The sequence below is a fragment of the Micromonospora sediminimaris genome, assembly GCF_016863575.1.
GTDB lineage: Bacteria > Actinomycetota > Actinomycetes > Mycobacteriales > Micromonosporaceae > Micromonospora > Micromonospora sediminimaris.
This window is the reverse complement of sequence record NZ_BOPD01000016.1, coordinates 55902-113572: the sequence shown is the minus strand read 5'-3', so window position 1 is coordinate 113572 and position 57671 is coordinate 55902. Positions and strand designations below refer to the sequence as shown.

Below are 57671 nucleotides of genomic sequence, written 5' to 3'. Positions count from 1 at the left end.
GCGTCGGTCTCCTCCGGCTCGCCCTCGACCGGAGCCGCCGCGGTCGGCTCCTCGTCGTCCAGGGGCTGTTCGGCGCGGGGGATGCTGGTGTCGGTCACGGTGTCATCTCCGTACTCGCTCGGCCGGACCTCGGGTCCGCTGGTTCCCCGCGGCCGGCGGGACGTCGCCGGTGCCCACGGGCACGTCTGTAGGGCAGTCTCGCCCGTCCGCCACGGCGCGCGTGGCGCTTCGCGTTCCGGCGCCGGCCTGACGGCGGCGGCACGGCGCGCAACGGGCCGCCGCCGGTCTCCCGGCAGCGGCCCGGACGATTCAGCCCTGCCGCTTGGCGGGGCGGCCCTTCTTCGGGTTGGCCGGCTTGGCGCCCGGCTTCGGCCCGGCGATCTTCGGCGCGGCGGGGGGCGGCGGCACGGCAGCCGGCTTGCTCCGGCCGAACAGCCCACCGGTCTTCGCGGGCTGCGCCCCGTTACGCGCCGAGGTGCCCGGCTTGCCGCTGGTCGCGGTCACCGGCGGCGGGAACTTGCGCAGCACCCACTGCTGCTGCCCGAGGGTGAACAGGTTGTTGGTGACCCAGTAGATGATCACACCGATCGGGAAGATGGCGCCGGAGACCAGCAGGGACAGCGGGATGCCGTAGAGCATCAGGCGCTGGATCATGCGCTGCTGCGGGTCCTCCGCCCAGCCCGTCTTGAGGATCATCTGGCGGCTGGTGAGGTAGGTGGTACCCATCATCACCAGCACCAGAACGCCGGCCATGATCTTCACGACGGTGCCGTTGGCGCCGAGCTGCGCCAGTTCCGCCGCGGTCGAGCCGAACTTGCTGGCGATCGGGGCGGTGAACAGGGTCGCGTCAGAGGCGCTGTTGAACTGGTCGACGGTCCAGCCGTAGATGTCCTTGTTGTTCTTCGCCGGGTCCGGGTTGAGGCGGCGCAGGACGTGGAAGAGGCCGAGGAAGACCGGGATCTGGAGGAACATCGGAAGGCAGCCCATGAGCGGGTTGGCCTTTTCCTTCCGGTAGAGCTCCATCATCTCCTTCTGGAGCGTCTCCCGGTCACCCTTGTGCTTCTCCTGGAGGGCCTTCACCTGCGGCTGAAGCGCCTGCATCGCCCGCTGCGACTTGATCTGTTTGACGAAGACCGGGAACAGGATCACCCGGACGGTGACCACCAGGAAGACGATGGCGAGGATCCACGCCCAGTTCGTGCCGAGGACCGCAGTGTCCGGAATGCCGATGGCGTCCCAGGCCGAGTGCCAGGCCAGCAGGATCCACGAGATCGCGTAGTAGATCCAGTCGAGACTCAATTCTCAGGCTCCAGTCACGTCGGCAGGTCGGCGGCCGCCCGGCTCCGGAACCGGGTCGTATCCACCAGGATGGAATGGGTGGCAGCGCGACAGTCGCCGGACCGTCAGGCCGGCTCCCCGGAGCGCGCCGTGCCGGGCCACCGCCTCCAGGGCGTAGGCGCTGCACGACGGGTAGAACCGACAGCGGGCCGGCAACGCCGGACTTATCCACCGACGGTACGCGATGATGGGCAGGGTCAGCACCCGGGCACCCGGGGTAGCCGGGCGCGACGATGTCTGCTCGGCGCTCATCGAGGCCGCCGCCCCCGGCCGGATCGAGCGGCGACGAGCGCCGCATCCAGGTCGGTGCCGAGCCGTTGATACGTGGCGTCCGCCGCGGTCGGCAGGGCGCGTACCACGAGGGTGCTTCCGGCCGGCAGGTCGATAAGGCGCTCCCGGGTCAGCTGCCGCAACCGGCGGCGGACCCGGTTCCGTACCACTGCCGGCCCGACCGCCTTGGAAACCACGAATCCGGCGCGGGACACCGGCGGGGAGTCTGCCTCCGCGTTGTCCCGCGCCGGATTCGGCGCTGCATTGTCGGATCCGGCTGCGTTCGGCACGGTCAGATGAACGACCAGAGCGCCGCGGCCGGCTCGCCGGCCACCGCGAACCGCTGCGGCGAAGTCGCTGCTGCGCCGCAGTCGTTGGGCGGCCGCCAGCACGACTGCCACGTCCTCCGGAGCGGACCTGACCGGCCTCAGGCCGACAGGCGGGCGCGACCCTTGGCGCGACGGGTCGAGATGATGGCGCGGCCGGCCCGGGTGCGCATGCGCAGCCGGAAGCCGTGGGTCTTCGCGCGCCGGCGGTTGTTCGGCTGGTAGGTGCGCTTGCTCACGTCAGGCTCTCCGTTGTCGGACGCCCCGGACGAGTGGATCGCCGGGTCGTGGTGGTCCGGGCCGCCGCTGTGGTGGCCCCGATCGGTGCTGCCCGTCGGTGCGTGACCCCGGTTGCGCGGTGAGCGACCGCAGGCAGCGAGCACCCATCACCCTAGCAGAGGGCGTGAGAGCAGCCCCTCCAGCCTAGGTCGGGGGATAATCAGCGTCAAACCTGGCCACTTCGACGGTGAGCTGCGACGGAAGACGACCGAAGCGGTGGTTTTCACGAATGCCGACAGGGGGTGAGCCGCGTCGGCGGTTGAAGACGCAGCGACAACGCTGTTACCGTGCCCGATTGCGGTCAGCGTCGGAGTTGCGCCGATGTCGCCGGCAGGCAAGACCGGACACGGTAGTGAATCGTTCGGCACGGTGAACCCCGCTTCAGTGCCCGGCCACGGCAGGGGGCAGGTCCGACCCGAGCCCGGCGGGCGGCCACAATCGGTCGGTACACAGGCTGTGGATAACTTGTGGAGAACGACCGGGTGCGGCGACCGGGTGGGTGGCGTGATCTCGCCCGCCGGTACGGGCCACCGGGAGACGGCGGCGTCCGGGAGCAGAGGCGAGGGGGTGGCACGACGGTGGCCGGTACGACCGACCTTGCCGCGGTGTGGACGGCGACGACCGACGAACTCGCTGACGAGATCATTTCCGCGCAGCAGCGGGCCTACCTGCGGCTGACCCGGCTGCGGGCGATCGTCGAGGACACCGTCCTGCTCTCCGTCCCGGATGCCTTCACCCGGGACGTGATCGAGTCCCGGTTGCGCCCGGCCATCACCGAGGCGCTCACCCGCCGGCTGGGCCGGCCGATCCAGGTCGCCGTCACCGTCCGGGTACCGGAGGACGGGCGGGCCATCGGCACCGTCTACCGCAGCACCCCCGAATCGGAGCCGGTGGACCACGGTCCCGGCGAGGTCGACGACCGGCCGACAGGTCTCGACGGCGGGCGGCAACTGCCGCTGATTCCCGAGCAGCCGCACCCCGGCCGTTTCGACCGGCCGCCGCTGCCGGACGCCACGCGCGTCGAGGACGATTCCCACACCTCAGCCCCCGACGGTCAGGAAACTCTCTTCGGTGCCGGGTTCGGCGAGCCCGTCCGGCCGGCGGAGAACACCGGACGGCGGGCGCCGGAGCGGTTGAGCTTCACCGAGCAGGGCGGGCATCTGGACCGAGCGCCCACCGGCGCGGGCGGCTTCGCGCCCCGGTACGGCGACGGGTCCGGCGTCTCGCCTCGCGACCAGCACGGGATCCGGGCGATACCGGCCGACGGAGGCACCGACAGCGGGCCGGGCCGCAGTGGCCCGGATCAGCGGCCGGTCGGCCGGGACGACCGACGGCTGCCCACCGGCGCGGACAGCGGCGGTAACCGGCTCAACCCGAAGTACATGTTCGAGACGTTCGTCATCGGCTCGTCCAACCGGTTCGCGCACGCCGCGTCGGTAGCGGTGGCCGAGTCACCGGCGAAGGCGTACAACCCGCTGTTCATCTACGGCAGCTCCGGGTTGGGCAAGACCCACCTGCTGCATGCCATCGGCCACTACGCCACGACGTTGGGCAACGCCCGCTCGGTCCGGTACGTCTCGACCGAGGAGTTCACCAACGACTTCATCAACTCGCTGCGGGACGACAAGACCAGCGCCTTCCAACGCCGCTACCGCGACGTCGACATCCTGCTGATCGACGACATCCAGTTCCTGGAGAACCGCGAGCGGACCCAGGAGGAGTTCTTCCACACCTTCAACACGCTGCACAACGCGAACAAGCAGATCGTGATCACCTCCGACCGCTCGCCCAAGCAGCTGGCGACGCTGGAGGACCGGCTGCGTACCCGCTTCGAATGGGGCCTGCTCGCCGACATCCAGCCGCCGGACCTGGAAACCCGGATCGCGATCCTGCAGAAGAAGGCAGCCCAGGAGCGGCTCTACGCCCCGCCGGACGTGCTGGAGTTCATCGCCTCCCGGGTGTCCAACTCGATCCGGGAACTGGAGGGGGCACTGATCCGGGTCACCGCGTTCGCCAGCCTCACCCGGTCGAACGTGGAGCTGTCGCTGGCCGAGGAGGTACTGCGGGACTTCATCCCGGACGGTGCCGGGCCGGAGATCACCGCTGACCAGATCATGGTCTCCACCGCTGACTACTTCGGGGTCAGCCTGGAGGACCTGCGTGGGCACTCCCGCTCGCGGGTACTGGTGAACGCCCGTCAGGTCGCCATGTACCTGTGTCGCGAGCTCACCGACCTGTCACTGCCCCGGATCGGCCAGGCATTCGGCGGGCGGGACCACACCACCGTCATGCACGCCGACCGCAAGATCCGTCAGCAGATGGCCGAGCGGCGCTCGCTCTACAACCAGATCGCCGAGCTGACCAACCGGATCAAGCAGAACACCTGAGGGGTACGCCCGTCGTACGTTCACGGCGAAGGGTCTGGCCGGTTCCGGTCGGACCCTTCTTCGCGCTCATCGGTTGACCCTCAACGAGGTTCAGGCCACACCATCGAAGGCGTGTCCACACCGCCTGCCACTCGTTGTCCACAGCTCGTTATCCACGGGCAGTGGATGAACACGCGCCGTCAGCGCCCAGTTACCCACAGCCTGTGGAGAAACCCTGGGGACAACGCTGTGGACCGCTGTGGACGCCTGGGGACAACCACCGGCGCTGTCCACCGACGGACGGCTGCCTGTGGGAAAGCTGTTGAAGGTTCTGGGGATGACGGTGGACGAGACGCTCGCGACGATCCACAGGTCTGGGGAGAAAGTCGGTGGATTACCGGTGGACAACCGGTGGACGACGGTGGACAACCGTGTGCACGGAGAGCGCCTGTGGATCGCCGACCGGGTTTTTCCCCCGCCCATCCACAGCGAAACCACCTGTGTATAACCTGTCTGACCTGCCCATACTCGGGTTCTCCACAGTTTGCACAGGTGCGATGAAGACGATGAGTTATCTCTTCTAAAAGAACAAAAACCAATCATCACCGTTGGACTTCCTGTGGATCGGTCGACAGCCGCCGGGCCAGACCCGTCAGCAGCGACACGATCCACGGGGTCGGGCACACAGCCGATACCCTCGCGCCCTAAGGTGCGAGGGGTACCCGCACGCCAGGCGGGTCGGTGGGCAGCGTCCGGCATGAGAGAGTTGACGACGTCGACGTCGACGCGGAGGCATTAATGAAGTTCCGAGTGGAGCGCGACGCGCTCGCCGAGGCCGTGGCCTGGACCGCGAAGAGCCTGCCCAACCGGCCATCCGTACCGGTACTGGCCGGGGTGCTGCTGCGCGTCACCGATGGCAGCTTGCAGGTCTCCGGCTTCGACTACGAGGTCAGCAGCCAGGTCACCGTGGAGGTCCAGGGCGACGCAGACGGCGCTGCGCTGGTCTCCGGGCGGCTGCTCGCCGAGATCACCAAGGCGTTGCCGGCCAAGCCCGTAGACATCGCCGCCGTCGGGGCGCACCTCGAACTGGTCTGCGGCAGCGCCCGGTTCACCCTGCCCACCATGCCGGTGGAGGACTACCCCACCCTGCCCGAGATGCCGGCCAGCGCCGGCACAGTCGATGCCGCCGCGTTCGCCGCAGCGGTGGCACAGGTGGCGATCGCCGCCAGCCGGGACGAGACGCTGCCGATGATGACCGGGGTACGCATCGAGCTCTCCGGCGGCAATCTGGCCATGCTCGCCACCGACCGTTACCGGCTGGCCCTGCGCGAGATGGAGTGGAACCCGGACGACCCGGAGATCAGCCTCAACGCGCTGGTCCCCGCCCGGACGCTCAACGACACCGCCAAGACCCTCGGCCCCCTCGGTGGCCAGGTGGTGCTCGCCCTGTCCCAGGGCGCCGCCGGCGAAGGCATGATCGGCTTCTCCGGTGGCACCCGACGCACCACCAGCCGACTGCTCGACGGCGCCAACTACCCGCCGGTCCGCTCGCTCTTCCCCGCCAGTCACAACGCCGAGGCCCAGGTGCCGGTCAGCACCCTCATCGAGGTGGTCAAGCGGGTCGCCCTGGTGGCCGAGCGTGCCACCCCCGTGCTGCTCAGCTTCAGCGCCGATGGGCTGGTGGTGGAGGCCGGCGGCACCGAGGAGGCCCGCGCCAGCGAGGCCATGGAGGCCAACTTCACCGGCGAACCGCTGACCATCGGTTTCAACCCGCAGTACCTCATCGACGGGTTGTCCAACCTCGGCACCCAGTTCGCCGTGCTGCACTTCGTCGACGCCTTCAAGCCCGCGGTCATTTCCCCCGCCGGCGAGGATGGCGAGCTCATCGGTGGGTACCGGTACCTCATCATGCCGATCCGCGTGTCCCGCTGACCGGCAGAGCCAACCGCACCCACGAAAGGTCACCAGAGATGCAGCTCGGCCTGGTAGGACTCGGCCGGATGGGCGGCAACATGCGCGAACGGCTGCGCACCGCCGGTCACGAGGTGGTCGGTCTCGACCACAACCTGGAGCGCAGCGATGTAGCCAGCATGGCTGAACTGGCCGAGAAGCTGGACACGCCGCGCGCGGTATGGGTGATGGTGCCCGCCGCCGTCACCGACGCCACCATCGACGAGGTGGCCGCCGTGCTCGACGAGGGCGACCTCATCATCGACGGCGGCAACTCGCGGTTCAGCGACGACGCCCCCCGCGCGGAGCGGCTGCACGAACGTGGGATCGGCTACGTCGACGTGGGCGTCTCCGGCGGGGTGTGGGGCCGGCAGAACGGCTACGGCCTGATGGTCGGCGGCGCGCAGGAACACGTCGACCGACTCATGCCGATCTTCGACGCGCTCAAGCCCGACGGCGAGTACGGCTTCGTGCACGCCGGGCCGGTCGGTGCCGGCCACTACGCCAAGATGGTGCACAACGGCATCGAGTACGGCCTGATGCACGCCTACGCCGAGGGCTACGAGCTGATGGCCGCCTCCGAACTGGTGACGAACGTGCCCGGCGTGATCAAGTCCTGGCGCGAGGGCACCGTGGTCCGTTCCTGGCTGCTGGACCTGCTCGACCGGGCCCTCGACGAAGACCCCGAGCTGACCCAGCTCAGCGACTACACCGAGGACACCGGCGAGGGTCGCTGGACGGTGGACGAGGCGGTCCGGCTCGCGGTACCGCTCAACGTCATCACCGCCTCGTTGTTCGCCCGGTTCTCCTCCCGTCAGGACGACTCACCGGCGCTGAAGGCCGTCTCCGCACTGCGGCAGCAGTTCGGCGGGCACGCCGTACGCAAGCCCTGACCGGCACCGCGACCCCGTGTACGTCCGCCGGCTCGAACTTGTCGACTTCCGCTCGTACGAGCGGATCGGCGTCGACCTCGAACCGGGCCCAAACGTCCTGATCGGCGCCAACGGCGTCGGCAAGACGAACCTGGTCGAGGCGTTGGGCTACGTCGCGACCCTCGACTCACACCGGGTCGCCACCGATGCCCCGCTGGTGCGGATGGGTGCCACCGCCGCGGTGATCCGCTGCGCGGTGGTGCACGACGGCCGTGAACTCCTGGTGGAGTTGGAGATCGTCCCGGGCAAGGCCAACCGGGCCCGCCTCGGCCGCTCCCCGGCCCGCCGGGCCCGCGACGTGCTGGGCGCACTGCGGCTGGTGCTCTTCGCCCCGGAAGACCTCGAACTGGTCCGGGGCGACCCGGCCGAACGCCGCCGCTACCTCGACGACCTGCTGGTGCTGCGCCAACCTCGCTACGCCGGCGTACGCGCCGACTACGAGCGGGTGGTCAAACAACGCAACGCGCTGCTGCGCACCGCGTACCTCGCCCGCAAGACCGGCGGGTCGCGCGGCGGTGACCTGTCCACCCTCGCCGTCTGGGACACGCACCTGGCCCGGCACGGCGCCGAACTGCTCGCCGGGCGGCTGGAACTGGTCGCCGCCCTGGCCCCGCACGTCACCAAGGCGTACGACGCGGTGGCCGCCGGCCGCGGCGCGGCGGGAATCAGCTACCGACCCTCGGTCGACCTCGCCGAACCCACCACCGACCGGGAGGCCCTCGCGGCGGTGCTCACCACCGCACTTGAGGAGTCCCGCTCCGCCGAGATCGAACGCGGCACCACCCTGGTCGGCCCGCACCGCGACGAACTCAGCCTCACCCTCGGCCCCCTGCCGGCCAAGGGCTACGCCAGCCACGGCGAATCGTGGTCGTACGCGCTCGCGTTGCGGCTGGCCGGCTACGACCTGCTGCGCAACGACGGCATCGAACCGGTGCTGGTGCTCGACGACGTCTTCGCCGAACTGGACGCGGGCCGGCGGGACCGACTCGCCGAACTGGTCGGCGGGGCCAGTCAACTGCTGGTGACCTGCGCGGTCGCCGACGACGTGCCAGCCGCCCTGCGTGGCGCCCGGTACGAGGTGACGGAGGGGGCGGTGCGTCGTGCCGACTGAGCCACAGCCGCCGGACAGCGCGCCCGAGGGGCAGCCGCGTGGCTCGGCTGCGGGACGCGGTGCGCGTACCGCCAGGAAGGGCGGCACCGGCGACGGCGGCCGAACCGACAAGCCCGCCAGCCGCCCGGCGGAGCCGCCAGCCGCAGCGCCCACGGCGGAGGCCGGCGGCACCCTGCCGGTGACCGGCGACGGCGAGGGCGTCTCCGGCCCGCAGCTGGCACGTGCGGTCCTGGACGCGGCGAAGGCGCGGCGGGAAGCCGCCGGCCGTCCCCGCCGTCGCACAACGACCGGGAGCGGCGACGGCGAGCGCCGGCTGCGCGGCTACTCCGGGCCCGGACCGGACCCGCGTGACCCGCAGCCACTCGGCGCGGTGCTCAACCGGCTGGTGAAGGCCCGGGGTTGGCAACAGCCGGCGGCCGAGGCCACCGTCTTCGGCGCCTGGGAACGGGTGGTCGGCGCGGAGGTCGCCCAGCACAGCCGCCCGGTGAAGCTGGAGAACGGGGAACTGACCGTGGAGGCCCGCTCCACGGCCTGGGCGACGCAGCTGCGGCTGCTTGCCGGCTCGCTGTTGCAGCAGATAGCTCGCGAGGTCGGCCACAACGTGGTCCGCAAACTGCACATCCACGGCCCGGCCGCCCCATCCTGGTCACGCGGCCCACGACGGGTGCGCGGCCGGGGACCCCGCGACACCTACGGCTGACCGTCGGGGCGGAGTCCGGGGACCGTGGCTACGTCTGGGCCGCCCTGCGAGGTGCCGCCGACTCGGCGTAGACGGCGAAGCCGTTGTCGGCGCAGCGCCGGTAGAAGGCGGCGAGCACGCTCAGCTCAGCGCAGGTGAAGGTCCACTGCGGCGCGGCACCGCTGTCGTCGCGCAGCGCGTCCAACCGGCTGTCCAGCCACCGTAGCTGCTGCTCGGCCAGGCGGCCGTCGGCCAGCAGCGAACGCAGCACCTTACCCACCGAGTCGAAGGTGACCGCCTCACCGTACGGACGGTGCGTGGCGACGAAGCGTTCGATGCCGCCCGCGATCCAGCCGCACCCGTCCGGGTCGATGACCGGATCCTCGTCCTCGGCGGCGGCGTCTGTGGCGTAGAGCACACCATCGAGTCCGAGGATCAGATCCACCACTTCGGTGTACGCGGTGGCCCGGACCGTGCCTGTCTTCGCGATCAGCTCAGCGAGCGCGGCGGTCGGCGCCGAAATCCCCGGCACGTCCACGATGTCGCCGAAATCGACGAACTCGGCCGGTGCGACCGGGTCGTAGAAGCGGCCGGTCCGCGGCCACTGAACCGCGACATTGTCCAGCCCCATCTGGTGTCACCTCTCAAGGCACGGGCGAGTGGATCGGGTCGATCGTCCGGTTCCAACGTTGAAAGATCAAGGCCGCTGCGGCAACCCGAGGGTCACGGATCGCCCGTCCCGGGTCGTACCAACCGGTACCGCCCACCTCTCACCGCCGGACCCGGCAGCGCCGTCACGCGACAGATCCGTTGATCATGCCGTGGCGTGTAGGGGGAGTCGCGGACAGCGCGATTCGGCCCGCTACGGAGATCTGAGCCGCTGCGAAGGGGTGCCGAGTGGTGGTTCTGTCGCCCGCGCACAGTAAGATTGGCGTGAGACGAAGACCCGGTGCGGAGTGACGGGTCACGGGTCCGGTGCGGGCCCGCGATCATCCGTCCGACTCGGGTCGAGCCGATCGCGATCCGCGGGCAACCGCGGCGACCGGCGCGTTCGACCCGTACCCCGGAATTGTCCCCGGTGCCGGTCCGCGTGCCGACGTCGCGCCTGTCCGCCGAACCCGCGTTCGACGTGCCCTGTGGCGCGCCGGGCGCGAGAAAGTGGCCGAGGGTGGCAGCGCAGGAAAATCAGCAGTACGGCGCCGAGTCGATCACCGTTCTCGAAGGGCTGGAGGCGGTCCGCAAGCGGCCCGGCATGTACATCGGGTCCACCGGCGAACGCGGTCTGCACCACCTCGTGTGGGAGGTCGTCGACAACGCGGTGGACGAGGCGCTGGCCGGCTACTGCGACACCATCGACGTGGTGCTGCTCGCCGACGGCGGCGTCCGGGTCACCGACAACGGCCGGGGCTTCCCGGTCGACCTGCATCCCAAGCTCAAGAAGCCGGGCGTCGAGGTGGCACTGACCGTGCTGCACGCGGGCGGCAAGTTCGACGGCAAGGCGTACGCGGTCTCCGGCGGCCTGCACGGCGTCGGCGTCAGCGTGGTCAACGCCCTCTCCACCAAGATGGCCGTGGAGATCCACAAGGACGGCTTCGTCTGGCGGCAGCAGTACCACCACTCCAAGCCGACCGCCCTGGAGAAGGGCGAGCCGACCGACCGCACCGGCTCGGCGGTCTCCTTCTGGCCGGACCCGGACGTCTTCGAGACCGTCGACTTCGACCTCCAGACGATCTACCGCCGGCTCCAGGAGATGGCGTTCCTGACCCGTGGCCTCACCATCCACCTGCTCGACGAGCGGGTCGCGGAGGGTGAGGAGGGCAAGCTCCGCGAGGTCACCTTCAAGTACGACGGCGGTATCGCCGACTTCGTCCGCCACCTCAACGCCTCGAAGACCCCGATTCACAAGACGGTGATCGAGTACGGCGCCGAAGAAGAGGGCATGTCGCTCGAGATCGCCATGCAGTGGAACGAGTCGTACGGCGAGTCGGTCTACACCTTCGCCAACAACATCAACACGCACGAGGGCGGCACCCACGAGGAGGGCTTCCGGGCCGCGTTGACGAGCGTCGTCAACCGGTACGGCACGGACAAGAAACTGCTCAAGGGTGACGAGAAGCTCTCCGGTGAGGACATCCGCGAGGGCCTGGCCGCGATCATCTCGGTCAAGCTGACAAACCCGCAGTTCGAGGGTCAGACCAAGACCAAGCTCGGCAACACGCCGGTCAAGAGCTTCGTGCAGCGGGTCTGCAACGACCGGCTGGTCGACTGGCTGGACCGCAACCCCGCCGAGGCAAAGATCATCATTACCAAGGCTTCCCAGGCGGCCCGCGCCCGGATCGCCGCCCAGCAGGCCCGCAAGCTGGCCCGGCGCAAGTCGCTGCTGGAGTCCGGCTCGATGCCGGGCAAGCTGGCCGACTGCCAGTCCACCGACCCGCGCGAGTCCGAGGTGTTCATCGTCGAGGGCGACTCGGCCGGCGGCTCGGCCAAGCAGGGACGGGACCCGCGTACCCAGGCGATCCTGCCGATTCGCGGCAAGATCCTGAACGTGGAGAAGGCCCGGATCGACCGGGTGCTGAAGAACAACGAGGTGCAGGCGCTGATCACCGCGCTCGGCACCGGCATCCACGACGACTTCGACATCGAGAAGCTGCGGTACCACAAGATCGTGCTGATGGCCGACGCCGACGTCGACGGCCAGCACATCCAGACGCTGCTGCTCACCCTGCTGTTCCGCTTCATGCGGCCGCTTGTCGAACTGGGCCACGTCTACCTGGCCGCCCCACCGCTTTACAAGATCAAGTGGAACCGGAAGGGCGACGACGCGCAGTACGCGTACTCCGACCGCGAGCGCGACGGGCTGATCGCCCTGCGTCAGCAGAAGAAGCCGAACGCCAAGCCGGACGACATCCAGCGGTTCAAGGGTCTCGGCGAGATGAACTACCCGGAGCTGTGGGAGACCACGATGAACCCGGCCACCCGTACGTTGCGCCAGGTGACCCTGGACGACGCGGCAACCGCCGACGAGCTGTTCAGCGTGTTGATGGGCGAGGACGTGGAGGCGCGCCGCTCGTTCATCCAGCGCAACGCCAAGGACGTTCGCTTCCTGGACATCTGACGGATCGCCGTACCGGGTCGGAGCGCACCGGCCCGGTACGGGTCCACAGAGTTATCCACAGCTTGGCCGGTATCCACAGCCGTTATCCACAGCGCAAAAGCGACACCAAGTCTGATAAGGGTTAACAGTGACCGATTCCCCCGAGTCCACACCTAACGAGCCCGAGGTCCCCGAGGCGCTGGCCGCCGTCGTCTCGCACGACCGGATCGAGCCGGTCGGGCTCGAGGTGGAGATGCAGCGCTCCTACCTCGACTACGCGATGAGCGTCATCGTCGGGCGGGCGCTGCCGGACGTCCGGGACGGGCTCAAGCCGGTCCACCGCAAGATCCTTTACGCCATGTTCGACTCCGGCTACCGGCCGGACCGCGGCTACGTGAAGTGCTCCCGGGTCGTCGGCGACGTGATGGGCCAGTTCCACCCGCACGGCGACTCGGCCATCTACGACGCCCTGGTCCGGATGGCCCAGCCCTGGTCGCTGCGCTACCCCCTGGTCGACGGCAACGGCAACTTCGGTTCGCCCGGAAATGATCCGGCTGCGGCCATGAGATACTGCGTTACGGCAAATGCCCGTATTCGTACCGCTGTCGGAAGCGTGCGGATCGGCGACGTGGTGCCGGGCGCAGCGGCGAGCAGCGAGACCGACATCGACCTCAAGGTCCGCGACCGCAACGGCGACCTGGTCCACGCCTCGAAGTTCTTCCACTCCGGCGAGCACCCGACGCTGCGGCTGCGCACCCGCGAGGGGTACGAGCTGACCGGCACCCACAACCACCCGGTGCTCTGCCTGGTGGACGTGGCAGGCGTGCCGGCCCTGCTCTGGAAGCTGCTCGCCGAGATCTCCCCCGGTGACCGGGTGGTGCTCCAGCGCAGCGTGCCGGACGAGATCGGCTACCCGATGCTCGAACACGTCGAAGCCGCAGTCCTCGCCGGTGCCTTCGTCAGCGAGGGGTGGGTCTCCGAGAGCCGCGCTGGCTTCAACAACATCGATCGCGAGTTCTTCGTCCGGGTGCTCGCTGCCTACGACCTGGCGGTCGGTGGGCCCCGCTACGTCAGCGAGCGGACGATTGCCTCCGGTAGCAGGCTGCACGAGTTGGACGTCCAAGACCTCACCGCACTGCGGGCCAGCGTTCTCGGCGAGATGATCGGCGCGCGGAGCGCGGACAAGTTCGTGCCGGAGTTCGTCTGGCAGGGGCCGGCCGCCATCAAGCGGGCCTTCCTCCAGGCGATCTTCGAGGGCGACGGATCCTCCTCGCTGCTGGCGCGCAACACCATCCAGATCAGCTACTCCACCCGCAGCGAGCGCCTGGCCCGCGAGGTCCAGCAACTGCTGCTGGAGTTCGGTGTCGTCAGCCGCCAGTGCCGGTACGACGACGGCGAGATCAAGGTCGTCATCACCAACCGCCGGGACGCGCGGATCTTCGCCGCCCAGGTCGGCTTCCTCGGTCGCAAGCAGGCCAAGCTGGCGTCGGTGCCGGCCAGCAGCACGGCGCTCTCCAGCGACCACGTACCGCTGGTCGGCGACTTCATCCGGAAGCACGGCGCGAGCCGGTGGACCGAGCGGGACTGGCTGCGCCGGCACAACGTGGACCGGGTCGAGCGGTGGGAGCGGGACCGCGACGAGATCGCCGCCCGGATCACCAACACCGAGGTGCTCGACGTGGTCGAGCCGCTTGTCGACGGGCGTTTCTACTACGCCGAGGTGGCCGAGGTCGCGGACGCGGGTGTGCAGCCGGTCTACAGCATTCGGGTCGACACCGACGATCACTCGTTCGTCTCCGACGGGTTCGTCAGTCACAACACCGAGTGCAAGCTCGACCCGCTGGCGATGGAGATGCTGCGGGACATCGACGAGGACACCGTCGACCTGCAGGACAACTACGACGGTCGGGCCAAGGAGCCCACCATCCTGCCGTCGCGGATTCCGAACCTGCTGATCAACGGCTCCGAGGGCATCGCGGTCGGCATGGCCACCAAGATCCCGCCGCACAACCTGCGCGAGATCGGCGCGGCGGTGCAGTGGTGCCTGGAGCACCCCGAGGCCGACGAGGCCGACACCCTCGAAGCGCTGTTGGAGATCGTCAAGGGCCCGGACTTCCCCACCCACGGTCTGATCGTCGGTCAGTCCGGCATCCAGGACGCGTACCGCACGGGTCGGGGCTCGATCCGGATGCGGGCCGTGGTGGAGGTGGAGGAGGACAAGCGGGGCCGGCCGGCGCTGGTGGTCAGTGAGCTGCCGTACCAGGTGAACCCGGACAACCTGGCCGAGCGGATCGCCGAGCTGATCAAGGAGGGCAAGCTCGGCGGGATCGCCGACATCCGCGACGAGTCCTCCGGGCGTACCGGTATGCGGATCGTGCTGGTGCTCAAGCGCGACGCGGTCGCGAAGGTGGTGCTGAACAACCTCTACAAGCACACGCAGCTTCAGGAGACCTTCGGCGCGAACATGCTGGCGCTTGTCGACGGGGTGCCGCGCACGCTGAACCTGGCGCAGTTCATCCGCTACTACGTCGAGCACCAGATCGAGGTGATCCGGCGGCGGACGGCGTTCCGGCTGCGTAAGGCGGAGGAGCGGGCGCACATCCTGCGCGGTCTGGCCAAGGCGCTGGACGCGCTCGACGAGGTGATCGCGCTGATCCGGCGCTCGCCGACGGTGGAGGACGCCCGGCAGGGTCTGATCCGGCTGCTGGAGATCGACGAGATCCAGGCCACCGCGATCCTGGACATGCAGCTGCGCCGGCTCGCCGCGCTGGAGCGGCAGCGGATCCTCGACGATCTGGCCAAGCTGGAGGTGGAGATCGCCGACCTCAAGGACATCCTGGCCAAGCCGGAGCGGCAGCGTCGGATCGTCTCGGAGGAGTTGGGGGAGATCGTCGCCAAGTGGGGCGACGACCGACGCACCAAGATCATTCCATTCGACGGTGAGGTCTCGATGGAGGACCTCATCGCGCGCGAGGACGTGGTCGTCACGATCACCCGGACCGGGTACGCCAAGCGGACCAAGGTTGATCTCTACCGATCGCAGCGGCGGGGCGGCAAGGGCGTCAGTGGCGCCACGCTGCGGCAGGACGACATCGTCAGCCACTTCTTCGTCTGCTCGACGCACGACTGGATGCTGTTCTTCACGAACAAGGGGCGGGTGTACCGGGCCAAGGCGTACGAGCTTCCGGAGGCCAGTAGGGTGGCCAAGGGCCAGCACGTGGCCAACCTGCTCGCCTTCCAACCGGACGAGCAGATCGCACAGATCATCGAGATCCCGAATTACCAGGTGGCGCCCTACCTGGTCCTGGCGACGAAGAACGGCCTGGTGAAGAAGACGCGGCTTGAGGAGTTCGACTCCAACCGGTCCGGCGGCATCATCGCGATCAACCTGCGCGATGAGGACGAGCTGGTCGGTGCTGCGCTCGTCGCTCCCAGCGACGACCTGCTGCTGGTCTCGAAGAACGCCCAGGCGATCCGGTTCAACGCCACGGACGAGGCACTGCGCCCGATGGGTCGGGCGACCTCCGGTGTGATCGGCATGCGCTTCAGCGAGGAAGATGAGCTGTTGGCCATGGAGGTCGTCCGGGAGGGTCTGGACGTTCTGGTGGCCACGAACGGCGGATACGCGAAACGTACCCCGATCGAGGAATACCCGGTGCAGGGCCGGGGAGGTAAGGGTGTGCTGACTGCGAAGATCACCGAGCGACGCGGTGGTCTGGTCGGCGCTGTCGTGATCGACCCGGACGATGAGCTGTTCGCTATCACCAGCAACGGTGGCGTCATCCGGACTCCGGTGAAGCCTGTACGCCGTACGCGTGACCGGAACACAATGGGGGTCAAGCTGATGGACCTTCCGGACGGCGTGACTATCGTGGCGATTGCTCGCAATGCCGACGAGCCTGACGAACAGGACTAGTTGAATGACGGAGACACAGGCGAAGTCGGGGAACGCGGGGACCTCGGCCAACCCGGTCGACGAGGAGGCCGCGAAGAGCGGCACGCCAGCGACCGGCCGCGCGGCCGTGGGCCGGGCCACCGTCCCTGCCGACGCGCCTGCCCCGAAATTCACCCGGGCTCCCGGTATGGCCCCACCCCCGGACAAGCCGACAGACGCACCGGAGGGCGACGCCGCCGAGGAGAAGTCGGCCGAGAGCGGCGGCACCACGGAGGCCACCGCGACCTCGGTCGGCAAGCCGTCCCCTGTCCAGCCGACGGTCGCCTCAGCGGGCAAGCCCTCTCCGGGTACGACCGGGGTCCTGCCGGCGGCCAGCACCAGCACTACCGGTACTCAGCCCCGGGTGACCGGGGTCGGTCCGAAGCCGGACGCGACCCGGTCGTTCGGGCTCGGCCGACCGGCGAACGGTGGTGGCCTGCCCCCGGGGGTGAGCACGGCGGTGGGTGCCGCACGGGTCGGTGAGGCGGTACGCGCCGCGCGTACCTCGGTCAGCTCGGCTGCCTCACGCGGGCCGCGCCGGGCCCGGCTGAACCTCAAGCGGATCGACCCGTGGTCGGTGATGAAGTTCGCCTTCGCGGTGTCGGTGGTGCTGTTCATCGTCATCGTCGTGGCGACCTCGGTGCTGTACCTGGCGTTGGACGCGATGGGCGTGTTCAGCAGCGTGAACGACAGCCTCGGTGACCTGGTGAACGCGGGTGGTGGTCAGAGCACGGAGGGCTTCCAGATCACCGCACGCGGGGTGATCTTCAGCTCGGCGTTGATCGGCCTGGTCAACGTCGTGCTGTTCACCGCGCTGGCCACCCTCGGGGCGTTCGTCTACAACGTCTGCGCCGACCTGGTGGGCGGCATCGAGCTGACCCTCGCCGAGCGGGACTGACAGTTCTTCGACGCCGGTCCGTGCCGCCCTTCGCGGTGGTGCGGGCCGGCGTTTCCGTACCCGCAGCCCCTGCCTGCCGGCGCGGGGTCAGCGGCCGGTTTCGCGCGGGGCGGCGGTTCGGTCCGCGCGGGATGCCGCATGCTGGAGTCTCTGCGGCCAGGCCCGCGCGGGATGCCGCATGCCGGCGCTTCCGGCGGCTCAGTTAGCCCGGGATGCCGCACGTGGGGGGCGAGCGGCCAGGTCCGCACGGGCCGGCGGTCAGGTCCGCGCGGGCCGGCGGTCAGGTCCGCGCGGGTTGGCGTCCAGGTCCGGGGGCCGGCGGTCAGGTCCGCGCGGGATGCCGCATGTGGGGGCCTCCGGCGGCCGGGTCGGCCCGGGATGCGGCATCATGCGGGAGGTCCGTCGGGCGGTAACCCGGTGTACCCGCCTCCGGTGCTCGGGTAGGTTCAGGGGGCGACGCCGAGGTGGCTGGCGAGCCTGGCCCCGATTTGGGGGGCGCTGGGCGGATGGGTTAACCTTGCTCGTCGCTACGCGGGGCTATAGCTCAGTCGGTTAGAGCGCAGAGCTGATAACTCTGAGGTCGCTGGTTCGATTCCAGCTAGCCCCACCGCACATGGTCCGACGGCACGTCGAGCGTGAGGGGCAGCCCCGATGTTCAAGAAGCTGTTGATCCTGGTCGGTGTCGTCGGCGTGGCCGCGGTGGTGGCCAAGAAGGTCAAGGAAGCCAACGACGAGCGCGCTCTCTGGCACGAGGCGACCACCTCGCCGGACCTGCGTTGACGCCGTCCGCTCCGACCTGCGGCCTCAGCGCCGTGACGGGGCCCTAGCTCAACTGGCAGAGCACTGCCTTTGCAAGGCAGGGGTTAGGGGTTCGAGTCCCCTGGGCTCCACGCATCTTTCTGACCTGCTGTTTGTTGCGATATTTGGTCTCAGTGAACCATCGGGCTTTCCGAACTGGTGGGGCGGGTACACGACCACCACGAGCGGGTGACGGCGCACGGCCTCCGTCCGCCTGGTTTCGGTGGAGGACCTGGCCCGAGGTGTAGAGGTGTCCGCTGGGCAGCGGAAACCATTCGCGCCCGTTGCGCCTCGGCCGCTGAGCCCTCCGCCGCCAATAGCTCTGGCGAGGTGCGGTTCGAGCAGGCGGCGCCTTCCAAAAGCATTGACGGATGGCATTCCCTTGGCTAAGTTGATCTTTCCATGACGTGTTGACGCGGGGGCTCGGATGTCTGTCAATTCAACGTTGGGTGCACGCACCCGTTCAACTCGCCGCAGGCTCGTTGGGATGGCCGCCTCCCTGCTTCTGCTCGCCACCGGCTCGACTCTGATGGCGTCGCCGGCGTCGGCGGCTGTCGAGGCGAAGGTGCCCGGTCCGCCAGTAATCGACTTCCCGGACGGGAACAGCGTTTCCGCAGGTGGCCAGCTTGCCATCCGGTTCGCCGCGAGCGGTGACACCACGGTGACCCGGTTTCGGTACAGCGTCGGCAACACCTCCCTGGGCAGCGAGGTGCCGGCTGCGCAGGACGGAACGGCCACTGTGACGATCGACGTAGGCAACGTGACCGGTGAGCGTCCGGTGTACGCGGTGTCGGTCGACCGCAGAGGTCGGATCAGCTCCATGACGCAGGGCGCCTTCACGGTCTACGCCGTCTGGAGCCTCCAGGGCCGAGCCCTTGACGCGAACACCTGGTTGCCGGTGGAGGGGGCGACGATCCGACTGGAGCCGGCTGGGGTAGAGGTTGTCACCGGCCCGGACGGCATCTTCCAAGTCGCCGTCGACCCGGGCCTCTACACCCTCACCGGCACCTACGCCGGCCCGCCCAGCCTCTCGGGCAGCAGCCAGCCGTTGGAACTCGACGGTCAGGGACTGTGGTTCGACCTGCTCCTGTTTCCGGATTCCGCGAGCTGATGACCAACAACCGCTGCAATGAGGGGTTCCACCTCTCCGCCGGAGGAGCCGACGTTGTCAGCGCTGAAATCAGCGAGCGGTGGTCCGGGGTGACGCAGGGCAGGTGGTCGGCGGCAGGCTAGCGTCGGAGGGGTGAGCAACGGATCTCCCCGCGTCCTGCCTGCCGACGGTGATCTCGGCGAGGCGGTCGCCGTGCTGCGTACGGGTGGGTTGGTGGCCTTTCCGACGGAGACCGTCTACGGGCTGGGGGCGAACGCGTTGGACGCGCGGGCGGCGGCCCGGATCTTCGAGGCGAAGCAGCGGCCGAGTTTCGATCCGCTGATCACCCATCTCGCCGACGTGGCGGACCTGGAACCGCTTGTGGGGTCGGTTTCGCCGGCCGTGGCGGCGCTTGCGGCCCGGTTCTGGCCGGGGCCGTTGACGCTGATTGTGGACCGACCGGAGCGGATCCCACCGATCGTGACCTCCGGGTTGGACAGCATGGCGGTGCGGGTGCCGGACCACGAGCACGCTCGGCGGTTGATCGCCGCTGCCGGGGTTCCGGTGGCCGCGCCGAGCGCGAACCGGTTCGGCCAGCTCAGTCCGACCCGTGCCGAGCACGTGGTGCGCGGGCTGGGGGCAGCTGTGGACGTGGTGCTCGACGGCGGGCCGACCCGGTGTGGGATCGAGTCGACGATCGTGGACGCCCGTGGGGACCTGCCGGTGGTGCTGCGGCTCGGTGCGTTGCCGGTCGAGGAGTTGGAGAAGATCGCCGGGCCGGTGACGGTGCGTCCGGGTAGCTCGGGGCAGCCGGTCGCGCCGGGGACGTTGGCCGCGCACTACGCGCCGCGTACGCCGTTGCGGTTGCTTTCCGGCGCGGAGTCGGCGGGGGCCGGCGGTGCGGGGTGTGGGTATCTGGCGTTCCGGGACCGGCCGGCGGGCGGCTGGGCGGCGGTGGAGGTGCTCTCCGCCTCCGGTGATCTGACCGAGGCGGCGGCTCGCCTCTTCGACATGCTGCACCGACTTGACGCCGTCGGGGTTACCGAGATCGTCGCGGAGCCGGTGCCGGACACCGGGGTGGGGCGGGCGGTCAACGACCGGCTGCGCCGCGCCGCCGCGACCTGGCGTCCAGCCCCCTGACGTCGGTGATGGCACTCACTGCGGCGGCCGGCCGGGTGCGGCTGGGGCGGGTATGCCCAGGCCAGCTGGTTCCTGCTCGCTGTCGACGTGTTCGACCGCTCGGCCGCCGTCGACCCGCTGCCCGGTCGCCTGCTCACCGTCCGCCTGCTCGGTCGCCTGCTCGCCTTCGACCTGCGGGAATCGCGCGACGAGCCGGGTGAGGGCACCGTTGGCGAGGGTGGCGCCGAGCGCCGATCCGGTGGCGATGGTCCAGCCGACCGGGCCCAGCGGGGTGCAGCCGAAGAACTGGCTGAGTCCGGGGGTCTGTACGACCGCGGCCAGCACGCCGAAGGACGCGGCGGTGGAGGCGAGCACGGTCGGGCTGGTGCCGCCGGCCAGCACGGTCTGGCCGAGCTGGGTACCGACCAGGGAGACCAGCGCGACGGTGCCGGCGCGTCGCTGGGTGCCGGTGTAGCGGGCAAGTGTCCAGCCGGTGGTCGCACCTAGGGTGGTGGCGGCGGCGCGCAGGCCGATCTCCCGGGTCATGGTCTGGCCGAGTGAGCTGTCCGGGCCCTCGCGCAGCAGCCCGTCGGCGTGGTCGCCGCCGGGTGGCCGCACGGCGATGGCCAGCGCGGGTGCCATGTCGGTGAGCAGGTTGACCAGCAGCAGTTGGCGTCCGTTGAGCGCGGCGCGGCCGGTTGCGGCGGCGGTAAGCACGCTGAAGGCGATCTCACCGAGGTTGCCGCCGACGAGGATGCTCAGCGCGTGACGGACCGAGGACCACATCGCCCGACCTTCGACCAGGGTGGCGATTATGGTTTCCAGCCGGTCGTCGGTGACCACCAGGTCGGCGGCGGCGCGCGCCGCCGGGGTGCCCCGTTGACCGAGGGCGATGCCCACGTCGGCCAGCCGGATGGCGGGGGCGTCGTTGGCGCCGTCACCGGTCATCGCGACGGTACGCCCGCATTTTTGCAGGGCCTGGATGATGCGGACCTTGTGGGCCGGGGTGCAGCGGGCCACCACGTCGGTGGCGGCCAGCCGTTCGGCGAGGGCGGTGTCGTCGAGTTGGTCGAGTTCGGTGGCGGTGACCACCCGCTGGGCGTCTCCGGCGCTGATGGTGGCCGCGATCGCCTCGGCGGTCGCCGGATGGTCGCCAGTGATCATGATGGTGTGCACGCCCGCCTGGCGGATCCGGCGGACGGCTGGCGCGGCGCTGGCGCGTACCCCGTCGGCGATCGCCAGGAAGCCGGTGAAGACCAGGCCGTGTACACCCTCGTCGGTGATGTCTGGGTCGGCGACTGTGCACTCGGCGACGGCGAGGATGCGGTGTCCCGCGCCGGCCCGCTCGCCGAGCAGCCGGTGCAGTTCGGCCCGGCCCGCGTCGTCGAGCGGTTCGTCGCGTCCGGCGACCCGGTTCGCCGTGCAGCGGGGTAGGACCGCCTCCGGTGCGCCCTTCACGCTGAGCAGCAACCCGCTGTCGGTCTCGCCGACGCTGGCGTGGTATCCGCGCGACGGCTCGAACGGCAGACCACCGGCGGCCTGCCAGCCGGGCGCGCCGTCCGGCTCGGTGACACCGGCGGCGCGGGCACCTCGCAGCACCGCCCGATCGGTCTGCATGGAGAGTTCCTCGGGGTCGTCGGCGGCCGGGGTGGCCCGCAGCGCCGCCGCCAGGGTGCGTCGCAGTCGGTCGTCGAGGTGCTCCACGGGGGCGTACGCGTCGGCGTCGCCGACCCCGGCCAGCATCAGATGCCCCTCGGTGAGGGTGCCGGTCTTGTCGAAGCAGAGCACGTCGACCCGGCCCAGGGCCTCGATGGTGCGCGGGTTACGGACCAGTGCACCGTGCTCGGCGAGTCGTCGGGCGGCGGCCAGTTGGGCGGCGCTGACCAGGAACGGCAGTCCCTCGGGCACCGAGGCGACGGCCAGGTTCGCGGCGGTCGCGGCCGTCTGGGCCAGCGGTACGCCTCGCAGCAGCCCGGCACCGGCCACCGCGACCGCCGACCCGGCGGCCATCGGGACCGCGGTGCGGGTCAGCTTGCCCAGCCGGGCCTCGACCCCGCTGACCGGCGGTGCCTGCCGGGCAAGGGCGAGACTGCGTCCGGCCTCGGTGTCGGCGCCGGTGGCCACGACCACGGCGTCGCCACGGCCGGCGGCGATGCTGGTGCCCTCGTAGACCATGGAGCAGCGTTCGGCCACGGCGGCGGCGACCACCGGCTGGTCGGTCTTGCTGACCGGCAGCGACTCGCCGGTCAGGGAGGACTCGTCGGCTTCCAGGCCGACGGAGGTCAGGACCCGGCAGTCGGCAGGTACCGCGTCGCCGGATTCGAGCACGATCACGTCTCCGGGGACGAGGTCGTCGGCGGGTACCACCCGTTCGACGCCGTCGCGGCGGACCCGGGCGGTCACCGCCGAGCGGGACAGCAGCTGGGCCAGCGACTTCTCGGTGTTGCGCTGGTGTACCGCGCCGACCAGCGCGGAAGCTCCGACGACGCCGCCGACCAGGGCGGCGTCGACGAGCGAACCGAAGCTGGCGGAGAGCACCGCCCCGGCGGCGAGCACCGGGGTGAGCGGGTTGGCGAGTTCGTCGACGAAGGCGCGGAGCAGCCCGCCCGGGCCGGCTGTCTCACCTGGGCGGTTGGCCTGTCGTCGCTGGGCCTCGACCTCGGTCAGCCCACTGTGGTTCGTGCCGAGCTGGTCGATGACGGTGGGCACCGGCATCAGATGCCAGGCGGTGATCGCGGGTGCGGGTGCGGTGGTCGCTTCGGTCAGCCGGCCGGCCCGCCAGACGCCGTGTGCGAAGGCCAGCGCCGCCGCGCCGTTGACCGAGGCGAGCGTACGGCCCGGTAGCAGGGCCGGGTCGGCGGTGAAGGCACCTAGCGCGCCGAGGCCGGTGCCGGCCAGTCCGATGCGCAGGTTCTGCGCGGTCATCCGCCGGGCCACCCCGGCCGCCTCGATGATCAGGGCGACGACCCGCAGATCGGTGCCGACCAGCAGGTGTGCCCCCCACGGCGGCGGATCGTCGGGGTCGGCGAGGCCCAGTCCGCAGTCCGAGGCGGCGAGGGCGGTGCGGTCGCCGGAGACGAGCATCACCACCGCACCCTCCCGTTGCAGGGTGCGTACCGACTCGGTGAGCTGGTCGTCGCCGGGCATCAGCGCGTCGGCGGAGGCGTGCCGCTGCGGGTCGCCGCCGGCCACGACGAGCCGCAGGCCGGCTTGCCGGGCGACGGCAGGTAGGGCTTCGACGCCGGGGGCCGGCTCGGGTTCGACCCGCAGTACGGCCGCGAGCGCGTTGGCCTGGGCCAGACCGAGCAGGGTGCCGCCGCGTTCGCGCAGCCGCCGGCTGTCGTCGGTGTCGCCAGGGTCCCGCACGTCGAGGCGGTCAAGCGGGCCGAGCCGCCATCCGTCGAGGTGGCGTACGTCGTTGGGTGCGGTCGGTTCGAAGAGGGTGAACGCCTGGGCGGCCACCCGTGACGTGTCGACGCCGGGCAGCGGGGCCAGGTCGGCCAGGACACCCCGGTCGGAGCCGAGGATCCGAGCGTCCAGCACAAGCGTGTCGAGGCGGTCGAGTTCGCGGAGCACGCTGCGGTCCATGGCGATGACGCCGCGTCGGGCCAGGATCCGGCCGAGCTGGGCCGCGTACCCCTCGCGCCCGCTGCCCGGCGCCTTGGGCAGCGCGGACAGGCCCAGGGCGGCGGCCCGTTTCGGGCCGACCACGGGCGTCGCCGCGGCGAAGGCCGCAGCGCCACCGGCGAGCATCCGGTTGATGTACCGCTCGACGGAGCCGTCGGGTTTCGGGCAGGGCCGCTCGAAGGCGGGAGTACGGGCGACGGCGCGATCCGGGTCGCCGGTGAGCCGGGGTTCGGCCTTCTCCCAGGCTCGCAGCTGGGCCAACCCTTCGCCCCACTGGACTATCCGCTGAGCGCCGTCGAGCACTATCCCCGTCCAGCCGCCGGTGAGGCCCTGCACCACCGCCTCGGCGAGTGGGAAGAGAACCTCGGCGCGTGGGTCGCGGCGTAGTCCCAGCCCGGCGAGGGCGTGCAGCTTCGGGTGCAGGTCGATGGCGCTGAGCAGTCCGGAGACCTCACCGGGAACCGGGGTCACGGGCAGGATCCGGGTGGCGGCGGAGATGGTCAGGCCGAGCGCGTCGGAGGCGAGCGCGCCGAGGGTACGCGGGGTGCGTGGTCCTTCCTCGGGTGGGTGCGGCGGCGGGATCTCCGGATCCGGTTCGTGCGGGCAGGTGCGTTCGACCCGGGCGATGGTGGCGACAAGTTCGCGTACCTTGGGCCCCGGTGTGTCGACCGCGACGACCACCCGTCCGGAGGGCGCGTTGACCCGTGCCCAGTTGACCCCCGGCATTCGTTCCAGCGCCGTCTCGACCTGGCGGGCGAGGGTGTCGCCGCCGTCCTGGCAGACGCCGTGAACCTCGATGTGGTGCCGGCCGGGGCGGGACCACACCCGTCGGCTGGTCAGCCCGGCCGCCCGGGCGAGCCGGGTCGCGGTGGCACCGACGCGGCGGGAGGCGGCTTCCACCACCGGAGGTACTCCGACGGCGCCAAACCGCATTTTGCCTCCCACCGTTCGTGCCCGGCGGCCTGGCTTCCCGGCCGGACGTCCCTTATGCCCAGCCGAGCTGGGAAAAGTTTCCTGCTCGAACGGGCATGGACGGCCGTGGCGGAGGAATCCGAGGTGGGCGTCATCGCTACGGGGAGGCGAGATGAGTGCGCTGACACGACAGCTCAGTGGGACCCGGGAGTCGTTGCAGATGTTCACCCGCCGGGTGCACGTGCCGTGGCTGGGGGAGGTGGCGGTGCCGCCGCCGGACAAGCTGACCTACTACGCCGGCATCGGGGTGCTGACCGTGTTCCAGGTGATCGAGTGGCCCTTGGCGCTGGTGATCACCGCCGGGCACCTGCTTGCCGACCAGCACCTGTCCGGGCTGGCCAAAGGGCTAGGCGAGGCGCTGGAGGCTGCCTGAGGGTAAGCCGCGTCACCCTTGACCTGAAGGCAGGTTGAGGTCCGAGGCTTGCCGCATGCTGATCGCCCCGTCTCCGGTACGCGCCGAGTCGCTTTTCGCCCCTCGACTGCGCGCCATGACGGTGGGCAGCGTGGCGCTTGTCTCGTTGCTGGCGTTCGAGGCGCTGGCGGTCGGCACCGCCATGCCCACTGTCGCCCGGGCCCTGGACGGGCTGGCGCTGTACGGGATCGCCTTCGGCGGCCCGTTCGCGGCCGGCGTGGTGGCGATGGTGCTCTCCGGCATCTGGTGTGACGCCCGAGGGCCGCGGGCGTCGATGTGGTCCGGTCTCGCCGGGTTCGTCGCCGGACTGCTGCTCGCCGGTGCCGCCACCGACATGGCGACGCTTGTGGTGGGCCGGATCGTGCAGGGTTTCGGCTCGGGTCTGCTGTCGGTGGCGCTGTACGTGATCGTCGCGCAGGCGTACCCGGAGCAGTTGCACCGGCGCATCTTCGCCGCGTTCGCCGCGGCCTGGGTGGTGCCGTCGCTTGTCGGGCCCGTGGTGGCGGGGTTGGTCGTGGAGCACGTCGGCTGGCGGTGGGTGTTCCTGGCGGTGCCGGCGGTGGCGGTGCCGGCGGTGCTCTTGATCCACCCGGGGCTGCGGTCGATCGGCGTGGCCGGTCCGGTCCGCCGCTCCGCCGGGGCGCTGGCGCGGATCGGTTGGGCCTGCGGGGCGGGGGTGAGCGCCGCACTGTTGCACATCGGGGGTCAGCAGCGTGGCGCCGCCGCCGTGCCGCTGGTCGGGATCGCCCTGGCCGGCCTGCTGAGTTGCGTTCCGCGACTGTTGCCGGCCGGGTTCCTGCGGGCCGGTCGCGGCCTGCCCACCGTGGTGGGCCTGCGGGGGTTGGCCTCGGCCGCGTTCGTCGGCGCCGAGGTGGTGATCCCGTTGATGCTGTCGCGGGAGCGGGGGTTCACGCCGACGGCGGCGGGGCTGGTGCTGACCACCGGTGCGCTCTCCTGGTCGCTCGGCTCGTGGTTGCAGGCGCGGATCCGGTCGCCCCGGTCCCGGGGCACCCTGCCGAGGGCCGGCCTCACCTGCATCACGGTCGGTACCGCGGTGGTGGGCAGCTGCGTGGTCCCGGCGGTGCCGGTGTGGGTGGGGATTCTCGGTTGGGCGGTCGCCGGGCTCGGCATGGGTCTGCTCTATCCGTCGCTGTCGGCGCTCACCCTGGAGTTGTCGGCCCCCGGCGAGCAGGGGCGCAACAGCTCGTCCCTGCAACTGTGCGACTCACTCGCGTCGGCGACGGTGTTGGCGCTTACCGGTGCGGTGCTCGCCGCCGGGGCGGCACCTGGGCGGTTCGACTACGGCGTCACCCTCGCCGTGGCGGCCGGGCTGGCGCTGCTCGGTGCCCTGCTCGCCGGCCGGGTCGTGGCTTCACCGCGAGCGGCGTCGGCCTGACCGGCCCGCCGCCCGCCGCACGGACTCGGGTGCCGGGTGGTTTGGCTCGAAGCGGCCGTGTGTGGTCGTGGCAGCCGGCAGGATGAGCTGGCGATGACCTTCCTGACGCTGCTGCCGTTGGCCGTGGTGATGGTCGCCGGCACGCAACTGGTGGCGGCGGTCTTCTTCGCCTCGTCCGACCGGCCACGGGCCGCCTCGCTTGGCTATCTGGCGGGTGCGGCGTTCGTCGTCCTCGGTGGCACGACGCTGGCCTGGCTGGTGGTCCACCTGTTCAAGATCAACTTCACCGGTGCGGGTCGGGGCACTGTCGAACGATGGATCGACTGGTTCGTGCTGGCCCTGCTCGCGATGCTGGCGGTGGTCGTGTTCCTGCGCCGGCACTCGGGGCCGCCGCGATGGATGGGTGAACTCCAGCACGCCGGCCCCGGGTATGCGGCCAAGGTGGGCCTGCTGCTGTTCCTGGGTATGCCGTCCGATGACCTGACCATGGCCACGGTCGGGGCCAGCGCGGCACGGCACGACCTGCCGTGGTGGCATCTGCTGCCCTTCGTGCTTCTCACCCTGGCCCTGCTCGCCCTCCCGCTGTTCGCTCTGCTGCTGCTCGGTCGCCGGGCGGCGGTGGTGCTGCCGCGCATCCGGGACTGGGCGAACAGCCACTCCTGGCTGGTCAGTGAGGCAGTCATCGTGCTCTTCGTGGTGATCACCGCCCTCGACCTGATGAAGTGAGGCCGCTCACAGCTGGTCACGCCGGGGACGGTCCGATCCGTCGAGCGGGCAGGCGACGAGGGAGGTTGACATGCGGGTTCTGGTCACCGGTGCGGGCGGCAGGCTGGGCCGGGAGGCGCTGCCCCGGCTGGTCGACGCGGGGTTCGAGGTGCGGGCCACCAGCCGCCGGCCACGTACCGGATCGGGGGTCCGGTGGGTGGTGGCGGACCTGACCACCGGCGAAGGGATCGCCGCAGCGGTGACCGACGTGGACGCGGTGCTGCACCTGGCGTCCTCGCCGACCCGGCAGACCCACCAGATCGACGTGCTCGGCACCCGCCGGCTGGTCGAGGCTGCCGGCGGTGCCGGGGTGCAGCACCTGGTGTACGTCTCGATCGTGGGCGTGGACCGGGTGCCCTATTCGTACTACCGGCACAAGCTGGCTGCCGAGCAGGTCATCGCCGACGGGAAGGTGCCGTGGACGGTGCTGCGGGCCACCCAGTTCTTCCCGTTCATCGACGAGCTGCTGCGCCTGTCCAGCAAACTCGGCCCGGTCATCGGCGATCGGGCGGTGCTGGCCCAGCCGGTCGACCCGGGCGAGGTTGCCGACAAGCTGGTCGAGCTGCTCCGGGCCGGGGCGCGCGGCGGCATCGTGGAGTACGGCGGCCCTGAGGTGCAGCGCTTCGACGAGGCGGCGCGGGCCTGGCGGCAGGCGCGCGGCTCCCGTCGCCCGCTGCTGCCGATCCGATTTCCCGGTCGCCTCGGCCGGGAGCTGCGCGGCGGTGGCCTGATCACCGACGCCCGACCGACGGGGCGGCGGACCTGGGCCGACTACCTGTCGGACACGTACGGGCGAACAGCGACGCGATGACACCTGCTCGGGTTCACGTTCGCCCTACCGTCGAGCCATGCTCACGTTCGTCATCACCAGCCTCCTGTACGTCTGCGGGTTCGTCTTCCTCTACGGAGTGATCCGACTCGCGGTGCGGCACGCGATGGAGGACATCGAGGTGCGCCGCGTACAGGCCGCGCGGGCAGAGGAGATGGCCGCCTCCCGGGACCGGGCGATGCTGGAGCGGCACGGCTTCCTGACCAACGAGGGCTGACCGTGGGATGCTGGTCCCGGCTCCAGCCTGGTGTCGGCCCGCGCGCCGGTCCGGAAGCTGGTCCCGGTCCGCGTCTCAGGCTCCGGATGCGACCATCGAACACGTGATGGGAACGCTGAAGACCGAGCCCGCTCGCAACCGTACCGACCTGTTGGCCGCGCCGGTCGCCGCCGCGCTCGCGCAGTGGCCGGCCGACTCGTCGGTGGACGTCGACGCGGTGCAGGTCGCACCGATCGATGCCGAGCTCGCCGACACCGCGGCGTTCTGCGCGGCGTACGACGTCGGGCTCGACGAGTCGGCCAACTGCGTGGTCGTGGCCGGAAAGCGCGAGGGGGTGACCCGGTACGCCGCCTGCCTGGTGCTCGCCACCACCCGCGCGGACGTGAACGGGGTGGCCCGCCGGGCGCTGGACGTACGGAAGGCGAGTTTCGCGCCGATGGACGACGCGGTGGAGTTGACCGGCATGGAGTACGGCGGGATCACGCCGATCGGGTTGCCGTTGCAGTGGCCGATCCTGGTCGACACGCGGGTGGTGGCCATGCCGTACGTGGTGATCGGGTCGGGCGTACGGCACAGCAAGATCGCGCTGCCGGGCGCGGCGCTGGCCGCGTTGCCCGGTGCACGGGTGGTGGAAGACCTGGCCAGGCCCGTCTGACTGTCGACTGGCGTCGATGTCGTTGCACGTGAAACATCAACGACGTCGATGCCGTCAGTGCGCGGCGGCCTCGCGCTGCTCCACCTCGGCGAGGGCGGCGAGCAGGGTGGCTGGTTCCTGCGCCCCGGTGACCCCGTACCTGCCGGCGAGCACGAAGGTGGGCACGCTTGTCACCCCGAGCTGCCGAGCGGCGGCAAGCTCGGCCTTCAGCTCGGCCACGCCCTCCTCGGAGTCGAGGAAGTGGCGGGCGTCGTCGCCGTCCAGCCCGACGGTGGCGGCCACCCCGGCCAGCGCCTCCCGGGAGCCGAGGTCGACGCCGTCGACGAAGTGGGCCCGGTGCAGGGCCTCGACCATCTCCCCGTCGCGGTCCTGTCGGCCGGCCCAATTGGTCAGCCGGTGCGCGTCGAAGGTGTTGGCCGCGATCGCCCGGTCGTAGCGCAGCTCCAGGCCCACGCTCGCGCCCACCTCGACGACCCGGGCGACCATCTGCCGGGCCTGCTCGTGGCCACCGAACTTCTCAGCCAGCGCGTCGAGAATCGGGCGCGGGGACGGAACCGGTGACGGGTCCAGCTGGAAGGGCCGGTGCCGGACGGTCACCTTGCCGTCGTACGACGCGAGCGCCTGCGCCAGTCGGCGGCGGCCGATCCAGCACCAGGGGCAGACCACGTCGGCGTAGATGTCGATCTCCATGACCGGAGACAACCCGCTGGCCGGCAGGTCTGTTCCCGACTGCCGCCCAGGTCACGGTGAGTCCGGGTGGCCCCTCCGCCGGTGTCGGCGGCAGCGGGACCGCGCCCAGGTCACGCCGTCCGTTCGCGGACCTGCCGCTTGAGTCGGGCGAGGATGGCGGTGCCGCCGCGTACCCGCAGCGGGCTGATCGCCTGCGCCAGGCCCATCCGCTGGTAAAGGTCGTCCGGGACGGCGAGAACCTGTTCCGGGGTGGCGCCGGCCAGCCCTTCGGCGAGAATGCCGGCGAACGCCCGGGTGGTGGGTGACTCCGGCGGGCAGTCGAACAGGGTGTCGACGGTGCCCTCGGGCGTCACCTCGGCGCGCAGGAAGAACGGGGTCTGGCACTCCACGACCTGCTCCATGCCCTCGTGGCCGGGGTGCCCGGCGGGCAGCGGCGGCACGGCGTCGGAGTACTCCAGAAGCATCTCCAGCACCAGGTCACGCGGTGCCCCGGCGAACTCGTCGACGATCTCGGCCAGCTTGCTCGGCATCTCGGGCATCCCGCCAGGCTACCGCCGCCGCCCGGCCGTCCTCCCTCACACCGTGGGCGACTGCTCGCTGATCTCGCTGAGCGCCGAGGTGGGGTCGAGCTGCATGGCGAGGTCGCCGAGGGAGACGATGCCTACCAGCTTGCGCTCGTTGTCGCAGACGAGGACGCGCCGGATGCCGCGCTCACGCATCAGCGACGCGGCCTCACCCGCGGTGCAGAACTGCTCGATCATCACGACCTCGCGGGTGACTATCGAACCGATGGTGGTGGTGTTGGCGTTGGCGTTCTCCGCCACCGCGCGCACCACGATGTCACGGTCGGTCAGGATGCCGGCCAGGTTCGCGCCGTCGGTGACGACGACGTCGCCGATGTCGGCCTCCTTCATCACCCTGGCCGCCTCGTCGAGGGTGGTCTCCGCCGGCAGGTAGATGACCTGCTTGGTCATCACGTCAGCGACCCGGTAACCGGTCATGAGAGCCCCTCCAGAGCAAGTTGAGCCGATCAGGATGCGGTACCCCGTCACCTGACGGCTACACCAGGTTTCCGTCTACCCGTTCAACAGTTTCTCCAGCAGGTCCGCCACGGGTAGCTCGGTGCGCTCCCCGGTCGCCCGGTCGCGCAGCTCGACGTACCCGTCGGTCAGGCGGCGTCCGACCACGACGGTGTGCGGAATGCCGATCAGCTCGGCGTCGGTGAACTTCACCCCGGCGGAGACGGCGGTCCGGTCATCGACAAGCACCCGCAGGCCCGCGTCGGCGAGTCGGGCGCCGAGGTCGAGCGCCGCGTCGAGCTGCGGGCCCTTGCCGGCCGCCACCAGGTGTACGTCGCACGGCGCGACAGACGTCGGCCACACCAGTCCCCGACCGTCGTGGTGCTGCTCCGCGATCGCCGCCACCGCCCGGGACACCCCGATGCCGTAACAGCCCATGGTGGGCCGGACCGGCTTGCCCTGCGGACCGAGCACGTCCACCGCGAAGGCCTCGGTGTAGCGGCGACCCAGTTGGAAGATGTGCCCGACCTCGATGCCCCGACGCATGGTCAACCGGCCGGTGGCACAGGCCGGACAGGGGTCACCGGGGCGTACCTCGGCGGCCTCGACCGTGCCCTCGGGGGTGAAGTCCCGACCGCACACCACGTTTGTGGCGTGCCGGCCCGGCTCGTTGGCCCCGGTCAGCCAGGCGGTACCCGGCACCACCCGGGGGTCGACCAGGTAGCGGACGCCGAGCTTGTCGAAGACCTGCGGCCCGAGGTACCCCCGCACCAGTTCGGGATGCTCGTCCCAGGCGTCGAAGATGTCCACGGTGGCCGGTGCCAGCGCGGCGGCCAGCCGTTTCAGGTCGACCTCGCGGTCGCCGGGCAACCCCACCACCAGCAACTCCGGCGCTTCGGCACCCGGCCGGCGTACCGTCAGCACCACGTTCTTCAGGGTGTCGGCGGCCGACCAGTTGTCCCGGCCGGCCAGCCTGCGGTCGTTGGCGAGCGCGACCAGGCTGGCGATTGTCGGCGTCTCGGGGGTGTCGTGCACCTCGATCGCCGGCTGCGCCTGCGGGTCGCCGGCCACCGGGGCGGGCGTGGTCACCGCCTCGGTGTTCGCCGCGAAGTGACAGTCGGTGCAGCCCACATAGGTGTCTTCGCCGACCGGCGTGGCGGCGAGGAACTCCTCGGACGCGGAGCCACCCATCGCGCCCGACATCGCGTGCACCACCGTGTAGTCGAGGCCGAGCCGGTCGAAGATCCGCTGGTACGCCGCGCGGTGCCGGCCGTACGCGGCCCGCAGACCCGCGTCGTCCAGGTCGAAGGAGTACGCGTCCTTCATCAGGAACTCGCGCCCGCGCAGCAGACCGGCGCGGGGGCGGGCCTCGTCGCGATACTTGGTCTGGATCTGGAACAGCGTCACCGGCAGATCGCGGTACGAGGTGAACAGCTCCTTGACCAGCAGCGCGGCCAACTCCTCGTGGGTCGGTGCCAGCAGGTGCTCGGCACCCCGCCGATCGGCCAGGGTGAAGATGTCGTCGCCGTACTCGGTCCACCGCCCGCTGGTGCGGTACGGCTCGGCGGGCAGCAGGGCCGGAAAGTGCACCTCCTGGTCGCCGATCGCGGTCATCTCGGCCCGCACGATCTCGGTGACCCGCTCCAGCACCAGCCTGCCCAGCGGCAGCCAGGTGTAGCCGCCCGGTGCCGCCCGCCGGATGTATCCGGCCCGCAGCAGCAGCCGATGGCTCGGCACCTCCGCGTCCGCCGGATCTTCCCGCAGGGTCCGAATAAGCGACGTCGACATCCGCAGCATCACCACCGCACCCTAAAACCCCACCCCCCACCCCACCGACCCATTTCCCCCCCACCCCCGCACCCCCCGCACCCCCCGCACCCCCGCACCCCCCGCCCTCCGCGGAGTTGACCAAGAAGAATGCGTCGGGGATTCGGTGGATCCGCGACCAAAACCTCTTGATCAACCAGGCGGGGCGGGGGCGGGCGCGGGGTGGGGGCGGGGGCGGGGCGGGGTGGGGTGGGTGCAGTGGGGTTAGGTGGGGTTGGGGGTGGTTAGGCCGGCTCGGTGGGCTATTACGGCGAGGGCGGTGCGGTCGCGGGCGTTGAGCTTGGCCAGCAGGCGGCTGACGTACGTGCGGGCGGTCGCCGGGCTGATGAACAGGGCGCGGCCGATCTCGTCGTTCGTCTCACCCAGGCCGACCCGGGCCAGCACGGCACGCTCCCGGTCGGTGAGCACGGACAGTCGAGGGTCGGGCGGCGGCTGTCTCGGCGTGGCGGCGAGCCGTTCCATGACCCGGCGGGCGACAGTGGGCGAGAGCAGGTTCCCGCCGGCTGCGGCCGTGTGCACCGCCCGCCGCAGATCGTCCGAGGGCGTGTCCTTCAGCAGGTAGCCGGCGGCACCGAGGCCGACCGCCTCGATGATGTCCTCGTCGTCGTCGAAGGTGGTGAGGATCAGCACCCGGGTGGCCGCCAGCGTGTCGTCGGCGCGGATCGCCGCGGTGGCGGCCAGGCCGTCCATCACCGGCATCCGGATGTCCATGAGTACGACATCCGGCCGCAACTGGCGGGCCAGGCGCAGACCGGAGCGGCCGTCGGCGGCCTCGCCGACCACGGTGAGCTGCGGGTCGGCAGCCAGCAGGGTACGAATCCCGGCCCGGACGAGATCCTGGTCGTCGACCACCAGCACGCTGGTCACGTCGGCTCCCGCAGGGGCAGCACCGCGCGTACCTCGAATCCCGTCTGCCGGTGCCCGGCGGTGAGTGTGCCGCCGAGACTCTCGGCCCGTTCCCGCATCCCGGCGATGCCGTGCCCGGACCGGACGACCGCTGGCGGCTCGACCCGGCCGTCCGCGGCTTCGGGGTAGGTCGGCGGCCTGGTTGACCCTGCGTCGCGCGTCGGCTCTGTACCGGGGGCCGGATCGGAGCCGGTGTCGCTGACGGTGACGGTGAGCTGATCGTCGTGCTGCTCGGCGCGGATCTGGACGCGGCTGCCGGCGGAGTGCCGGACCACGTTGGTGACCGCCTCCTGCACGATCCGGAACGCCGCCGCCTCCACCGGTGCCGGCAGCGGCGTGTCGACGGCCACCCGCACGTCGACGTCGAACCCGGCCGCCGAGGCGGCCCGGGTGACCGCGTCGAGGTTGGTCAGCGAGACGACCGTGCGCGGCGGGTCGCCGGGTGACCGCAACAGCGTCACCGTCCGTCGTAGGTCGTCCATGCTGCGGCGGGCGGTGGACCGGATCAGCTCCAACGCCGATCGGGCGGCGGTCTCGTCACGACCCAGCGCCTCCCGGGCGACGTCGGCGTGCAGCGCGATCACCGAGGTGGTGTGGCCGAGGGAGTCGTGTAGGTCACGGGCGATGGCCATCCGCTCGTCCCGCAGGCGGGCCTGTGCCTCATGCCGGTACCGGGCCTCGGTCAGTTCGGCGATCCGGCGGGCGTCCGCCTGCGCGGCGCGCCGGGACCGCAGGCTGTCACCGAGGGCGATCGCCGCACCCATCAGCAGTACGTGCCCGGCCAGCTCGTAGCCGACGACGAAGGAGAAATCCTGCCCCTCGGCGAGCCGGAAGACCACCGAGACCACGATCACCAGCACGGCGGCGGCGACCGAGGCGGCGATCCGGCCGTGTTCGGCTGCGGAGAACAGCGCGGCGGCCACCGGCACGGCCAGCCCGATGGCCGGGTAACCGGCGGCGTAGTAGGCGAACAGGCCGAGCACGCTGACGGCCAGCACCACCACCGGGTAGCGCCGCCGGACCAGCATCAGTGCGCCCAGGCCGACCGCCCAGAGGTACGCGACCTGGTCCGGCCCGTGCCGGCCACCCTCGTTCGCGGTGATGACGATCGACACGGTGACGGCGACGCCCGCGCCGAGGAGCAGGTCGGTGACCCAGGGACGTACCTTCCGCTGCGTCGACTGGCCGGCCACGATCTCAGCGTACGGCGAGGTCGGGGCGCTCGGAGTCGTCGGAAGGCGACATCCGGGGTCGCCCGCCGACGTACTCCGGGCGGGTCCGCAGGCGGATGGCGCGGCCACCGAACGTTTCTAGCGTTGCCGGCATGACCATGTCACCTCGCCCGGCTCTCGGGCTTCCGTTGCCCGCCCTGCTCGGGTTGGCGCTGCTCGGCCTGCCCCGGGTGGTACTGCACGACCTGGGTCTGGTGCACGAGCGCACCTTCGTCAACCTGCTGCTGGTGGTCGTACCGCCGATCGTGTGGATCACCGTGGCCCTGGCGAAGCGGGTGCCCAACCCGTTTTTGACCCTGCTCGTCGTCGGTCTGCTGTACGGCGTCCTGCTGGCCCTGACCCATCAGCTGCTCTGGCACGTGGCTTTCGACGAGCCGCCGACCCTCGGCGGCAACCTGACCGATCTGGCGCCGGGAGCGCAGGCCGTCATCGTGCGGTTCTTCGCCGCGATCAGCAGCCTCTTCACCGGCGTCATCGTCGGCGTCGTCGCGGGCGTGATCGCCTGGGCCCTCTCCCGCCAGCGTCCCTGAGGCGGATCTTGGTCCAGCAGCGCCCTTCCAGGGGCGTTCCCGGACCAAGATCTGCGGAAGTGGTCTTGGTGACCGACGCGACGTCCTAGGTTCGGTGACGGGGTGGGGTGCCGTTGAGCGGGCGGGGGTGGGGGCGTTGTTTACTGATGTGCGGAAGGTCGAGGCTGGCGTACTCGATGTCGGTTTCGTCGATGCCGGCCCGCCGGACGGGCCGGTGGTGCTCCTGCTGCACGGCTGGCCGTACGACATCCACAGCTTCGCCGAGGTGGTGCCGCTGCTGACCAGCGCCGGCCACCGGGTGCTCCTGCCCTACGCGCGTGGCCACGGCACCACCCGGTTCCGGTCCGCCGATGCGGTACGAAACGGCCAGCCGGCCGCCCTCGCGGTCGACACCGTCGCGTTCCTCGACGCGCTGGAGATCGAGCGGGCGACCCTGGCCGGGTTCGACTGGGGTGCCCGCACCGCCGGCATCGTGGCCGCGCTCTGGCCGGATCGCTGTCGGGGCCTGGTCGCGGTGAGCGGTTACCTGATCGACGGTCAGGCGTCGGGTCGGGTGCCGCTGCCCCCGGCGGCCGAGCACGCCTGGTGGTACCAGTACTACTTCGCCACCGAACGCGGCCGGGAGGGGTACGCGCGGAACACCCGCGACTTCGCCAAGCTGATCTGGCAGACCGCCTCGCCGAGGTGGGACTTTGACGACGCCACCTTCGACCGCAGCGCGGCGGCGCTCGACAACCCGGACCACGTCGACGTCGTCATCCACAACTACAGGTGGCGGCTGGGCCTCGCCGACGGCGAGCCGCAGTACGCAGACCTGGAGGAACGGCTGGCCGGCAAACCGCCGGTCACCGTGCCGACGATCAGTCTGGAAGGGGACGCCAACGGCGCACCCCACCCACAACCCCAGGTGTACGCGAAGCAGTTCACCGGCCCGTACGAGCACCGCACGATCGCCGGTGGCGTGGGGCACAACCTGCCGCAGGAGGCGCCGCAGGCTTTCGCCGACGCGGTGCTGGCGGTCGCCTCCCGCTGAACCGGGCGTCAGCCGCGCTTGGCGTGGGCGACGAAGCGACGCCAGGCGGTCGGGTCGAAGGTGAGCACCGGGCCGGTGGCGTCCTTGCTGTCGCGTACGCCGACCACGCCGGGCAGGTTGTCGGCCACCTCGACACACTCGCTGGTGCCGCTACGGGTGGACTTGCGCCAGGTCGCGCCGGTCAGATGGTGGACCACGACTCCATCACTTCCTTCATCAGCAGCTCAGACTGTCCCTTGGGGAGAGCGACGCTGCGGATTCCCTCCCACCTCGCGTGGGGTGGTAGCAGCGCAACTGCTGGGCGACGCGCTCGGCGTCCAGCCATTGGCGCAGGAAGTGTGGCTGGCCGTGCAGCTCGGCGATGCGCAGCAGCCCCAGCAGCAGGCCGTCGCTGTTCAGCACCTCGTCGGCCCGCTTGAGGAAGAGCCGGTCGAACGGACGCTGCCCCAGCTCGATCGCCCTGCCCCCGGCCGCTGCCGCATGGCCTGACACCGACCGGGTTCGGGGCCGACCGACTGAGGTCGGCGGGCCAGGGACCGGCCGGCGGCCCGTTGACCGCGACCCTGTTCAGCCCGAGCGCGCCAGCCGGAAGCCCACGTCGTCGACGGTGAAGGTCGGGTGGCTGCGGCGGCGTACCGAGGCGCGACAACTCCAGTGCTCGTCGAACCATCCGCCGCCACGGAGCACCCGGTAGCTGCCGTAGACCTGCGCGTCGTAGACGTCCCAGCACCAGTCCCACACGTTGCCCAACATGTCGTACAGGCCCCAGGCGTTGGGTTGTCGGCCGCCGACCTCGTGGACGTGTCCGCCGGAGTTGTCGCGGTACCAGGCGATGTCGTCGAGTGGCCCGTACCGGGGGCCGGTCGTGCCGGCCCGGCAGGCGTACTCCCACTCGGCCTCGGTCGGCAGCCGGTAGCCGTCGGCGGCGACGTCCCAGTCGACGTGCTCGCCGTCGACCCGGTACGCCGGCCGCAGCCCTTCCTGCGCCGAGCGCGCGTTGCAGAACCGGATCGCGTCCCACCAGGAGACGCTCTCGACCGGCCGACGGTCACCGGTGGAGGCGCTCGGACGCTCGCCGGTGACCTGCGCGTACTCGGCCTGGGTGACCGGAAAGGTGGCGAGTCGGTACGCCTCGACCTCAACCGACCACCGGCGCTCGGTCCGTCGATCGGTCAGCTGCACCCGCCCGGCGGAGATGGAGACCATCACCCGTGAAGTGTCGATGACGTCCGCCACGTTCCCCCGCACGGGGCACCACCACGAGGGTGGCCGATGCAAAACTTCCGGTGGTAGGCAGGAGTTCCTTCCTACTCGCACGTCGGAGGAGTGAGCAGGTGCGCTGGCGCAGTTACGTCGCGGTCGGGGACAGCTTCACCGAGGGCCTGGACGACGCCTACCCGGACGGCAGTTTCCGGGGCTGGGCGGATCTGGTGGCCACCCGGCTCGCCGCCGAGGCGGGCCCTGACTTCGCGTACGCCAACCTGGCCATCCGGGGGCGGACCTTCCCGGGCGTGGTGGCCGAGCAGGTGCCGGCGGCGCTGGCGATGAAGCCCGACCTGATCAGCTTCGCGGCGGGCGGCAACGACGTGCTGCGGCGCAGCTTCGACCCGGACACCCTGGTCTCCCGCTTCGACGAGGTGGTCGGCCGGCTGCGCAGCCGCGGCGCGGACGTACTGCTGTTCCGGTTCGCCGACGTGATGGCGCGGCTGCCCGGCCAACGGCTGATCGCACCCCGGGTCGCTCTGCTCAACCGTGCGGTCGGGGAGACCGCCGAGCGGCACGGCGCCATCCTGGTCGACCTGTACGCCGACGACACGTACCTGAACCCGATGCTCTGGAGCACCGACCGGCTGCACCTGTCTCCGGCCGGGCACCGCCGCGTGGCCGGCCAGGTGCTGACCGCCCTCGGTGTCGGCTGCGACGAGGAGTGGCTGCTGGTTCCGCCGAACCCGGAGCCCACCCCCTGGTTGTCCGCCCGCACCGCCGACCTCCGCTGGGCCGGTCAACACCTGGCCCCCTGGCTCAAGCGCCGCCTGACCGGCCGCTCCTCCGGCGACACCCGCACCGCCAAACGCCCCACCCTCACCCCCTTCCACCCCCTCCCCCCACCGCGTTGATCAAGAAGTTTTGGTCTGGTTTTCCGCCTGCCTAGACCAAAACTTCTTGATCAACGCGGCCGGGCCGGGGTGGGCCGGGGTGGGCCGGGGTGGGCGCGGCCGGGCCGGGGTGGGCCGGGGTGGGTGGGTGTCAGTGGAGGTGGCGGGTCCAGGTTCTTGTCTGGGTGGGGCCGGTGCCGAGGGTGGTGTCGGTCGGGGTGGTGATGACGATGGTGTCGTCCGGGAGCACCTGCACCGTCGGAGGGTGCTCGCCGCCGGTGAGGCGACGCCGGAGTTCCGGGACGTCGAGATAGCGGTCGTCCGTCCAGTAGCCCACGTTGCCCCACGGGTTGGTCACCGCCAGCAGACCACCGTTCACCGCGGCGGCCGAGTTCGTGTCGGGCGGCAGTTGCGTCCGCTCCTGCCACCGGTCGCCAGCCAACCGCCACACCCGCTTATGGGTCGGGGCGTCGAAACCCTCATTGATGTTGACCAGCCACGCGTCACTGCCGTCGGGTGAGACCAGCAGTCGAGCGGCACCGGCAACGTCCGGCAGCTCCCGCCAGGTCCGGCCGTCGTCGTCGCTTACCGCGACGGTCAGCCAGTCACCGTTTCGGGTCGTCACCCAGATCCGACCGTCGCCGCCGTCGATCAGATCGTTGCTGGCCGCACCGCTGAGGAACATCGGGGGCTGGGTCCGCACTTTCGCCGCGTCGATCCGGGCGAGTTCCAATTCGGCACAGTTCAGTTTGATCAGCGCGCCGCTTCCCGGGCATTGGAGCAGGTACCCGCGCCGGGTGGCCGCAGCGAGCCGGGTGACCTCGGGCGGCGACTCCCGAGGATGCTCGGTGAAGGAGGCACCGCCGTCGGTGGTGACCAGGTAGCCGTCGGGTACGCCCACGGTCAGGTTCCGGCCGTCCAGCGGTAGCAGGTAGTACGGTCCGGCCCACCGGGGGTTGTTCGCCGTGTCCGGCAGCGGCGTCCGCTGCCAGGTCGCGCCCCCATCGGCGGTACGCGCGAGGTCGAGCCGGCAGCCGGTTCGGTCGCTGTCGTCGGGACCGCAGGTGTCGAAGAGGGCCCAGCCGTGCCGGGCGTCGACGAAGCGTAAACCGGCCAACCTGCCGGCGACCCCCACCGGGTTCACCTTCCGCTCGATCACCTGACCGTCCGGGGCCGGTGACGGAGTCGCCGGTGACGGGGTCGGATCGGGTGGGTCACGGTCGGCGTCCCGACCGGCGGTGGCGTACACGCCCGGCCCGGTGAGTAGCAGCGCAACCAGCCCGGCCAGCAGGCCACGGCGGCGACGCCGACGGCGGTTCACCCGGCGTCGGGCGGCGTCCACGCCCGGCGGACGGAAGGTCGGCGCGGCGGTCGCCTCGAACTCGGCGAACAACTGGTCCAGGTTGATCTCACGCACGGCCGGCCTCCTGCCGTTCGGTGAGGTGGCGGGCCAGGGCCGTGCGGGCTCGCGACAGCCAGGACTTGACGGTCCCCTCGGGTACGCCGAGCTGGTCGGAGATCTCCGCGACGGTGAGCTGGGCCAGGTGGTGCAGGACGATCGCCCGGCGTTGGGCGGCGGGCAGGATGGTGAGCGCCTCCAACAGCACCACCCGGTCCGGGTTCGGGCCCGGTACGTGCTCCTCCCGCTGCCGAGCCAGGTACCGGACGGCGGTACGGACCCGACGGAGCCGGCTGGTGGCCAGGTTCCAGGCCACCCGGCGGACGAACGCCGACGGGTCGTCGTACGCGCTGATCCGGTCCCAGCGCTCAAGGGTCCGGCAGAACGCCTCCTGGGTGAGGTCCTGCGCCTCGGCGTGATCGCCGAGGTACGCGTAGAGCTGCACCGCCACCCGCTGGAAGTGCGCCTGGTAGAACTCGGTGAAGTCCACCGGCGGTGGGTCGGCACCTGGTGGCGCTGCGGTCATGGCGGTCCTCGTGTTCGGCGGCAGTCAGGAGTGTCACGCCTGGCGGACCACATCCGCTGCACCCGAATTCCGTTGGCCGGCCGAAGCGCGGCGTACTTTGGGGACCATGTCTGTGCCGAACGATCCCGATCCCCGACTTCAGTCGTACGCGGACCCGCAGCGACTGGTCACCACCGACTGGCTGGCCGAGCATCTGGGCGACGACGGTCTCGTGGTCGTCGAGTCCGACGAGGACGTACTGCTCTATGACAGCGGTCACATCCCGGGTGCCGTCAAGGTCGACTGGCATCTGGAGCTGAACGACCAGGTGACCCGGGACTACCTGGACGCCGAACGGTTCGCCGAACTCTGCGCCGCCAAGGGCATCGGCCGTGACGACACGGTTGTCTTCTACGGCGACAACTTCAACTGGTGGGCCGCGTACGCCCTCTGGGTCTTCACTCTCTTCGGTCACCGGGACGTGCGGCTGCTCGACGGCGGCCGGCAGAAGTGGATTGCCGAGGGGCGGGAGCTGACCCGCGACAAGCCGACCCGGCCTCGGGCCGACTACCCGGTGCCGCAGCGCGACGACGCGCCGGTGCGGGCGTTCCGCGAGGAGGTGTCGGCGCACGTCGACGCCGGCCGGCCGCTTGTCGACGTGCGCTCGCCGGGCGAGTACACCGGCGAGATGCTGCACATGCCGGACTACCCGCAGGAGGGCGCGCTGCGCGGCGGTCACATCCCGGGCGCGGTGAGCAAGCCGTGGAAGTCCGCCGCCAACGACGACGGCACCTTCAAGTCGGCCGACGAGCTGCGTGGCATCTACGCCGACCAGCTCGGCCTGACGCCGGACGACGACGTGATCGCGTACTGCCGGATCGGCGAGCGGTCCAGCCACACCTGGTTCGTCCTCCGGCACCTGCTCGGCTACCCGAAGGTGCGCAACTACGACGGCTCCTGGACCGAGTGGGGCAACCTCGTCCGCGCCCCCGTCGTCAAGGGCCCCAACCCGAAGTGATTTGCTTGTTGATCATGAGGTTGGCGGCAGTAACAGGATCAACCACGCCGCTAACCTCATGATCAACGAGGCGGGGTCGGTAGCGCAGGGGGTCAGCGCGGATCCGGGTCGCGTAGGTAACGCTGGACGGTGGGGGCGAGCCAGGTGATCAGCTCGGCCGGGGAGATGTCGACCATCGGGGGTAGGCGCAGGACGTATCGGGTCAGGGCGACGCCGAGCAGTTGGCTGGCGACCAGTCCGGCGCGCCGTGGGGCCTCGTCGGGGTCGGCGACCACCCGGCCGACCGCCACGCCGAGCTGGGTGGCGAAGATGGCGCGTACCCGCTCCGCCCCGCTCGGGTTGGTGCTCGCCGTGCGCAGCAGTGCCGGCAGCGTCGAGTCGCCCTCCCACCGGGTGAAGAAGTAGCTGACCAGCGCCGTGCCGAGTCGATCGGCCGGCACGCCGCTCAGGTCGGGCAGTCGTAGGTCGAACTCGGCCGCCGTGGCGAACAGGTTCTCCTTGCTGCCGAAGTACCGCATCACCATCGACGGGTCGATCCGCGCGTCCGCGGCGATGGCCCGGATCGTCGCCCGGTCGTACCCGTCGGCGGCGAAGCGGTCGCGGGCGGCCCGCAGGATCGCCGCCCGGGTCACCTCCGAGCTGCGACGTCCGCCGCCGGACGGCGTTTCCGAGCTGCGGCCTTCGCCGTCCGCCGCGGGCTCCCCGCTATGGCGTCCGCCGCCCGACGCCGCCGGCCCCGCGTCGCGCCGACTGCCGCCCGACGCCGCGCTTCGGCGTCCGCCGTCGGCCGGCGACTCCGCGACAGGTTTCGAAGCCCCTCCGGGTACGCCCTCCGTCATGTGACCGACGGTATGCCAACGGCTGTTGACTTCTCAATCCGGGGCGGCCTAACGTTGCCAACAAGTGTTGGCCAACAGTTGTTGGCATACTGCCGAGGAGGTCGCCATGCTGCCCGAACGAAGGGACGTCCTGGTCGTCGGCGCGGGCCCCACCGGGCTCACCGCCGCACTCACCCTGGCCCGCCGAGGGGTCGAGGTGACCGTCGTAGACCAGCGGGAGAAGCCGGCGGTGACCTCGCGGGCCGCGGTCGTGCACGCGTACACCCTGGAGGTGCTCGACCGGATCGGCGCCGGCGGGACGCTTGTGGCCCGAGGGCTGCGGTCGGCCCGGTTCAGCGTCCGTGACCGGGACCGGGTGCTGGTCACCGTGCCGTTCGGCGGGTTGCCCAGCCGGCACCGGTACGCGCTGATGGTCTCCCAGTCGGTGACCGAGGAGGTGCTCACCGATCAGCTGGCCGAGGCCGGTGTACGGGTGCTGCGCCCGTACCGGCTCACCGGCCTGCGCCGCGACGGCGACGGCGCGGTGGCCGACTTCGACGGCACGAGCCTGCGTGCCCGATGGGTGATCGGGGCCGACGGCATCAACAGCACCGTCCGTGAGCTGGCCGGCATCACGTTCACCGGGCCGGCCGGCTCCGAGGAGTCGTTCGTGCTTGCCGACGTACGCGTCGACAGCGGCCTGCCCCGCGACGGCGCGTCGATCTTCCTTGCCCGGGGCGGGCCACTGGTCTGGGCGCCACTGCCCGACGGGCGGGTACGCCTGGTCGCCACCGTCACCGATCCGCCCGCCGAGCCGGACGCGGCCTATCTGCAACGCTTGCTCGACGAGCGTGGTCCGCGGCAACGGCCGGACCAGGTACGCGAGGTGCTCTGGTCCTCGCGCTTCCGACTGCACCGACGGGTCGCCGGGACGTTCCGTTCCGGGCCGGTGCTGCTGGCCGGCGACGCCGGACACGTGCACAGCCCGGCCGGCGGGCAGGGCATGAACCTCGGCATCAGCGATGCCGTCGACCTCGGCGAGACCCTGGCCGACGTGCTCGCCGGAGCCGCCGAGACCCGGCTGGACGAGTACGCGGCCAGACGTCGGCCACTCGCAAACGAGGTGGCCGGATTCGCCGACCGACTGACCCGCCTCGCCACCGTGCCGCCCGCCGCCCGACCGGCCCGGGACCTGCTGCTACGCCTGATCTCGGTGCTGCCGCCGGTGCGGCACCGGATTGCGCTCCGGCTCTCCGGCCTCAACCAACGCCCGACGTGAGTCGACGTTCCCGGCAATCGGACTGGCGGGTAACCACGGCCCCACGCTGTCGACAGTCGGGTCTACGCTGGCCCGGTGACGGTGGAGCAGCAGGCCCGGGGGGCGAACGGCGGGGCCACGGGGGCGGGACGACGCCGATCCCGCAAGGACGAGATTCTTGAGATCGCGGTGGGTCTGTTCGCCTCGCGGGGCTACCACGGTGTGTCGATGGACGACATCGGCGCGGCTGCCGGCGTGACCGGCCCGGCGCTCTACCACCACTTCGCCGGCAAGGAGGCGATGCTGGTCGCCGCGCTGACGCCGGTCAGCGAAGGGCTGCTCGACGGCGGACGGCAGCGCTCCGCCGCCCATCCCGGCGACCCGCGCGCCTCGCTGGAGTCGCTTATCGACTTCCACGTCGACTTCGCGCTCGCCAATCCGGCCGTCATCGCGCTGCATCTGCACGAGCTGGATCGGCTGCCGGAGGAGCCCAGACGGCACATCCGCCGACTCCAACGGCTCTACGTCGAGGAGTGGGTCACCGTGCTGACCGCCCTGCACCCGGGGCTGCCGGACGGTGAGGCGCGGGTGTTGGCACACGCCGCGTTCGGCCTGATGAACTCCACCCCGTTCCTCGGCGGCGAGGTCGACCACCGGCGTCGGTCCGAGCTGCTGCGCGCCGCCACGCTGGCCGCGCTGCTCGCCCCCACCGAGCCCGCCTGACCCGTTCCCGTCCGGCGGTGCTGGGCTGACCGGCCAGGACCGGTGTGCTTCGTCACATCCACGCTGGCCGCCATCGACCGAGGAGCCGACCCCGGTACGCCCGCTTCGCCGTCGCTCGGACACCGCACCAGGGCCCCCTCTGCCGCAGGCGTTGAGAGGGGGCCCTTCCTCGCACCCGGGGCGACATGGTTCCCTTGCACGCGATCCCACCATCTGGACGCGGAGGAAGCATGATCGAGTCGCTGCTGGTCGCCAACCGGGGCGAGATCGCCCGCCGGATCATCCGTACCGCCAGGCGGCTCGGGGTGCGGGCGATCGCGGTCCACTCGGAGGCCGACGCCGACCTGCCGTTCGTCGCCGAGGCCGACGAGGCCGTCTGCGTCGGCCCGGCCAACCCGGCGCAGAGCTACCGCAACACCGAGGCGATCCTCGCCGCCGCCCGGTCGACCGGGGCGCAGGCGATCCACCCCGGTTACGGCTTCCTGTCGGAGAACGCCGACTTCGCCCGTACCGTCGAGGCCAGCGGCCTGATCTGGGTCGGACCCGGCGCGGACGCGATAAGCGCGATGGGCGACAAGATCAATGCGCGGAACCTGATGGCGGCGGCCGGCGTGCCGGTGGCGGCCGGGACCACCGAGCCGGCGGCCGACGTGGCGGCGGCGGTCGCGGCGGCGGCAGAGATCGGCTACCCGGTGATGGTGAAGGCCGCTGCCGGTGGCGGCGGCATGGGCATGGGGGTGGCGGTCGACGAGGCTGCGCTGCGCACCGAGTACGACAAGGTCCGGGCCTTCGCGGAGCGGATGTTCGGCGACGGCTCGGTGCTGCTGGAGCGGTACTTCCCCCGGGTACGGCACGTCGAGGTGCAGATCCTCGGCCTGGCCGACGGCCGGGTGCTGGCGCTGGGCGAGCGGGAGTGCTCGGTGCAGCGGCGCAACCAGAAGCTGGTGGAGGAGTCGCCCTCCCCGGCGGTCTCGCCGGAGCTACGGTCCCGCCTGCTGGCAGCGGCGGTGCGGGCGGGCGAGGCGGTCGACTACCGCAACGCCGGCACCGTCGAGTGCCTGCTCGATCCGACGACCGGGGAGTTCTTCTTCCTGGAAATGAACACCCGGCTTCAGGTGGAGCACCCGGTGACCGAGCTGGTGCACGGCATCGACCTGGTGGAGGAGCAGCTGCGGGTGGCGGCCGGCCTGCCGCCGACCTTCGACCCGGACGCGCTGACCGTGCGCGGGCACGCCATCGAGCTGCGGGTCAACGCCGAGGATCCGAAGCGGTTCCTGCCCGGCCCCGGGACGATCAAGACCTGGGTCGAGCCGACCGGCGAGGGCGTACGCGTCGACTCCGGCTACGCCGAGGGGAACACCGTCACCCCGTTCTACGACAGCCTGATGGCGAAGCTGATCGTGCACGGCCAGGACCGGACCGAGGCCATCGCCCGCGCCCGCGCGGCAGTGGCCGCTTTCGACCTGTCCGGCCCCAAGCACAACCTCCCCTTCTTCGCCGAGCTGCTCGAAAACCAGGAGTTCCTCTCCGGCGACTACGACACCAGCATCGTCTCCCACCTCCGCTGACCCACCCCCCGACCCTGGGCCGGTTGATCAAGAAGTTTTGGTCGGGATTCGTGCCCGCAGCCGACCAAAACTTCTTGATCAACGCGGGGGTCACGCGGGGTCACGCGGGGTGGGGTGGGGTGGGGGTGTGACATGCTGGGGAGGGTTGGGGCAGTGAGTGTCACAGCTAGGTGGGTGGGTGGTGGAGATGCCGGAGTACGTGTCCATTCGTGAGGTCGGGCCGCGTGACGGGTTGCAGAACGAGGCACCGATCCCCACCGACGCCAAGGTGCGGCTGCTCGACGCGCTCTCGCAGACGGGGGTACGGCGGATCGAGGCGGTCTCGTTCGTGCACCCCAGGGCGATCCCGCAGATGGCCGACGCCGACGAGGTGTGGCGACGGGCGCAGCGGGTCGACGGGGTGCGTTACTCCGCGTTGGTGCCGAACACGCGCGGCGCGCAGCGCGCCCTCGCCGCCGGCTTCACCGAGATCGAGGTGGTCGTCTCGGCAAGCGACACGCACAACCGGCGCAACGTCAACCGGTCCACCGACGAGTCGCTTGACGACATCGCCGAGCTGATCGACCTGCTGCACGGTGCCGGTGCCCGCGCCGAGGTCATCGTGGCGACCAGCTTCGGCTGCCCGTACGAGGGCGACATCGATCCGGCGCGGGTGGCCGCCATCGTGGACCGGGTGGTCCGCGACGGCGCCGACCGCGTCGCCTTCGGCGACACCACCGGCATGGGTACGCCCCGACGCGTCCGTGACCTGCTCACCGCCGTACGTGATCGCAACGCCGAAGTTCCGGTGCTGCTGCACTTCCACAACACCCGGGGCACCGCGTTGGCCAATCTGCTGACCGCCCTGGAGCTCGGCGTCACCGAGTTCGACGCCAGTGTCGGCGGGCTGGGTGGCTGTCCGTACGCGCCCGGGGCCAGCGGGAACCTGGCTACCGAGGAGGCGGTGCACATGCTGCACGACATGGGCATCGACACCGGGATCGACCTGGACGCCCTGATCGAGGTCGCCGAGCTGGCCGAGCACCTGACCGCTCGTACTCTCCCCTCCGGCGTCCTCCGCGCCGGCCCCCGCACCCGCCTCACCCCCCTGCCCACCTGACCCCGCCCAACGGCGGTTGATCATGAGGTTAGCGGCAGAGTTGATCTCTAGAACTGCCGTAAACCTCATGATCAACGCTGGGGTTAGCGGGGGCGGGTGGGAGTGGGGTAGCCTAACGATCGTTCAGGTTGCTTGGTTTGGGGGCCGTGGTGACGGTTGACGGTGAGGCGCTGGAGCAGCTGCGCAAGCGGGTTCGGGCCGGCGGCGCGGAGAGGTACCACGCGGCAAACGCGGCCAAGGGCAAACTGTTCGCCCGGGAGCGGGTCGCGCTGCTGGTCGACGAGGGCAGCTTCGTCGAGGACGGCCTCTACGCCAACGCGCTCGCCGAGGGACTGCCCGCCGACGGCGTGGTCACCGGCACCGCCACCATCGACGGTCGTCAGGTCTGCCTGATGGCAAACGACTCCACGGTCAAGGCCGGCAGCTGGGGTGCCCGCACCGTCGAGAAGATCATCCGGATCATCGAGCGGGCGTACGACACCGGTGTCCCGATGGTCTACCTGGTCGACTCGGCCGGGGCCCGGATCACCGACCAGGTCGAGCTGTTTCCCGGGCGTCGTGGCGCCGGAAAGATCTTCTGGAACCAGGTCCGCGCCTCCGGCTCGATCCCCCAGGTCTGCGCGCTGTTCGGGCCCAGCGCGGCCGGCGGAGCGTACATTCCGGCGTTCTGCGACGTGGTCGCCATGGTCGACGGCAACGCCAGCATGTACCTGGGATCGGACCGGATGGTCGAGATGGTCACCGGCGAGAAGACCACCCTCGAAGCGATGGGTGGGGCGCGGGTGCACTGCGCCGAGTCCGGTGTCGGGCACTTCCTCTGCAAGACCGAGGCCGATGCGCTCGACGTGGTGAAGCGCTACCTGTCGTACCTTCCGGCGAACTGGACCCAGCAGCCACCGACCGCGCCCGCCGTCGAGGCGCCGACCAAGGCCGACCTCGCCGCGCTGGTGCCGGCGAGCGAGCGGCAGGCGTTCGACATGCGCCGGTACGTCAAGGGCCTGCTCGACGAGGACTCCTTCTTCGAGATCCAGGCCCTCTGGGCCAAGGAGTTGACCATCGGATTCGGCCGACTGAACGGCGAGGTCGTCGGCGTGGTCGGCAACAACTCGATGTTCAAGGGCGGGGTGCTCTTCGTCGACTCGGCCGACAAGGCGACCCGGTTCGTGCAGCTCTGCGACGCGTTCAACGTGCCGCTGCTGTTCCTGAGTGACGTGCCCGGGTTCATGGTCGGCAGTGCGGTGGAGAAGCAGGGCATCATCCGGCACGGCGCAAAGATGATCACCGCGATCTCCGAGGCGACCGTACCCAAGATCTGTGTGGTGGTGCGCAAGGCGTACGGTGCCGGCCTCTACGCCATGGCCGGGCCGGGCTTCGAGCCGGATGCCACGATCGCGCTGCCCACCGCCAAGATCGCGGTGATGGGTGCGGAGGCCGCGGTCAACGCCGTGTACGCCAACAAGATCGCGGCCATCGAGGACGAGGCCGAGCGGGCGGCCTTCGTCGCCGCCCGCCGTGAGGAGTACGAGCGGGACATCGACATCGTCCGGCTCGCCAGCGAGCTGGTGGTCGACGCGATCGTGGAGCCGCAGGAACTGCGTGCCGAGCTGGTGCGCCGGTTCGCCGCCGCCCGGGGCAAGCAGCGGCACTTCTCCCGGCGACGGCACGGCGTCACCCCGGTCTGAGCCGTCCGGCACCAGCACGATCCCGTCCCGGCGTCACGAGCGCCCGGCGGGCCGTCCACACAGGAGGAACCCGATGGACTTCCGGCTCACCGAGGAGCACGAGGCGCTTCGCGACAGCGTGCGGGACTTCGCCCGCGAGGTGGTCGCGCCGGTCATCGCCGAGCACTACGAGCAGCACACCTTCCCGTACGAGATCATTCGCCAGATGGGCAAGATGGGCCTGTTCGGCCTGCCCTTCGCCGAGGAGCACGGTGGTATGGGCGGCGACTACTTCGCCCTCTGCCTGGCTCTGGAGGAACTGGCCCGGGTCGACTCCAGTGTGGCCATCACCCTGGAAGCGGCGGTCTCGTTGGGCGCGATGCCGATCTACCGGTTCGGCACCGACGAGCAGAAGTCGCGGTGGCTGCCCCGGCTGCTCAGCGGCGAGGCGCTGGCTGGGTTCGGGCTGACCGAGCCGGGCTTCGGCTCGGACGCGGGGGGCACCGAGACCCGGGCGGTGCTGGACGAGGCGACCGGCGAATGGGTCATCAACGGCTCGAAGGCGTTCATCACCAACTCCGGCACCGACATCACCGCCCTGGTCACCGTCACCGCGGTCACCGGCATCCGGCCGGACGGCACGAAGGAGTTGTCCTCCATCATCGTGCCCAGCGGGACGCCCGGCTTCACCGTCGCGCCCGGCTACTCCAAGGTCGGTTGGACCGCCTCGGACACCCACGAGCTGAACTTCGACGACTGCCGGGTGCCGGCGGAGAACCTGCTCGGCGAGCGGGGTCGTGGCTTCGCCCAGTTCCTCCGCATCCTCGACGAGGGCCGGATCGCCATCGCCGCGCTGGCCGTCGGTCTCGCCCAGGGCTGTGTCGACGAGTCGATCAAGTACGCGAAGGAGCGGCACGCCTTCGGCCAACCGATCGGCAACTACCAGGCGATCCAGTTCAAGATCGCTGACATGGAGGCGAAGGCGTACACCGCCCGGCTCGCCTATTACGACGCCGCTGCCCGAATGCTGGCCGGCGAGCCGTTCAAGCGGCAGGCGGCGATCGCCAAGCTGCACGCGAGCACGATCGCGGTGGACAACGCCCGGGAGGCGACGCAGATCCACGGCGGGTACGGCTTCATGAACGAGTACCCGGTGGCCCGGTTCTGGCGGGACTCCAAGATCCTGGAGATCGGCGAGGGTACCTCCGAGGTGCAGCGCATGATCATCGCCCGCGACCTGGGGATGTGAACCGGCCGGATCGGCCGGACACGTCGGGCGGCCAGCCGGTCGTCGCACATCGATGCCGGTTCGGTGCAGGCCGGCTGCCGATAGGTGGTTGTCAGGTTTCGGCACGGCATCGTCGGGTGGCCGACGATCCCGTGTCCGATGTCGGGCCTGCGCCGTATTGTCCGTGCCCATGGCTCCCGGTCATGATCGTCAATCCGGTCCGCCGCACGCCGGTCTGCCGGAGCTGCTGCGGGCGCACCGGCAGGCTGCTGGCGCGACCCAGGCTGAGCTGGCGGCCCGTGCCGGCGTCGGGGTACGGACGGTCCGTGACCTGGAACGGGGCCGCTCCACCCGGCCACAACGCACCACCGTCGAGCTGCTCGCCGGGGCGCTCGGGCTGACCGGCTCCGCCCGCGCGGCGTTTCTGGCCGCCGCCCGGGGCACCAGCCCGGCGGCCGTCCAGCCCGAGGTCGGTACGCCGCTGGGCCTGCCGCCGCCACCGGAACTGATCGGCCGGGAACGCGACATCACCGAGCTGGCCACCCTGTTGGACGATCCACGTGGTCCCCGGGTGGTGAGCCTGGTGGGGTTGGCCGGCGTCGGCAAGACCGCCCTGGCGTTGGCGGCGGTCCACGCGGCCGCGCCCACTCATCCCGGCGGTGTCGCCGGGGTGCTGATCGGCGCCGGGTCGGACGCGGCCGACGTGCACGCCGCCGTCATGACGGTCTTCGGCGTGGCCCGGGACACCGAGTTGGCCGCGCGGCTCGGTGACCGGCGGGCGCTGCTGCTGGTGGACGCGGTGGAGCGGGCGCCCGATCCGGTGGCCGGCACGCTGCGGCGGCTCGTCGGTGCGGTGCCGTCGCTGCGGGTGCTGGTCACCGGCCGACATCCGGTCGGGCTACCGAGCGAGTGGGTGCGCCCCGTTTCGCCGTTGGAGGTGCCGCCACCGGGCGACACCGACCCGGCGACCCTCGTCGGATATCCGGCGGTCACCCTGTTCACCTCGCGACTGGCTCAGGTCCGCCGGGAACCGCCGGCCGACGCCGAGTTGCCCGCGCTGGCCGCCCTGGTACGCCGGCTGGGCGGGCTGCCGCTGGCGATCGAACTGATGGCGGCGCGCGGCCGGCTCCTCGATCTCACCGAACTGCTCGACCGGTACGGCGACCGGGTGCTGGATCTGGACACCTCTGCCGCCACGCACAGCGGTTGGGAGACGCGGCCACGGGGCGACGATGCCCGCACGGCGGTGGCGGAGACCCTGCGCGACGCGGTGGCCACCAGTTACCGGCTGCTCGCCGTCGGGGACCGGGCGGCGCTGCGGCAGCTCGCCGCCTTCGGCAACCGGTGGTCGGTGGAGTTGGCCGAGGAGATGCTCGCCGGCACCGGCGTCGATCCGGTGCCGCTGCTCAACCGCTTCCTCGATCTCGGCCTGCTGAGCGTACGAGGCGGCGGCTCGTTCCGGTTCCGGTTTGTCGACGCCGTCCGGGACTACGCCGTCGAGCAGGCGTCCGGCGCCGGCGAGTCGACGGTGATCCGCCGTCGGCACGCTCGGGTGGTGACCCGGCTGGTGGAGCGGACCGCGTCGGGGCTGACGGGTGCCGGGGCCGGTGCCGCTGCGCACCGTCTCGACGAGGTCACCGGCGACATCAGCTCCGCGTTGGCGTACGCGGCGGTCGACGACCCCTTGACCGCGTTACGTCTCGCGGTGAACCTGCCCCGGTGGTGGCGGTTACGTGGGCGGGACGTTGTCGGCCGGCAGTGGCTGCTGCGCCTGCTGGCCGATCCGCGTACCGCCGATGCCGACCCGGCCCTGCGCGCGTGGGCCTCGGTCGGTGTGGCGATGCTCGCCGGCGAGCACGGCGCGGCCGCAACGGAGCTGTCGACGGCCCGCGCGGCGTTGGCGGAGTTCCGTCGGCTCGGTGACGTGCCGGGCGAGTTGGAGGCGCGGACGGTCCTCGGCGTCCTGCTGGCCGCGACCGGACGGCCGGGCGAGGCACGGGAGCAGGCGGAGGCGGTACTGGCCCTGGCCACCGAGCATGGCCTGACCCGGCAGATGGCGGTCGCGCAGCATCAGCTGGCGTGGCACGAGATCAGGCTCGGTGACCTGACCACGGCTCGTCGCCGGCTGGCGGTGGTGGACCGGCTCGGTGGCCAGTGCGCGGAGCAGCGGCTGCGGGTGCTGGCTCGGGGCACCGTCGCGGAGGTGTTCCGCCTGGCGGGCCGGTACGCCGACGCCGCCGACGAGGCTCGCCGGGTGTTGACGGCCCTCGGCGACCTGGGCACCCCGCGCGGTCGGCGACAGGTGCTTGGGACGCTGGGTCTGGCGCTCGCCCAGGACGGTCGGGCGGCCGAGGCCGCCGAGGTGCTCGCCGAGCTGCGTCCGCTCGACGGCACCGGCGCACTGATCGAGGGGCATCTGGCGCTGCATCGTGGGGACCGGGAGGTCGCGGCGGAGTGGTTCGCGGCCGCAGCGGAGCCGGATGAGACCGGTCGGGACCGACGGACGGTCGTGGAGGCTCTGGTGGGCTTGGCGGCGAGCACCTCGGACGCGAGTGTGCTCGATCGGCTGGACGTGGCCTGCCGGGAGGGCGGCATCCGGTTGCTGGAGCACGAGGAGGAACTGCTCTACGTGCTGTCGGTGGCCCGGAACGGCCCGACGAAACCGGGGCGGTGAGGTCGGCGACGGCGGTGCGTCGGCGACCGGTCCGCCGGTGGCGGGGACGGGGACGGCGCGGGCGAGGAAGCCCCCTGTTGCCACCCCTCGCTCATCGCCCGCGCCGGTGCCCCCCGCTGCCCCCGCCGCTGCGAGACTAGCGAGGCACAGTCGGCCCGTCTGTCGGGTTTGGTGGGCTATCGCCTATTGGCCCGGTGGTTCTGCCGGTGGTTCTGCCGGTCCCGTCACGCTCGGCTGGTCGTTCGCACACCCAGGGTCCGCAGGCGGTCGAGGACGACGGCAACCGCCGGCGCAGGCGACGAGCGGGATGCCTCAGCGGCCCGGATGACCGCCCGGTGCAGGTGGCCTGCCCTCCTTCTCGTCGCACTCGGCCGGAGGCTCGCCCGGTGCGGCGGAACGGCTGCCGGCGGTCGCGCAGGGATGTACGGCGTCGCGTACCCGGCGCAGGCCGTCGAGCAGGGCGGCCAGCGCAGCCGGGTCGAGTTGCCCGGTGAACCAGTCCTCGATGAGCTGAAGGTGCCCGGGCAGGCTCTCGTCGAGCCGGCGCAGGCCGGCCGGCGTCACCACCGCGTACGAGCTTCGTCGGTCGGAGGGGCAGGCGCGGCGGGTGATCAAACCGTCGCGTTCCATCCGGTCCACCACCCGGGTCACGCCGCTGGTTGACAGTGAGGTCTGGGCGGCGAGATCGGTCATCCGCAGCTGGTTGGCGGGTGACCGGGTGAGTCTGGTCAGCACCTCGAACTCGACCGATGACAGGCCGTGCTCCTCCAGCTGGGCGGCGAATCGGGCGGCCAGCCCGGCGTGCACCTCGAAGAGCAGGCCGACGGCCGTGATTCGAGGGTCGTCGAACGTGTTCGCTTCCACCAGACCATCGTACCAATACTTGACAGCAGGAATATTGCCACGGCTATAGTTGCTGACGCAGACGTTGGGCTACTAAACAATATCTCCCGGAGGGCAGTCTCTCATGACCAGCAGCACCGAGCCGGTTACCCGCGAGTGGAACGGCCTCACCATCCCGGCGGCCGGCACCTATCTGCTGGATGTGGCGCACAAGCGGGTCGGCTTCGTTGCCCGGCACATGATGGTGAGCAAGGTTCGCGGCGAGTTCGCTGACGCGAGCGCCACCATCACCATCGCCGAGGATCCGCTGGAGTCCACGGTCTCCGCCACCATCCAGGCCGCCAGCATCAACACCGCCCAGGCGGATCGGGACGCGCACCTGCGCAGCCCTGAGTTCCTCGACGCGGAGAAGTTCGCCACGCTGGAGTACCGCAGCACCGGCGTGAAGTCGCACGAGGGCAACGAGTTCGTTCTGACCGGCGAGTTGACCATCAAGGACGTGACCCGTCCGGTCGACCTCAAGGTCGAGTTCGAGGGTGTTGGCCGCAGCCCCTTCGGCCAGGACATCTTCGGTTTCTCGGCGAGCACCGAGATCGACCGTGAGGACTTCGGCCTGACCTGGAACGTCGCCCTGGAGTCCGGTGGCGTCCTGGTCGGCAAGAAGGTCAAGATCGAGATCGAGGGCGAGGCCATCCGGCAGTCCTGATCCCGTACACCCCGACAGGCCCGCGCCCGCACCGCGCGGGCCTGTCGGCTGTCCGGGCCTCCACTCGTACGCGGACGCTGGTGCGAATTGTCACAACTTGTTCTTCGTCGGGCAGCAAGGGTTCGACGGTGCGGCTGGGTACCTACTCCAGCGGGAGCGAGCAACCTGGTCGGGGCGACGCGATCGGCCGCTACAACGGGTGGACTGCGGCAATGGACCGATCTTCGGGGCGGCTGGGCGCAGCGCTCCCAGCGAGTATGGTTCACAGTGCGCTGCGGAGCGGCACCGTTCCGTGGCGTCGCGCGCCGGGAGGAAGCATGGGCAGGGACGTCGATCGAGCCGCCTTCTCCCGTGAGGATCGAGTCCGGTACCGGCAGAAGGTCCGGCGCTGCCTGGACGTGTTCGCGCTCATGTTGGACGACTTCGGCTTCGACGCCGACCGGCCGATGACCGGGTTGGAGATCGAGCTCAACCTGGTCGACCCGGCTGCCGAACCGGCCATGCGCAACGAGGAGATCCTCGCCGCGATAGCCGACCCGTTGTTCCAGACCGAGCTCGGGCAGTTCAACCTCGAACTGAACGCCAACCCACGGCTGATCTCCGGCACCGGGTTCGCCGACTACGAGCGTGACCTCTGCGCCAGCCTCGACCGGGCCAACGAACGCGCCGCGCGGTCGGACACCCGGATCGTGCTGGTCGGCATCCTGCCCACGTTGAACGAGCGACACCTGGTGGCGGACAACCTCTCCACAAACGAGCGTTACCGGGTGCTAAACGACCAGATCGTCGGAGCCCGGGGCGAGGACATCGAGCTCGACATCCGGGGCGTCGAGCGACTGCGTACGCACAACGACTCCATCGCGCCGGAGGCGGCCTGTACGAGCCTCCAGTTCCACCTCCAGGTGGCGCCGGACAGCTTTGCCGACTACTGGAACGCCTCCCAGGCGATCGCCGCCGCCCAGGTGGCGGTGGGTGCCAACTCCCCGTTCCTCTACGATCGGCAGCTCTGGGCGGAGACCCGCATCGCCCTGTTCGAGCAGGCCACCGACACCCGGCCGGACGAGCTGAAGGCCCAGGGCGTACGGCCCCGGGTCTGGTTCGGCGAGCGGTGGATCACCTCGATCTTCGACCTGTTCGAGGAGAACGTCCGCTACTTCCCGCCCCTGCTGCCGATCTGCGAGAGCGAGGACCCGGTGGAGGTCCTGCATGCCGGCGGCGTTCCCGAGCTGGCCGAGTTGCGGCTGCACAACGGCACCGTCTACCGGTGGAACCGGCCCGTGTACGACATCATGAACGGCCGTCCGCACCTGCGGGTGGAGAACCGCGTGCTACCGGCCGGACCGACCGTGGTCGACATGCTGGCCAACGCCGCCTTCTATTTCGGGCTGGTCCGGGGCATGGCGGAGGCCGATCGGCCGATCTGGAGCCAGCTCACCTTCAGCTCGGCCGAGGAGAACTTCCACGCGGCTGCCCGCCGCGGCATGGACGCGGTCCTGCACTGGCCGCGGCTGGGCGATGTGCCAGTGACCACGCTGGTGCTCGACACACTGCTGCCGCTCGCCGCCGCCGGCCTCGACGGCTTCGGCGTCGCCGCCTCCGACCGGGACCGGTTGCTCGGCATCATCGAGCAACGCTGTCGTACCGGACGCAACGGAGCGGTCTGGCAGACCGCAACCGTGTGGGCCGCCGAGCGGCATCTGGGTCTGGAGCGCCGGGCCGCGCTGCACCACATGCTCCAGCGCTACGCGGAGTTGCAGTACACAAACGAGCCGGTGCACACCTGGCCGCTCGACTGAGCGAAGCGGCAACCTCACCGGATCTTGGTGCGGAATCGCCCTCCGGTGGGCCGTTTCGCGCCAAGATCCAGACTAGCGACCGCGCTGCCGGGGACGGCCGCGGCGGTTGCCGCTCTCGGGTGTCTCTTCGCTGCCGAATGACGCCTCGGACGGCGACGACCCGGATTTCCCACCCGCCTCCGCCGGCCTTTCCGGCTGCGCTGCCGAGGGCGGTGCTGCCGGTTGCGGTGCTGCCGGCTTGACCGCCGCTGGCTTGGCCGCTGCCGGTCGCGGTGGGGTTCCCGCCGATGCGGCTTTCTTCCGGGTCGCCGTCACCTCGCCGGCCACCGGCTGGTCGAGCCGGTCGGCGGCCGCCGAGGACCGCGTGGCACCCGCCCCGGACCGCTCGACGTCCGGCGCGGACGGCTCGGCGTCCGGCGCGGGCTGGGTGGCGGCATCCGGCCCGGACCCGGGCGTGTGCCGGTCGGAGTCACCGACTCGCTGCCGGGGAACCAGCGGGGCCGCGTCGGGGCCGCTCGACCGGTGCGCCGCCAGCCGGGCCGATCGCTGGGCGAGCGCCGCCACCAGGACCGACCCGCCGATGCCGACGATCACCGCGTACGGGGCGGTGAGATGAGCGGACACCTGTTCCGGGCTGATCGCGGTGAGCCTCGGCACGGCCAGGAAGTAGGCGATGGCCACCAACAGCGGACCGGCGGCACCGGATGCGGTGGCGCCGACCCGCCGCTCGGTCGCCCGGACTCCGCGGCGGGCGGCCAGCGCGCCGATAACCAGTGCTGAACCGAGTGACAGGACCGCGCCGGGCCAGTAGAAGTAGTCCCGGATCCAGAACTGGTCGTTGTCCGAGCTGAGTTGCCAGATCCCGAGCTGCGCGGTGGTGAGCCCGCGACCGGCGAGCACGGAGTCGACCACGGCGATGACCGCGAGCAGCCAGAGCCAGCCGGCGGTGGCGATGACATTGGTGGCTGCGGCGCGACAACGCAGCGCCCAGACCGCCACGAGCGTTCCGATAAGTACGCCGACCGCCGCGTACCCGGCGGCCATGTCCCGGGGGGACGGCGTGTCCGGCACCACCGCGACCCGGGCCGGTACGGCGACCAGCAACACCGTGATCAGTGCGCCCAGGCCGGCGGCCACGGCCAGCGCGATTCCCCACAGTCCGCCACCGTCCTGCTTGACGGTGGTGGACGGAAGCTCACCGGAGGGCGGAACCGGGCTGCCGGACGTCGCCGGCCCGCTGCCCGCCGCCGCGGAAATGGGCGGCGCTACGGTGCCGGACGGCGGCGCCGGGGAACCGGCGGCGGGCGGCCCGTCGGCCACCGTCACCGGGTCGGACGGGGATGCGGCCCGGCGACGGTCGTGCAGCCGTTGGGCGCAGACCGCACCGAAGATGGTCGACGTGGCCGCGATCCAGGTCGCCCAGATCAGGCTCGCCACCCAGGCCGCCGTGCCGGCGGTCGCCTCCGGGGGCGCCCAGTTGAGAATGCCCAGGCCGTATCCGAAGCCCAGTTGAGCGGCACCGGCACCGGCTGCCACGCCGGCCGCGGTGGCGATCGATCCTCCCCAGCCCTGTCTGGCCATGCCGGGCAGCGTAACGTCCTGTGGTCGGTGCGGCGAGTCGTGCGTGGCATCTACCGGCGACGGTTACGGACAGTGCTTGGCCCCGGTCGCTACGGTCGTGGGTGATAAGGCGGTGGGCGGGATGACGGACGGGACCACGGGCGGGCGGCCGGGGCGCGGTGACACCGGCCCGGACCGAACGAGGTTGATCATCGGTGGCGGGGCTGCCGCCATCCTGCTCGCGATCATCGGTGCCGCCGGTGGCTGGGTGCTCGCCGGCGATCAGGTAAGACCCGGCCCGGTGTCCTCCGCCGCCACCGGCACTCCCACCCCCAGCCCAACGGGGCGGATCTCGCCGCCGCAGGAGCGGCCGACACCGAACACCGCGACCACGCCGAGCAGCAGCCCCAGCCCGTCGCGGCCGA

Annotated in this window: 52 protein-coding genes, 2 tRNA genes and 2 pseudogenes (2 of these 56 cut by a window edge); 34 read left to right on the top strand and 22 right to left on the bottom strand. The window is 71.0% G+C overall.

Translation table 11 applies throughout. The annotated features are described in order from the left end of the window. The 5 genes from Vse01_RS14420 to rpmH all read right to left on the bottom strand — a co-directional run. Positions 1-98 carry the start of a Jag family protein gene (locus tag Vse01_RS14420; protein WP_093409318.1) on the bottom strand. The gene continues 490 nt to the left of window position 1, outside the view, so the window shows 98 of its 588 coding nt (coding positions 1-98); its start codon is at positions 96-98; the stop codon falls past the left edge of the window. Between the two features lie 211 nt (positions 99-309). Further along, the gene (yidC, locus tag Vse01_RS14415; protein WP_093409316.1) at positions 310-1299 is read right to left on the bottom strand and encodes a membrane protein insertase YidC; all 990 of its coding nucleotides are present in this window, start codon (positions 1297-1299) and stop codon (positions 310-312) included. Positions 1300-1302: 3 nt separating this feature from the next. Continuing rightward, on the bottom strand, positions 1303-1590 hold the full coding sequence (yidD, locus tag Vse01_RS14410; protein WP_093409313.1) for a membrane protein insertion efficiency factor YidD: 288 nt from the start codon (positions 1588-1590) through the stop codon (positions 1303-1305). Further along, positions 1587-2000, bottom strand: a complete 414-nt coding sequence (gene rnpA, locus Vse01_RS14405) for a ribonuclease P protein component (protein ID WP_093409463.1) — start codon at positions 1998-2000, stop codon at positions 1587-1589. Before rnpA ends, yidD begins: the two co-directional genes overlap by 4 nt. A 35-nt stretch (positions 2001-2035) precedes the next feature. Beyond that, the gene (gene rpmH, locus Vse01_RS14400) at positions 2036-2173 is read right to left on the bottom strand and encodes a 50S ribosomal protein L34 (RefSeq protein WP_013736606.1); all 138 of its coding nucleotides are present in this window, start codon (positions 2171-2173) and stop codon (positions 2036-2038) included. Positions 2174-2791: 618 nt separating this feature from the next. Here rpmH and dnaA point away from each other — a divergent pair. The 5 genes from dnaA to Vse01_RS14375 all read left to right on the top strand — a co-directional run bounded on the left by dnaA (position 2792) and on the right by Vse01_RS14375 (position 9272). Then, the gene (dnaA, locus tag Vse01_RS14395) at positions 2792-4600 is read left to right on the top strand and encodes a chromosomal replication initiator protein DnaA (RefSeq protein WP_093409311.1); all 1809 of its coding nucleotides are present in this window, start codon (positions 2792-2794) and stop codon (positions 4598-4600) included. Between the two features lie 777 nt (positions 4601-5377). After that, positions 5378-6511, top strand: a complete 1134-nt coding sequence (dnaN, locus tag Vse01_RS14390) for a DNA polymerase III subunit beta (protein WP_093409305.1) — start codon at positions 5378-5380, stop codon at positions 6509-6511. 38 nt (positions 6512-6549) lie between these two features. Then, the gene (gene gnd / locus Vse01_RS14385; RefSeq protein ID WP_093409302.1) at positions 6550-7422 is read left to right on the top strand and encodes a phosphogluconate dehydrogenase (NAD(+)-dependent, decarboxylating); all 873 of its coding nucleotides are present in this window, start codon (positions 6550-6552) and stop codon (positions 7420-7422) included. 16 nt (positions 7423-7438) lie between these two features. Continuing rightward, positions 7439-8572, top strand: a complete 1134-nt coding sequence (recF, locus tag Vse01_RS14380) for a DNA replication/repair protein RecF (RefSeq protein WP_093409299.1) — start codon at positions 7439-7441, stop codon at positions 8570-8572. A gap of 172 nt (positions 8573-8744) precedes the next feature. Next, positions 8745-9272 carry a DciA family protein gene (locus Vse01_RS14375; RefSeq protein ID WP_232511406.1) on the top strand — a complete coding sequence of 176 codons (528 nt, stop codon included), beginning with the start codon at positions 8745-8747 and terminating at the stop codon, positions 9270-9272. Positions 9273-9300: 28 nt separating this feature from the next. On the opposite strand, the gene Vse01_RS14370 is transcribed toward Vse01_RS14375, so the two are convergent. After that, on the bottom strand, positions 9301-9882 hold the full coding sequence (locus Vse01_RS14370; protein WP_093409294.1) for a hypothetical protein: 582 nt from the start codon (positions 9880-9882) through the stop codon (positions 9301-9303). A gap of 537 nt (positions 9883-10419) precedes the next feature. Here Vse01_RS14370 and gyrB point away from each other — a divergent pair. The 9 genes and pseudogenes from gyrB (at position 10420) to Vse01_RS14335 (ending at position 20205) form a co-directional block, all read left to right on the top strand. Further along, positions 10420-12366: a DNA topoisomerase (ATP-hydrolyzing) subunit B gene (gene gyrB / locus Vse01_RS14365; protein ID WP_093409460.1), complete on the top strand. Its 1947-nt coding sequence runs from the start codon at positions 10420-10422 to the stop codon at positions 12364-12366. A gap of 127 nt (positions 12367-12493) precedes the next feature. Then, positions 12494-16261 carry an intein-containing DNA gyrase subunit A gene (gene gyrA, locus Vse01_RS14360; RefSeq protein ID WP_093409292.1) on the top strand — a complete coding sequence of 1256 codons (3768 nt, stop codon included), beginning with the start codon at positions 12494-12496 and terminating at the stop codon, positions 16259-16261. Between the two features lie 4 nt (positions 16262-16265). Beyond that, positions 16266-16482: pseudogene (locus Vse01_RS29795) on the top strand (DUF3566 domain-containing protein); the annotation flags it as partial. Between the two features lie 68 nt (positions 16483-16550). Next, positions 16551-17177, top strand: a pseudogene (locus Vse01_RS14355) (DUF3566 domain-containing protein); the annotation flags it as partial. Between the two features lie 533 nt (positions 17178-17710). After that, positions 17711-17784, top strand: a tRNA-Ile gene (locus Vse01_RS14350). Positions 17785-17828: 44 nt separating this feature from the next. Beyond that, complete coding sequence (locus Vse01_RS29355; RefSeq protein ID WP_210936323.1) at positions 17829-17957, top strand: DLW-39 family protein; 129 nt, start codon at positions 17829-17831, stop codon at positions 17955-17957. Positions 17958-17994: 37 nt separating this feature from the next. After that, positions 17995-18067, top strand: a tRNA-Ala gene (locus Vse01_RS14345). Between the two features lie 395 nt (positions 18068-18462). Then, complete coding sequence (locus Vse01_RS14340; RefSeq protein ID WP_093409287.1) at positions 18463-19086, top strand: peptidase associated/transthyretin-like domain-containing protein; 624 nt, start codon at positions 18463-18465, stop codon at positions 19084-19086. 156 nt (positions 19087-19242) lie between these two features. Further along, positions 19243-20205 (top strand): L-threonylcarbamoyladenylate synthase, encoded by a 963-nt coding sequence (locus tag Vse01_RS14335; RefSeq protein ID WP_093409458.1) that lies wholly within the window; start codon positions 19243-19245, stop codon positions 20203-20205. A 15-nt stretch (positions 20206-20220) separates the two neighbouring features. Here the strand turns inward: Vse01_RS14335 and Vse01_RS14330 are convergent, their stop codons facing one another. Continuing rightward, positions 20221-24744 carry a cation-translocating P-type ATPase gene (locus Vse01_RS14330; protein ID WP_093409284.1) on the bottom strand — a complete coding sequence of 1508 codons (4524 nt, stop codon included), beginning with the start codon at positions 24742-24744 and terminating at the stop codon, positions 20221-20223. Positions 24745-24895: 151 nt separating this feature from the next. On the opposite strand from Vse01_RS14330, the gene Vse01_RS14325 reads away from it, so the two are divergent. The 6 genes from Vse01_RS14325 to Vse01_RS14300 all read left to right on the top strand — a co-directional run bounded on the left by Vse01_RS14325 (position 24896) and on the right by Vse01_RS14300 (position 29057). Continuing rightward, positions 24896-25156 (top strand): hypothetical protein, encoded by a 261-nt coding sequence (locus tag Vse01_RS14325; RefSeq protein ID WP_093409282.1) that lies wholly within the window; start codon positions 24896-24898, stop codon positions 25154-25156. A gap of 55 nt (positions 25157-25211) precedes the next feature. Further along, the gene (locus Vse01_RS14320) at positions 25212-26591 is read left to right on the top strand and encodes an MFS transporter (RefSeq protein WP_093409280.1); all 1380 of its coding nucleotides are present in this window, start codon (positions 25212-25214) and stop codon (positions 26589-26591) included. Between the two features lie 93 nt (positions 26592-26684). Continuing rightward, positions 26685-27317, top strand: a complete 633-nt coding sequence (locus Vse01_RS14315; RefSeq protein WP_093409455.1) for a GAP family protein — start codon at positions 26685-26687, stop codon at positions 27315-27317. A 70-nt stretch (positions 27318-27387) separates the two neighbouring features. Then, positions 27388-28167: an SDR family oxidoreductase gene (locus tag Vse01_RS14310; RefSeq protein ID WP_093409278.1), complete on the top strand. Its 780-nt coding sequence runs from the start codon at positions 27388-27390 to the stop codon at positions 28165-28167. A 37-nt stretch (positions 28168-28204) separates the two neighbouring features. Continuing rightward, positions 28205-28402, top strand: a complete 198-nt coding sequence (locus Vse01_RS14305) for a hypothetical protein (protein ID WP_093409275.1) — start codon at positions 28205-28207, stop codon at positions 28400-28402. Positions 28403-28508: 106 nt separating this feature from the next. Continuing rightward, on the top strand, positions 28509-29057 hold the full coding sequence (locus tag Vse01_RS14300) for a YbaK/EbsC family protein (protein WP_093409273.1): 549 nt from the start codon (positions 28509-28511) through the stop codon (positions 29055-29057). Positions 29058-29111: 54 nt separating this feature from the next. Here Vse01_RS14300 and Vse01_RS14295 read toward each other — a convergent pair whose 3' ends face one another. The 7 genes from Vse01_RS14295 to Vse01_RS29620 all read right to left on the bottom strand — a co-directional run bounded on the left by Vse01_RS14295 (position 29112) and on the right by Vse01_RS29620 (position 34825). Then, the gene (locus Vse01_RS14295; protein ID WP_093409270.1) at positions 29112-29747 is read right to left on the bottom strand and encodes a DsbA family oxidoreductase; all 636 of its coding nucleotides are present in this window, start codon (positions 29745-29747) and stop codon (positions 29112-29114) included. A gap of 110 nt (positions 29748-29857) precedes the next feature. Then, a complete protein-coding gene (locus Vse01_RS14290) occupies positions 29858-30286 on the bottom strand; it encodes a SufE family protein (protein WP_093409268.1) in 429 nt (142 codons plus the stop codon). Between the two features lie 36 nt (positions 30287-30322). Next, positions 30323-30748, bottom strand: a complete 426-nt coding sequence (locus Vse01_RS14285) for a CBS domain-containing protein (RefSeq protein WP_093409265.1) — start codon at positions 30746-30748, stop codon at positions 30323-30325. Positions 30749-30823: 75 nt separating this feature from the next. Next, entirely contained in the window at positions 30824-32566 is a 1743-nt protein-coding gene (locus Vse01_RS14280) for a proline--tRNA ligase (protein WP_093409453.1), read from the bottom strand. A 231-nt stretch (positions 32567-32797) separates the two neighbouring features. After that, the gene (locus Vse01_RS14275; RefSeq protein WP_093409263.1) at positions 32798-33460 is read right to left on the bottom strand and encodes a response regulator; all 663 of its coding nucleotides are present in this window, start codon (positions 33458-33460) and stop codon (positions 32798-32800) included. Next, positions 33457-34692 (bottom strand): sensor histidine kinase, encoded by a 1236-nt coding sequence (locus tag Vse01_RS14270; protein WP_093409260.1) that lies wholly within the window; start codon positions 34690-34692, stop codon positions 33457-33459. The genes Vse01_RS14275 and Vse01_RS14270 overlap by 4 nt, the downstream gene beginning before the upstream one ends. 4 nt (positions 34693-34696) lie before the next feature. Further along, positions 34697-34825 (bottom strand): hypothetical protein, encoded by a 129-nt coding sequence (locus Vse01_RS29620; protein ID WP_275415500.1) that lies wholly within the window; start codon positions 34823-34825, stop codon positions 34697-34699. On the opposite strand from Vse01_RS29620, the gene Vse01_RS14265 reads away from it, so the two are divergent. Together Vse01_RS14265 and Vse01_RS14260 are read left to right on the top strand one after the other, a co-directional pair. Beyond that, positions 34824-35261 (top strand): hypothetical protein, encoded by a 438-nt coding sequence (locus tag Vse01_RS14265; protein ID WP_093409258.1) that lies wholly within the window; start codon positions 34824-34826, stop codon positions 35259-35261. The genes Vse01_RS29620 and Vse01_RS14265 overlap by 2 nt on opposite strands. 136 nt (positions 35262-35397) lie before the next feature. After that, entirely contained in the window at positions 35398-36294 is an 897-nt protein-coding gene (locus Vse01_RS14260; RefSeq protein ID WP_275415499.1) for an alpha/beta fold hydrolase, read from the top strand. Positions 36295-36302: 8 nt separating this feature from the next. Here the strand turns inward: Vse01_RS14260 and Vse01_RS14255 are convergent, their stop codons facing one another. The 3 genes from Vse01_RS14255 to Vse01_RS14245 form a co-directional block, all read right to left on the bottom strand. Beyond that, positions 36303-36491 carry a DUF397 domain-containing protein gene (locus tag Vse01_RS14255; RefSeq protein WP_093409253.1) on the bottom strand — a complete coding sequence of 63 codons (189 nt, stop codon included), beginning with the start codon at positions 36489-36491 and terminating at the stop codon, positions 36303-36305. Positions 36492-36510: 19 nt separating this feature from the next. Continuing rightward, positions 36511-36786: a hypothetical protein gene (locus Vse01_RS14250; RefSeq protein ID WP_093409251.1), complete on the bottom strand. Its 276-nt coding sequence runs from the start codon at positions 36784-36786 to the stop codon at positions 36511-36513. A 75-nt stretch (positions 36787-36861) separates the two neighbouring features. Then, positions 36862-37500 (bottom strand): formylglycine-generating enzyme family protein, encoded by a 639-nt coding sequence (locus Vse01_RS14245; protein ID WP_373870675.1) that lies wholly within the window; start codon positions 37498-37500, stop codon positions 36862-36864. A 128-nt stretch (positions 37501-37628) separates the two neighbouring features. Here Vse01_RS14245 and Vse01_RS14240 point away from each other — a divergent pair, with 128 nt between their 5' ends. Then, positions 37629-38411: an SGNH/GDSL hydrolase family protein gene (locus Vse01_RS14240; protein ID WP_093409249.1), complete on the top strand. Its 783-nt coding sequence runs from the start codon at positions 37629-37631 to the stop codon at positions 38409-38411. Between the two features lie 130 nt (positions 38412-38541). Here the strand turns inward: Vse01_RS14240 and Vse01_RS14235 are convergent, their stop codons facing one another. Next, positions 38542-39807: a WD40/YVTN/BNR-like repeat-containing protein gene (locus tag Vse01_RS14235; RefSeq protein ID WP_093409246.1), complete on the bottom strand. Its 1266-nt coding sequence runs from the start codon at positions 39805-39807 to the stop codon at positions 38542-38544. Continuing rightward, positions 39800-40315, bottom strand: coding sequence for a SigE family RNA polymerase sigma factor (locus Vse01_RS14230; RefSeq protein WP_093409244.1), 516 nt, complete (start codon positions 40313-40315; stop codon positions 39800-39802). The genes Vse01_RS14235 and Vse01_RS14230 overlap by 8 nt, the downstream gene beginning before the upstream one ends. A 106-nt stretch (positions 40316-40421) precedes the next feature. On the opposite strand from Vse01_RS14230, the gene Vse01_RS14225 reads away from it, so the two are divergent. Next, positions 40422-41312, top strand: coding sequence for a sulfurtransferase (locus Vse01_RS14225; RefSeq protein WP_093409242.1), 891 nt, complete (start codon positions 40422-40424; stop codon positions 41310-41312). A gap of 92 nt (positions 41313-41404) precedes the next feature. Here Vse01_RS14225 and Vse01_RS14220 read toward each other — a convergent pair whose 3' ends face one another. Continuing rightward, positions 41405-41944 (bottom strand): TetR/AcrR family transcriptional regulator, encoded by a 540-nt coding sequence (locus Vse01_RS14220; RefSeq protein WP_232511402.1) that lies wholly within the window; start codon positions 41942-41944, stop codon positions 41405-41407. A 313-nt stretch (positions 41945-42257) separates the two neighbouring features. On the opposite strand from Vse01_RS14220, the gene Vse01_RS14215 reads away from it, so the two are divergent. From Vse01_RS14215 to Vse01_RS14185, 7 genes are all read left to right on the top strand, one after another. Then, positions 42258-43409 carry an FAD-dependent oxidoreductase gene (locus Vse01_RS14215; protein WP_093409237.1) on the top strand — a complete coding sequence of 384 codons (1152 nt, stop codon included), beginning with the start codon at positions 42258-42260 and terminating at the stop codon, positions 43407-43409. A gap of 75 nt (positions 43410-43484) precedes the next feature. Beyond that, positions 43485-44111, top strand: coding sequence for a TetR/AcrR family transcriptional regulator (locus Vse01_RS14210; RefSeq protein ID WP_093409235.1), 627 nt, complete (start codon positions 43485-43487; stop codon positions 44109-44111). A 230-nt stretch (positions 44112-44341) separates the two neighbouring features. Continuing rightward, positions 44342-45679 carry an acetyl-CoA carboxylase biotin carboxylase subunit gene (locus Vse01_RS14205; RefSeq protein WP_093409232.1) on the top strand — a complete coding sequence of 446 codons (1338 nt, stop codon included), beginning with the start codon at positions 44342-44344 and terminating at the stop codon, positions 45677-45679. A gap of 187 nt (positions 45680-45866) precedes the next feature. Continuing rightward, positions 45867-46778 (top strand): hydroxymethylglutaryl-CoA lyase, encoded by a 912-nt coding sequence (locus tag Vse01_RS14200; protein ID WP_170863588.1) that lies wholly within the window; start codon positions 45867-45869, stop codon positions 46776-46778. 149 nt (positions 46779-46927) lie between these two features. Continuing rightward, on the top strand, positions 46928-48460 hold the full coding sequence (locus Vse01_RS14195; protein WP_093409448.1) for an acyl-CoA carboxylase subunit beta: 1533 nt from the start codon (positions 46928-46930) through the stop codon (positions 48458-48460). A gap of 73 nt (positions 48461-48533) precedes the next feature. Then, positions 48534-49688 carry an acyl-CoA dehydrogenase family protein gene (locus tag Vse01_RS14190; protein ID WP_093409226.1) on the top strand — a complete coding sequence of 385 codons (1155 nt, stop codon included), beginning with the start codon at positions 48534-48536 and terminating at the stop codon, positions 49686-49688. Positions 49689-49857: 169 nt separating this feature from the next. Next, on the top strand, positions 49858-52341 hold the full coding sequence (locus Vse01_RS14185; protein WP_093409223.1) for an ATP-binding protein: 2484 nt from the start codon (positions 49858-49860) through the stop codon (positions 52339-52341). 312 nt (positions 52342-52653) lie between these two features. Here Vse01_RS14185 and Vse01_RS14180 read toward each other — a convergent pair whose 3' ends face one another. After that, the gene (locus Vse01_RS14180) at positions 52654-53205 is read right to left on the bottom strand and encodes a MarR family winged helix-turn-helix transcriptional regulator (RefSeq protein ID WP_232511401.1); all 552 of its coding nucleotides are present in this window, start codon (positions 53203-53205) and stop codon (positions 52654-52656) included. Positions 53206-53308: 103 nt separating this feature from the next. On the opposite strand from Vse01_RS14180, the gene Vse01_RS14175 reads away from it, so the two are divergent. Further along, positions 53309-53890 (top strand): YceI family protein, encoded by a 582-nt coding sequence (locus Vse01_RS14175; RefSeq protein ID WP_093409221.1) that lies wholly within the window; start codon positions 53309-53311, stop codon positions 53888-53890. 317 nt (positions 53891-54207) lie between these two features. Then, positions 54208-55686: a glutamate-cysteine ligase family protein gene (locus Vse01_RS14170; protein ID WP_093409218.1), complete on the top strand. Its 1479-nt coding sequence runs from the start codon at positions 54208-54210 to the stop codon at positions 55684-55686. 72 nt (positions 55687-55758) lie between these two features. On the opposite strand, the gene Vse01_RS14165 is transcribed toward Vse01_RS14170, so the two are convergent. Further along, positions 55759-57267, bottom strand: a complete 1509-nt coding sequence (locus Vse01_RS14165; protein WP_093409216.1) for a hypothetical protein — start codon at positions 57265-57267, stop codon at positions 55759-55761. 121 nt (positions 57268-57388) lie between these two features. Here Vse01_RS14165 and Vse01_RS14160 point away from each other — a divergent pair, with 121 nt between their 5' ends. Next, positions 57389-57671, top strand: the start of a protein-coding gene (locus Vse01_RS14160; protein ID WP_093409213.1) for a PASTA domain-containing protein. 407 nt of this gene lie beyond the right edge of the window; the window shows 283 of its 690 coding nt (coding positions 1-283); its start codon is at positions 57389-57391; its stop codon lies beyond the right edge, outside the window.

Bases quoted from the DNA above. Each gene is read 5' to 3' on its own strand.
- Vse01_RS14215 (WP_093409237.1), top strand. From the start codon at position 42,258: ATGCTGCCCGAACGAAGGGACGTCCTGGTCGTCGGCGCGGGCCCCACC.
- Vse01_RS14340 (WP_093409287.1), top strand. From the start codon at position 18,463: ATGGCCGCCTCCCTGCTTCTGCTCGCCACCGGCTCGACTCTGATGGCG.
- Vse01_RS14245 (WP_373870675.1), bottom strand. From the start codon at position 37,500: ATGGTCTCCATCTCCGCCGGGCGGGTGCAGCTGACCGATCGACGGACC.
- Vse01_RS14320 (WP_093409280.1), top strand. From the start codon at position 25,212: ATGCTGATCGCCCCGTCTCCGGTACGCGCCGAGTCGCTTTTCGCCCCT.
- Vse01_RS14185 (WP_093409223.1), top strand. From the start codon at position 49,858: ATGGCTCCCGGTCATGATCGTCAATCCGGTCCGCCGCACGCCGGTCTG.
- Vse01_RS14325 (WP_093409282.1), top strand. From the start codon at position 24,896: ATGAGTGCGCTGACACGACAGCTCAGTGGGACCCGGGAGTCGTTGCAG.
- Vse01_RS14165 (WP_093409216.1), bottom strand. From the start codon at position 57,267: ATGGCCAGACAGGGCTGGGGAGGATCGATCGCCACCGCGGCCGGCGTG.
- dnaN (WP_093409305.1), top strand. From the start codon at position 5,378: ATGAAGTTCCGAGTGGAGCGCGACGCGCTCGCCGAGGCCGTGGCCTGG.
- Vse01_RS14225 (WP_093409242.1), top strand. From the start codon at position 40,422: ATGTCTGTGCCGAACGATCCCGATCCCCGACTTCAGTCGTACGCGGAC.
- Vse01_RS14205 (WP_093409232.1), top strand. From the start codon at position 44,342: ATGATCGAGTCGCTGCTGGTCGCCAACCGGGGCGAGATCGCCCGCCGG.
- Vse01_RS14290 (WP_093409268.1), bottom strand. From the start codon at position 30,286: ATGCCCGAGATGCCGAGCAAGCTGGCCGAGATCGTCGACGAGTTCGCC.
- Vse01_RS14300 (WP_093409273.1), top strand. From the start codon at position 28,509: ATGGGAACGCTGAAGACCGAGCCCGCTCGCAACCGTACCGACCTGTTG.
- Vse01_RS14315 (WP_093409455.1), top strand. From the start codon at position 26,685: ATGACCTTCCTGACGCTGCTGCCGTTGGCCGTGGTGATGGTCGCCGGC.
- gnd (WP_093409302.1), top strand. From the start codon at position 6,550: ATGCAGCTCGGCCTGGTAGGACTCGGCCGGATGGGCGGCAACATGCGC.
- Vse01_RS14285 (WP_093409265.1), bottom strand. From the start codon at position 30,748: ATGACCGGTTACCGGGTCGCTGACGTGATGACCAAGCAGGTCATCTAC.
- Vse01_RS29355 (WP_210936323.1), top strand. From the start codon at position 17,829: ATGTTCAAGAAGCTGTTGATCCTGGTCGGTGTCGTCGGCGTGGCCGCG.
- Vse01_RS29620 (WP_275415500.1), bottom strand. From the start codon at position 34,825: ATGCCGGCAACGCTAGAAACGTTCGGTGGCCGCGCCATCCGCCTGCGG.
- Vse01_RS14190 (WP_093409226.1), top strand. From the start codon at position 48,534: ATGGACTTCCGGCTCACCGAGGAGCACGAGGCGCTTCGCGACAGCGTG.
- Vse01_RS14230 (WP_093409244.1), bottom strand. From the start codon at position 40,315: ATGACCGCAGCGCCACCAGGTGCCGACCCACCGCCGGTGGACTTCACC.
- Vse01_RS14370 (WP_093409294.1), bottom strand. From the start codon at position 9,882: ATGGGGCTGGACAATGTCGCGGTTCAGTGGCCGCGGACCGGCCGCTTC.
- Vse01_RS14305 (WP_093409275.1), top strand. From the start codon at position 28,205: ATGCTCACGTTCGTCATCACCAGCCTCCTGTACGTCTGCGGGTTCGTC.
- Vse01_RS14310 (WP_093409278.1), top strand. From the start codon at position 27,388: ATGCGGGTTCTGGTCACCGGTGCGGGCGGCAGGCTGGGCCGGGAGGCG.
- Vse01_RS14295 (WP_093409270.1), bottom strand. From the start codon at position 29,747: ATGGAGATCGACATCTACGCCGACGTGGTCTGCCCCTGGTGCTGGATC.
- Vse01_RS14330 (WP_093409284.1), bottom strand. From the start codon at position 24,744: ATGCGGTTTGGCGCCGTCGGAGTACCTCCGGTGGTGGAAGCCGCCTCC.
- Vse01_RS14170 (WP_093409218.1), top strand. From the start codon at position 54,208: ATGGGCAGGGACGTCGATCGAGCCGCCTTCTCCCGTGAGGATCGAGTC.
- yidD (WP_093409313.1), bottom strand. From the start codon at position 1,590: ATGAGCGCCGAGCAGACATCGTCGCGCCCGGCTACCCCGGGTGCCCGG.
- Vse01_RS14265 (WP_093409258.1), top strand. From the start codon at position 34,824: ATGACCATGTCACCTCGCCCGGCTCTCGGGCTTCCGTTGCCCGCCCTG.
- Vse01_RS14200 (WP_170863588.1), top strand. From the start codon at position 45,867: ATGCCGGAGTACGTGTCCATTCGTGAGGTCGGGCCGCGTGACGGGTTG.
- Vse01_RS14175 (WP_093409221.1), top strand. From the start codon at position 53,309: ATGACCAGCAGCACCGAGCCGGTTACCCGCGAGTGGAACGGCCTCACC.